At 66.4% G+C, this 57,671-nt stretch carries 41 protein-coding genes (1 of these 41 running past the window's edge); 36 read left to right on the top strand and 5 right to left on the bottom strand.

Annotated elements, in window-relative coordinates; genetic code table 11:
• The 5 genes from ACXAFN_RS07380 to ACXAFN_RS07360 all read left to right on the top strand — a co-directional run.
• On the top strand, positions 1-196 hold the 3' end of the coding sequence (locus ACXAFN_RS07380) for an ABC transporter ATP-binding protein (RefSeq protein WP_474987581.1). It extends 575 nt beyond the left edge of the window; the window shows 196 of its 771 coding nt (coding positions 576-771); its start codon lies off the left edge, out of view; it ends in the stop codon at positions 194-196.
• Complete coding sequence (locus ACXAFN_RS07375) at positions 193-939, top strand: ABC transporter ATP-binding protein (RefSeq protein ID WP_474987579.1); 747 nt, start codon at positions 193-195, stop codon at positions 937-939. The genes ACXAFN_RS07380 and ACXAFN_RS07375 overlap by 4 nt, the downstream gene beginning before the upstream one ends.
• 75 nt (positions 940-1,014) lie before the next feature.
• On the top strand, positions 1,015-2,229 hold the full coding sequence (locus ACXAFN_RS07370) for an ABC transporter substrate-binding protein (protein WP_474987577.1): 1,215 nt from the start codon (positions 1,015-1,017) through the stop codon (positions 2,227-2,229).
• Between the two features lie 206 nt (positions 2,230-2,435).
• Positions 2,436-3,323, top strand: a complete 888-nt coding sequence (locus ACXAFN_RS07365; protein ID WP_275287840.1) for a branched-chain amino acid ABC transporter permease — start codon at positions 2,436-2,438, stop codon at positions 3,321-3,323.
• 1 nt (position 3,324) lies between these two features.
• Positions 3,325-4,311, top strand: a complete 987-nt coding sequence (locus tag ACXAFN_RS07360) for a branched-chain amino acid ABC transporter permease (RefSeq protein ID WP_474987575.1) — start codon at positions 3,325-3,327, stop codon at positions 4,309-4,311.
• 38 nt (positions 4,312-4,349) lie between these two features.
• Here the strand turns inward: ACXAFN_RS07360 and ACXAFN_RS07355 are convergent, their stop codons facing one another.
• Positions 4,350-5,252: a LysR family transcriptional regulator gene (locus tag ACXAFN_RS07355; protein ID WP_474987573.1), complete on the bottom strand. Its 903-nt coding sequence runs from the start codon at positions 5,250-5,252 to the stop codon at positions 4,350-4,352.
• A gap of 303 nt (positions 5,253-5,555) precedes the next feature.
• Between ACXAFN_RS07355 and ACXAFN_RS07350 the strand changes: the two genes are divergently transcribed.
• The 26 genes from ACXAFN_RS07350 to ACXAFN_RS07225 all read left to right on the top strand — a co-directional run bounded on the left by ACXAFN_RS07350 (position 5,556) and on the right by ACXAFN_RS07225 (position 43,222).
• Positions 5,556-6,665, top strand: a complete 1,110-nt coding sequence (locus tag ACXAFN_RS07350; protein ID WP_474987572.1) for an S-(hydroxymethyl)glutathione dehydrogenase/class III alcohol dehydrogenase — start codon at positions 5,556-5,558, stop codon at positions 6,663-6,665.
• A 147-nt stretch (positions 6,666-6,812) separates the two neighbouring features.
• Positions 6,813-7,670 carry an S-formylglutathione hydrolase gene (gene fghA / locus ACXAFN_RS07345; protein ID WP_474987570.1) on the top strand — a complete coding sequence of 286 codons (858 nt, stop codon included), beginning with the start codon at positions 6,813-6,815 and terminating at the stop codon, positions 7,668-7,670.
• A gap of 267 nt (positions 7,671-7,937) precedes the next feature.
• Positions 7,938-9,077, top strand: coding sequence for a choline metabolism transcriptional regulator GbdR (gene gbdR, locus ACXAFN_RS07340; RefSeq protein ID WP_474987567.1), 1,140 nt, complete (start codon positions 7,938-7,940; stop codon positions 9,075-9,077).
• An 86-nt stretch (positions 9,078-9,163) separates the two neighbouring features.
• Positions 9,164-9,862, top strand: a complete 699-nt coding sequence (gene mtgA / locus ACXAFN_RS07335; RefSeq protein WP_474987565.1) for a monofunctional biosynthetic peptidoglycan transglycosylase — start codon at positions 9,164-9,166, stop codon at positions 9,860-9,862.
• A 171-nt stretch (positions 9,863-10,033) separates the two neighbouring features.
• Positions 10,034-11,011, top strand: a complete 978-nt coding sequence (locus ACXAFN_RS07330; RefSeq protein WP_474987563.1) for a dipeptidase — start codon at positions 10,034-10,036, stop codon at positions 11,009-11,011.
• Between the two features lie 186 nt (positions 11,012-11,197).
• Positions 11,198-11,755 carry a DUF5943 domain-containing protein gene (locus ACXAFN_RS07325; protein WP_474987561.1) on the top strand — a complete coding sequence of 186 codons (558 nt, stop codon included), beginning with the start codon at positions 11,198-11,200 and terminating at the stop codon, positions 11,753-11,755.
• A 12-nt stretch (positions 11,756-11,767) separates the two neighbouring features.
• Entirely contained in the window at positions 11,768-13,840 is a 2,073-nt protein-coding gene (gene dgcA / locus ACXAFN_RS07320; protein WP_474987559.1) for a dimethylglycine demethylation protein DgcA, read from the top strand.
• A 255-nt stretch (positions 13,841-14,095) separates the two neighbouring features.
• Positions 14,096-16,117, top strand: coding sequence for a (Fe-S)-binding protein (locus ACXAFN_RS07315; RefSeq protein WP_474987557.1), 2,022 nt, complete (start codon positions 14,096-14,098; stop codon positions 16,115-16,117).
• Complete coding sequence (etfA, locus tag ACXAFN_RS07310; protein ID WP_474987555.1) at positions 16,117-17,433, top strand: electron transfer flavoprotein subunit alpha; 1,317 nt, start codon at positions 16,117-16,119, stop codon at positions 17,431-17,433. The genes ACXAFN_RS07315 and etfA overlap by 1 nt, the downstream gene beginning before the upstream one ends.
• A complete protein-coding gene (gene etfB / locus ACXAFN_RS07305) occupies positions 17,423-18,226 on the top strand; it encodes an electron transfer flavoprotein subunit beta (RefSeq protein WP_474987553.1) in 804 nt (267 codons plus the stop codon). Before etfA ends, etfB begins: the two co-directional genes overlap by 11 nt.
• A gap of 424 nt (positions 18,227-18,650) precedes the next feature.
• Positions 18,651-20,438, top strand: coding sequence for a type I secretion system permease/ATPase (locus ACXAFN_RS07300; RefSeq protein ID WP_474987551.1), 1,788 nt, complete (start codon positions 18,651-18,653; stop codon positions 20,436-20,438).
• Complete coding sequence (locus ACXAFN_RS07295) at positions 20,435-21,817, top strand: HlyD family type I secretion periplasmic adaptor subunit (RefSeq protein WP_474987549.1); 1,383 nt, start codon at positions 20,435-20,437, stop codon at positions 21,815-21,817. Before ACXAFN_RS07300 ends, ACXAFN_RS07295 begins: the two co-directional genes overlap by 4 nt.
• 4 nt (positions 21,818-21,821) lie before the next feature.
• Complete coding sequence (locus ACXAFN_RS07290; protein WP_474987547.1) at positions 21,822-23,306, top strand: TolC family outer membrane protein; 1,485 nt, start codon at positions 21,822-21,824, stop codon at positions 23,304-23,306.
• A gap of 13 nt (positions 23,307-23,319) precedes the next feature.
• The gene (locus ACXAFN_RS07285) at positions 23,320-24,684 is read left to right on the top strand and encodes an undecaprenyl-phosphate glucose phosphotransferase (protein ID WP_474987545.1); all 1,365 of its coding nucleotides are present in this window, start codon (positions 23,320-23,322) and stop codon (positions 24,682-24,684) included.
• A 122-nt stretch (positions 24,685-24,806) separates the two neighbouring features.
• Entirely contained in the window at positions 24,807-26,270 is a 1,464-nt protein-coding gene (locus tag ACXAFN_RS07280; protein WP_474987544.1) for a mannose-1-phosphate guanylyltransferase/mannose-6-phosphate isomerase, read from the top strand.
• Complete coding sequence (locus ACXAFN_RS07275; protein ID WP_474987542.1) at positions 26,260-27,444, top strand: glycosyltransferase; 1,185 nt, start codon at positions 26,260-26,262, stop codon at positions 27,442-27,444. The genes ACXAFN_RS07280 and ACXAFN_RS07275 overlap by 11 nt, the downstream gene beginning before the upstream one ends.
• The gene (locus tag ACXAFN_RS07270; RefSeq protein ID WP_474987540.1) at positions 27,441-28,631 is read left to right on the top strand and encodes a glycosyltransferase family 4 protein; all 1,191 of its coding nucleotides are present in this window, start codon (positions 27,441-27,443) and stop codon (positions 28,629-28,631) included. The genes ACXAFN_RS07275 and ACXAFN_RS07270 overlap by 4 nt, the downstream gene beginning before the upstream one ends.
• Positions 28,631-29,434: an ABC transporter permease gene (locus ACXAFN_RS07265; protein WP_474987539.1), complete on the top strand. Its 804-nt coding sequence runs from the start codon at positions 28,631-28,633 to the stop codon at positions 29,432-29,434. The genes ACXAFN_RS07270 and ACXAFN_RS07265 overlap by 1 nt, the downstream gene beginning before the upstream one ends.
• Before the next feature lie 12 nt (positions 29,435-29,446).
• Positions 29,447-30,688 carry an ABC transporter ATP-binding protein gene (locus ACXAFN_RS07260; protein WP_474987537.1) on the top strand — a complete coding sequence of 414 codons (1,242 nt, stop codon included), beginning with the start codon at positions 29,447-29,449 and terminating at the stop codon, positions 30,686-30,688.
• Positions 30,672-32,171: a methyltransferase domain-containing protein gene (locus ACXAFN_RS07255; RefSeq protein ID WP_474987535.1), complete on the top strand. Its 1,500-nt coding sequence runs from the start codon at positions 30,672-30,674 to the stop codon at positions 32,169-32,171. The genes ACXAFN_RS07260 and ACXAFN_RS07255 overlap by 17 nt, the downstream gene beginning before the upstream one ends.
• Positions 32,168-33,205 (top strand): glycosyltransferase family 4 protein, encoded by a 1,038-nt coding sequence (locus ACXAFN_RS07250; RefSeq protein WP_474987533.1) that lies wholly within the window; start codon positions 32,168-32,170, stop codon positions 33,203-33,205. Before ACXAFN_RS07255 ends, ACXAFN_RS07250 begins: the two co-directional genes overlap by 4 nt.
• Positions 33,202-35,727, top strand: a complete 2,526-nt coding sequence (locus ACXAFN_RS07245) for a glycosyltransferase family 4 protein (RefSeq protein WP_474987532.1) — start codon at positions 33,202-33,204, stop codon at positions 35,725-35,727. Before ACXAFN_RS07250 ends, ACXAFN_RS07245 begins: the two co-directional genes overlap by 4 nt.
• Before the next feature lie 1,404 nt (positions 35,728-37,131).
• Entirely contained in the window at positions 37,132-40,050 is a 2,919-nt protein-coding gene (locus tag ACXAFN_RS07240; RefSeq protein WP_474987531.1) for a DUF4214 domain-containing protein, read from the top strand.
• Between the two features lie 152 nt (positions 40,051-40,202).
• The gene (locus ACXAFN_RS07235) at positions 40,203-40,994 is read left to right on the top strand and encodes a SapC family protein (protein ID WP_474987529.1); all 792 of its coding nucleotides are present in this window, start codon (positions 40,203-40,205) and stop codon (positions 40,992-40,994) included.
• Between the two features lie 183 nt (positions 40,995-41,177).
• On the top strand, positions 41,178-42,815 hold the full coding sequence (locus ACXAFN_RS07230; RefSeq protein WP_474987527.1) for a DUF4214 domain-containing protein: 1,638 nt from the start codon (positions 41,178-41,180) through the stop codon (positions 42,813-42,815).
• Positions 42,816-43,012: 197 nt separating this feature from the next.
• Complete coding sequence (locus tag ACXAFN_RS07225) at positions 43,013-43,222, top strand: DUF6447 family protein (RefSeq protein ID WP_474987525.1); 210 nt, start codon at positions 43,013-43,015, stop codon at positions 43,220-43,222.
• 326 nt (positions 43,223-43,548) lie between these two features.
• Here ACXAFN_RS07225 and ACXAFN_RS07220 read toward each other — a convergent pair whose 3' ends face one another.
• The 3 genes from ACXAFN_RS07220 to ACXAFN_RS07210 form a co-directional block, all read right to left on the bottom strand.
• Positions 43,549-45,273 (bottom strand): DUF4214 domain-containing protein, encoded by a 1,725-nt coding sequence (locus tag ACXAFN_RS07220; protein WP_474987523.1) that lies wholly within the window; start codon positions 45,271-45,273, stop codon positions 43,549-43,551.
• A 624-nt stretch (positions 45,274-45,897) separates the two neighbouring features.
• Entirely contained in the window at positions 45,898-46,425 is a 528-nt protein-coding gene (locus ACXAFN_RS07215) for an invasion associated locus B family protein (RefSeq protein ID WP_474987522.1), read from the bottom strand.
• A gap of 192 nt (positions 46,426-46,617) precedes the next feature.
• Entirely contained in the window at positions 46,618-48,192 is a 1,575-nt protein-coding gene (locus tag ACXAFN_RS07210; protein WP_474987520.1) for a BCCT family transporter, read from the bottom strand.
• 241 nt (positions 48,193-48,433) lie between these two features.
• Between ACXAFN_RS07210 and fdhA the strand changes: the two genes are divergently transcribed.
• From fdhA to ACXAFN_RS07190, 4 genes are all read left to right on the top strand, one after another.
• Positions 48,434-49,627: a formaldehyde dehydrogenase, glutathione-independent gene (fdhA, locus tag ACXAFN_RS07205; RefSeq protein ID WP_474987519.1), complete on the top strand. Its 1,194-nt coding sequence runs from the start codon at positions 48,434-48,436 to the stop codon at positions 49,625-49,627.
• A gap of 278 nt (positions 49,628-49,905) precedes the next feature.
• Positions 49,906-51,624 carry an NADH-ubiquinone oxidoreductase-F iron-sulfur binding region domain-containing protein gene (locus ACXAFN_RS07200; RefSeq protein ID WP_474987517.1) on the top strand — a complete coding sequence of 573 codons (1,719 nt, stop codon included), beginning with the start codon at positions 49,906-49,908 and terminating at the stop codon, positions 51,622-51,624.
• Between the two features lie 10 nt (positions 51,625-51,634).
• Positions 51,635-54,481, top strand: a complete 2,847-nt coding sequence (fdhF, locus tag ACXAFN_RS07195; protein ID WP_474987515.1) for a formate dehydrogenase subunit alpha — start codon at positions 51,635-51,637, stop codon at positions 54,479-54,481.
• Positions 54,482-54,532: 51 nt separating this feature from the next.
• On the top strand, positions 54,533-54,820 hold the full coding sequence (locus ACXAFN_RS07190) for a hypothetical protein (protein WP_474987513.1): 288 nt from the start codon (positions 54,533-54,535) through the stop codon (positions 54,818-54,820).
• Between the two features lie 146 nt (positions 54,821-54,966).
• Here ACXAFN_RS07190 and ACXAFN_RS07185 read toward each other — a convergent pair whose 3' ends face one another.
• A complete protein-coding gene (locus ACXAFN_RS07185) occupies positions 54,967-56,253 on the bottom strand; it encodes an aromatic ring-hydroxylating oxygenase subunit alpha (protein WP_474987511.1) in 1,287 nt (428 codons plus the stop codon).
• A 330-nt stretch (positions 56,254-56,583) separates the two neighbouring features.
• On the opposite strand from ACXAFN_RS07185, the gene ACXAFN_RS07180 reads away from it, so the two are divergent.
• Positions 56,584-57,671: FAD-binding oxidoreductase (locus ACXAFN_RS07180; RefSeq protein WP_474987510.1), on the top strand; the 1,088-nt coding region annotated here is incomplete at its 3' end.

The following is a 57,671-nucleotide window of genomic DNA, read 5'->3' as shown; positions in this document are numbered from 1 at the left end:
CCGCCGGGTCTCGGCCGGGCGCACCGTGCTGATGGTGGAACACAACCTCAGCGTGGTCAGTCGGCTGTGCGACCGCATCACCGTGCTGGCGCGCGGCGCGGTGCTCGCCGAGGGCGACTACGCCACGGTCTCCGCCGACCCGCGGGTCAAGGAGGCCTACATGGGCCGTGAGGCGGAAGAGGAGGTCGGCGCATGACTCAAGCCGCGATGGCCGCGTCGGCCTACCACGATCTCGACGGCGCGGAGATGCTGCGCGTCCGCGACCTGCACGCCTTCTACGGCGAGTCGCACATCCTTCACGGCGTCGACTTCGACGTGCGTCGCGGCGAGCTGGTGACCCTGCTGGGGCGCAACGGCGCCGGGCGCAGCACCACCCTCAAGGCGATCATGAACATGGTCGGCCACCGCACCGGCTCGATCGTCATCAACGGCAACGAGACGCTGGCCATGCGCCCGCACCGCATCCCGCGGCTGGGCGTGGGCTACTGCCCGGAGGAGCGCGGCATCTTCTCGAGCCTCGACGTCGAGGAGAATCTGCTGCTGCCGCCCACGGTGCGCTCCGGCGGGATGGATCTCGACGAGATCTACGCCATGTTCCCCAACCTCCAGGAGCGGCGCCGCAGCCAGGGCACCCGGCTCTCCGGCGGCGAGCAACAGATGCTGGCCATGGCGCGGATCCTGCGCACCGGGGCCCGCCTGCTGCTGCTCGACGAGATCACCGAGGGCCTGGCGCCGGTCATCAACCAGGCGCTCGCCGAGGTGCTGGTCAAGCTCAAGGCGCGCGGCATGACCATCGTGCTGGTGGAGCAGAACTTCCGCTTCGCCGCACCGCTGGCCGACCGCCACTTCGTGATGGAGCACGGCCGCATCGTCGAGGAGATCTCGGCCGCCGCGCTGCCGTCCCGGCGCGATCACCTGAATTCCCTGCTGGGGGTCTGACGGCACCGCCGTCGCCCCGGCCACTCACCCCCTCTCGACAACAACAAACCGCCCCTCGGGGGCATGGAGAGCACGATGACCTTCCACAAGCGCAGTCTCGCCGGTGCCATCGCCGCCACCCTGTTCGTCGCCGGCAGTGCCCAGGCCCAGATGAGCGACGAGGCCGTACGCATCGGCTACCTGGCCGACATGTCCGGCACCTATCGCGACCTGGCCGGCCCCGGTGGCCTCGAGGCCCTGAACATGGCCATCGAGGATTTCGGCGGCGAGGTGGGCGGAGTGCCCATCGAAGTGTTCAGCGCCGACGACCGCAACAGCGCCGACGTGGGCGCCAACACCGTGCGCGGCTGGATCGACCAGCAGAACGTCGACCTGGTGGCCGGCATGGTGGCCTCCTCGGTGTCCATCGCCGTGACCAAGGTCCTCGAGGAGGCCAACGGCCTGGCCATCATCTCCGGGTCCGCGGCCTCCAGCATCACCAACGAGCACTGCACCCCGAACCATATCCACTGGGTCTACGATACCTACCCGCTGGCCAACGGCACCGCCAAGGCGGTGGTCGAGCAGGGCGGCGACCGCTGGTTCATGCTCACCGCCGACTACGCCTTCGGCCATGCCCTGGAGGGCGACGTGACCCAGGTGGTGGAGGAGAACGGCGGCGAGGTGGTCGGCGGGGTGCGCCATCCCTTCCCGACCAGCGACTTCTCGTCCTACATCCTCCAGGCCCAGGGCTCCGGGGCGGACATCGTCGGCCTGGCCAACGCCGGTTCTGACACCGTCAACGCCATCAAGACCGCCAGCCAGTTCGGCCTGACCCAGGCCGGCCAGCAGCTCGCCGGTCTGCTGATCTTCCTCAACGACGTCCATGCCATGGGGCTGGAATCCACCCAGGGTCTGCTGTTGACCACCGGCTGGTACTGGGACATGGACGAGCAGTCCCGGGAGTGGGCCGAGCGCTACTTCGAACGCGTCGGGCGCATGCCGACCATGGTCCAGGCCGGGGTCTACTCCAGCACCCTGCACTACCTGAACGCCGTGGAGGCGGCCGGGACCGACGAGGCCGAGGCGGTGCGCACCCGGATGGCCGAGACCCCGGTGGAGGACTTCTTCGCCCGCAACGGCCGCATCCGCGAGGACGGTCGCATGGTCCACGACATGTACCTGGCCGAGGTGAAGTCGCCGGCCGAGTCCAGCGGCGAGTGGGACCTCTACGAGATCAAGAGCACCATTCCCGCGGACCAGGCCTACCGCCCGCTCGACGAGAGCCAGTGTGACCTGGTCAACCAGTGAGCGGAGCCTGACCCGGCGGCGCACGCCGCCGCCCTTTTGGGGAAGCGCTGAGTAAATCGCCGAGCATAGTGAAGCGCAAGGCGCACGGAACGCAGAAAGCGAGACATAACGAGGGGTTAGGCGAGCTTTCGAGTACCGCGCAACGAAGCGATTTGCATGCGCAGGCATTTACGCAGTGTTTCCCTGATGGCGAGGAGACCCTTCTTATGACCATGATATTCGGGGTGCCGCTGGCGGTATTCATGGGCCAGCTGATGCTGGGCCTGATCAACGGCGCCTTCTATGCCCTGCTGAGCCTGGGGCTGGCGGTGATCTTCGGCCTGCTGAAGATCATCAACTTCGCCCACGGGGCCCAGTACATGCTGGGCGCCTTCGCGGCCCTGCTGGGGCTGCAGTACCTGGGCCTCGACTACTGGCTGGCGCTGCTGCTGGTGCCCCTGGTAGTGGGCGGGCTCGGCATGGTGATCGAGCGCACCATCCTGCGTCGCATCGCCCATCTCGACCACCTCTATGGCCTGCTGCTGACCTATGGTCTGGCGCTGATCTTCGAGGGCACCCTGATCAACCTGTTCGGGGTGTCCGGTGCCAGCTATCCGGTGCCCGAGGCGCTGCAGGGCGGCCTGAACCTGGGCTTCATGTTCCTGCCCACCTACCGCGGCTGGGTGCTGGTGGCGGCGCTGGCGGTGTGCCTCGCGACCTGGTTCATCATCGAGCGCACCCGGCTCGGGGCCTACCTGAGGGCCGGCACCGAGAATCCGGCGCTGATGCAGGCGTTCGGCGTCAACGTGCCGCAGCTGGTCACCCTGACCTACGGCTTCGGGGTGGCGCTGGCGGCCTTCGCCGGGGTGCTGGCCGCGCCCCTCTACCCGGTCTCGCCGACCATGGGCTCGAGCCTGTTGATCGTGGTCTTCGCCGTGGTGGTGATCGGCGGCATGGGCTCGATCCTCGGCGCCATCCTCACCGGCCTGGGCATGGGCCTGGTCGAGGGGCTGACCAAGGTGTACTACCCCGAGGCCGCCAACACCGTGATCTTCCTGGTGATGATCCTGGTGCTGATGCTGCGTCCCGCGGGACTCTTCGGTAAGGAGGCATGACATGACGGCCACCACCCAGACCCTCACCCCCTCGATGAAGCGGCGTCGGCGCGCCCGGCAGCGTCGCGGGGCCCTCTACCTGGCCCTGCTGGCCGTCGGCCTGGCGGCCCCCTTCGTGGCCTATCCGGTGTTTCTGATGAAGGTGCTGTGCTTCGCGCTGTTCGCCTGCGCCTTCAACCTGCTGCTGGGCTACGCGGGGCTGTTGTCCTTCGGCCACGCGGCCTTCCTGGCCACCGGCGGCTATGTCACCGGCTACCTGCTGTCGAGCCACCCGGGCCTGACGCCGGAGACCGGGATCCTCGCCGGCACCCTGGCCAGCCTGCTGCTCGGCCTGGCCTTCGGCGCCCTGGCGATTCGCCGCCAGGGCATCTACTTCGCCATGGTGACCCTGGCGCTGGCGCAGATGGTGTTCTTCTTCTACATCCAGGCGCCCTTCACCGGCGGCGAGGACGGCCTGCACGGCGTGCCCCGCGGGAGGCTGTTCGGGTTGGTCGACCTGTCCAGCAACCTGGCCATGTACTACTTCGTGTTCGGGGTCTTCGTGATCGGTTTCGCCATCATCCAGCGCACCGTGCACTCGCCGTTCGGTCAGGTGCTCAAGGCGATTCGCGAGAACGAGCCGCGGGCCGTGTCGCTGGGCTATAACGTGGATGCCTACAAGCTGCTCGCCTTCGTGATCTCGGCGGGCCTGGCCGGCCTGGCGGGCGCCACCAAGACGGTGGTCTTCCAGCTGGCCTCGCTCACCGATGCCCACTGGCACATGTCCGGCGAGGTCATCCTGATGACCCTGCTCGGCGGGGTGGGCACCTTGTTCGGTCCGCTGGTGGGGGCGGGGCTGGTGGTCAGCCTGCAGACCCAGCTCGCCCAGTCGCCGCTGGGCAACTGGGTCAGCGTGATCCTGGGGGCGATCTTCGTGATCTGCGTGCTGAGCTTTCGCAGCGGCATCGTCGGCGAGATCGACAAGATCGTGCGCAAGAACTTCAAGTAGGAGCTTCGGCATGGCGCCCTCGACGGGCGCCGTGGCCGTCAGCGTTCGAGGCCGCGCCGCGCCGGCAGGGTCTCGCCGATGTGCGTGACCAGGTAGTCGAGGAAGCGCTGTACCTTGGCCGAGCGGTGGCGGTGGCGAGGGTAGACGGCCCACACCGCGGTGTCGCCATGGCGGTAGGCGTCGAGCACGCTGATCAGCTTGCCGCTGGCCAGGTATTCCTCGACGTAGTAGTCGGGTAGCTGGGCCAGCCCGAGGCCCTTGAGGGCGGCATCGAGCAGCGCGGGGCCGGAGTTGCCGCGCCAGGGGCCCTCGACGCGGACCTCGCGGCGCACGCCGTCGACGTCGAAGCGCCAGTGGTCCTTCGAGCCGATCAGGCAGCGATGGCGTGACAGTTCCGACAGGCTGTGGGGCTGGGCGATGCGGGTAAAGTAGCTCGGCGAGCCGACCACGTACTCGCGGCGTTCGCACAGCCGACGGGCGATCAGCGTGGAGTCCTTCAGCGCGCCCATTCGAATGGCGACGTCGAAGCCCTCGTCGATGATGTCCACCTGGCGATTGGTGAAGTGCATGTGCACCTCGAGGCGTGGATGGTCGCGCATGAAGTCATGCACCAGCGGGGCGATGAAGCGTTCGCCGAAGGTGGTGGCGCAGGTCAGCCCCAGCCGGCCGGTGGGCGTATCCTGCAGCTCCTTGACCGCGGTCTCGGCCTCGCGGAAGCCCTCGAACAGGTGCTGGCAGTGCTGATAGTAGAGGCGCCCGGCCTCGGTGAGTCGTATCCGACGGGTGGTGCGATAGAGCAGGGTGGTGTCCAGCTGGCTTTCCAGCTGGCTGACCAGCCGGCTGACGTGGGAGCTCGAGACCCGCAATCGCTCGGCGGCGGCATTGAAGGCGCCCAGGCGCACGACCTCGATGAAGGCCTCGACACGGTCCCAGCGTTGCATCCCGATCCCTCCCGGTCCGATTGTTGCTCATCAACAACAATGTGATGTGTTTGATGCAGTTTATCCGAGTGTGTGACCTTGCCTAGACTGGAGGCAGCGATACAGTCACTCACCTAGGGCTATCGCAGATAACCCCATCGTTTGGGGCTGATCCGTCGACAGGTCGTCGTGGGGCGCTATGAACCCCTCCGTGGGCGCTACTTTGGCCATCCATGGCCAAAAACCCCCTCGACGACCTGTCCCCGGCGCCCCTTGCCAGGTCCCACTGCAATAGCCCTGGTCACTCACCGAGAGGATCGGATCATGAAATCACGCGCCGCCGTCGCCCTGGAAGCGGGCAAGCCCCTGGAACTGGCCGAGATCGACGTCGAGGGGCCCAAGGCCGGCGAGGTGCTGGTGCGCATGGCCGCCACTAGCGTCTGCCATACCGACGCCTACACGCTGTCCGGCGCCGACCCGGAAGGCAACTTCCCCGCGGTGCTGGGTCACGAGGGGGCCGGGGTGGTCGAGGAAGTGGGCGAGGGCGTCACCAGCCTGCGCCCCGGCGACCACGTCATCCCGCTCTACACCGCCGAATGCGGCCAGTGCAAGTTCTGCCTCTCCGGCAAGACCAACCTCTGCGGTTCGGTGCGCGCCACCCAGGGCAAGGGGGTGATGCCCGACGGCACCAGCCGCTTCTCGCTGGACGGCCAGAAACTGCACCATTACATGGGAACGTCCACCTTCAGCGAATACACGGTGCTGCCCGAGGTGTCCCTGGCGGCGGTCTCCAAGGAGGCGCCCATGGACAAGATCTGCCTGCTGGGCTGCGGCGTGACCACCGGCATCGGCGCGGTGCTCAATACCGCCAAGGTCGAGCCCGGCGCCACCGTGGCGGTGTTCGGTCTCGGCGCCATCGGCCTGGCGGTGATCCAGGGCGCGGTGATGGCCAAGGCCAGCCGGATCATCGCCATCGACGTGAATCCCGACAAGTTCGAGCTGGCCAAGCAGTTCGGTGCCACCGACTTCGTCAATCCGAAGGACCATTCGGCGTCCATCCAGGAAGTGATCGTCGACATGACCGACGGCGGGGTCGACTATTCCTTCGAGTGCATCGGCAACGTCAACGTCATGCGCTCGGCCCTGGAATGCTGCCACAAGGGCTGGGGCGAGTCGGTGATCATCGGCGTGGCCGGGGCCGGCGAGGAGATCTCCACCCGTCCCTTCCAGCTGGTCACCGGGCGGGTCTGGAAGGGGTCGGCCTTCGGCGGCGTGAAGGGCCGCACCGAGTTGCCGGGCTATGTGGATCGCTACATGAAGGGCGAGATCAACATCGACGACTTCATCACCCACGACATGCCGTTCGAGAAGATCAACGAGGCCTTCGAGCTGTTGCACAAGGGCGAGAGCATCCGCACCGTGCTGCACTATTAACACGCGCCCGATGCCGCGCGCAGGGCTCGATGTGCAACACGCGCCCGATGCCGCGCGTCTTCTCCTGACCGCCCCGTGCCCGGTGTCGCGGGTGCCGCATCGATCGATGCGGCCGCGACACCGGGCGAACCCAACGAGGAATCGCCCATGACCATGACCGAACACCTCGAGCTGGTCTCGGCCAACCGCAGCTTCGGCGGCTGGCACAAGCGCTATCGGCACCGCTCCCGGGCGCTCGACTGCGAGATGACCTTCGCCATCTACCTGCCGCCCCAGGCGGAGACCGAGCGGGTGCCGCTGCTGTGGTGGCTGTCGGGTCTGACCTGCACCGACGAGAACTTCATGCAGAAGGCCGGCGCCCATCGGCTGGCCGCGGAGCTGGGCATCGCCATCGTCTGCCCGGACACCAGTCCGCGTGGCCTGAACCTGCCGGGCGAGGACGACAGCTACGACTTCGGTACCGGGGCGGGGTTTTACGTCAATGCCACCCAGGCGCCCTGGAAGCACCATTACCGCATGTACGACTACGTGGCCGAGGAGCTGCCGTCGGTGGTGCGCCAGCATTTCCCGGTCAACGGCCGGGAGGCGATCAGCGGCCATTCCATGGGTGGCCACGGGGCGTTGATCCTGGCCCTGCGCCGGCCCGGTCACTATCGCTCGGTGTCGGCCTTCGCCCCGGTGGTCAATCCGACCCAGTGCCCCTGGGGACGCAAGGCGTTCGGCAACTACCTGGGCGAGGACGTCAGTCACTGGACCCAGTACGACGCCTGCGAGCTGGTCGCCCGGGGGGCGTCCCGCCAGCCGCTGTTCGTCGACCAGGGCGAGGCCGACGACTTCCTCGAGGAGCAACTCTGCCCCGAGCGCCTGGAGGCGGTGTGCGCCGAGCACGATCATCCGCTGACCCTGCGTCGCCAGCCCGGCTATGACCACAGTTACTACTTCATCGCCAGCTTCATCGACGATCACCTGCGCTACCACGCCGAGCACCTGCACGCCCGGCGCTGAGCCTGCGCCTGTCCCTTCGCGCCGCCCGCCGGGCGGCGCCTTTCGTTGGTCGTGTCGTATCCCGTGGCGCCATCGCCATGCCTGTCGGCGACTCATTATCCCTATGCACCGGGAGTCTGGGCCCCGATAGGCAAATTTGACATGCCGAGAAACGACACGACGGGTAGATTTCGCAGTAAGCATGCTTGATTGCGACGGGCTGTCTCTCGGGGACAGCCCTGTTCGACAACAACAATACAACACGACCCACCGTGCCGGAGACCCAAGATGACAAGCGCTCCCCAGGCCTCGCGCCATGCCGCCGTTCCCCAGACCCTCGGCTTCCTGCTGCTGGACAACTTCACCCTGATCTCGCTGGCCTCGGCCATCGAGCCGTTGCGCATGGCCAACCAGCTGGCCGGCCGCGAGCTCTACCGCTGGTACACCCTGAGCCTGGACGGGGCGTCGGTGAAGGCCAGCGATGGCCTGCAGGTCACCCCGGATGCCTCGACCGCCGTGCCGCTGGCCCTGGACACGGTGATCGTGTGCGGCGGCGTGGGCCCGCAGCGTAGCGTGCAGCGCGAGCATGTCACCTGGCTGCAGTCCCAGGCGCGGCAGTCGCGGCGCCTGGGGGCGGTGTGTACCGGCACCTGGGCGCTGGCCCGGGCGGGGCTGCTCGACGGCTATGAGGCCAGCGTTCACTGGGAGTGCCTGGCCGCCATGCAGGAGGCCTTCCCCAAGGTCTCGCTCACCACCCGGCTGTTCTCCATCGACCGCGACCGGGCGACCTCCTCCGGCGGCACCGCGCCGCTGGACATGATGTTGACCCTGATCGGCCGCGACCACGGCCGCGAGCTGGCCGCCGGCATCTCCGAGATGTTCATCTACGATCGGGTGCGCAACGAGCAGGACCAGCAGCGGGTGCCCCTCAAGCACGTGCTGGGCACCACCCAGCCGCGCCTGTTGGAGATCGTGGCGCTGATGGAGGCCAATCTCGAGGAGCCGATCAGCCTCGACGAGCTGGCCGACTACGTGAACGTCTCGCGCCGCCAGCTGGAGCGATTGTTCCAGAAGAACCTGCACTGCTCGCCGTCGCGCTATTACCTCAAGCTGCGCCTGACCCGGGCGCGGCAGCTGCTCAAGCAGACCCCGATGTCGATCATCGAGGTGGCCTCGGCCTGCGGCTTCGTCTCCACGCCGCACTTCTCCAAGTGTTACCGGGAATACTTCGGCATCCCGCCCCGCGACGAGCGGCTGGGCTCCAGCGCCGTCGACCTGGTGCCGGTGCAGCTGGGCCGGGACGCCGCCACCATGCTACAGTCCGCCTCGTTTGCGTCGGTTCCCAAGGCGCCGGTGTCCGCGGCCATGAACGCCCTGGACCAGGCCCGGGGGGAGCCGACCTATGCCAGCGTCAGGTTGCGGAACTAGGAGCTCCTTCCCGACCCCGGGCGATGGTGGGCGCCGCGGGGCCCTCCTTGCCCGCCTGGCCACCGTGGAGCTCCAGGCGGGAGGCGATGCACAAAGGAATTGGATGGCTGGCGCGGGCCCTGGGACTCGCGCTGCTCGGTTGGGTGGGGCTCACGGTGCTCGCGGTGTTGATGTTCCGTGTCGTGCCGGTGGGCGGCTCCATGGTGATGCTGGAGCGCAAGGTGGAGGCCTGGATCGCCGGCGAGTCCCTGGACATCCGCCAGGACTGGCGGCCCTGGCCCGAGCTCGCCGATACCGCCAAGCTGGCGGTGATCGCCGCCGAGGACCAGCGCTTCCCTGAGCATCACGGCTTCGACCTGGTCGAGCTGCGCCGCGCCGTGGAGGCCAGCCTCGACGGCGGTGACCTGCGCGGCGCCAGCACCCTCAGCCAGCAGACCGCCAAGAATCTCTTCCTGTGGACCGACCGCAGCTGGGTGCGCAAGGGCCTCGAGGCCTGGTTCACCCTGCTGATCGAGACGCTCTGGCCCAAGGAGCGCATCCTCGAGGTCTACCTCAACATCGCCGAATGGGACGCCGGCGTGTTCGGCCTGGAGGCCGCGGCCCAGCATTACTTCGGCGTCTCCGCCTCCCGGCTCAGTGCGCTCCAGGCCAGCCGCCTGGCCGCCATCCTGCCCAATCCCCGCGGCTGGAGCGCCTCCCGCCCCAGCGCCCACGTGCAGCGCCGCAGCGCCTGGATCCGTGGCCAGATGCGCAACCTCGGCAACGCCTACCTCGAACGACTCTGACGCGCCCGATGGCCCCCGACGGGGCCTCGGCGCGACGCCGTTTTCCCGCCGTGTCGCGATCGCGACGCTGGTGACGTTTTTGGAATTTCCCCGGTCGCTTCCAGGCGCCGGGCCCCGCGGGGTGGGGGATATGCTGCCGGCGTGATCATGCACCACCACGGAGCCCCCGCCATGACCCCTGCCGAGCTGCACCAGGACGCCATCGTCATCGATGGCCTGATCATCGCCAAGTGGAATCGCGAGCTGTTCGAGGACATGCGCAGAGGCGGCCTGACCGCCGCCAACTGCACCGTGTCCGTCTGGGAAGGCTTCCAGGCCACCGTCGATAACATCGTCAAGACCAATGCCCTGATGGCCGAATCCGGCGACCTGGTGCGGCCGGTGCGCACCACGGCGGACATCACCCGGGCCAAGGAAGAGGGCAAGACCGGGATCATCTACGGCTTCCAGAACGCCCACGCCTTCGAGGACCAGATCGGCTACGTCGAGATCTTCAAGCGGCTCGGCGTCGGCATCGTGCAGATGTGCTACAACACCCAGAACCTGGTCGGCACCGGCTGCTACGAGCGTGACGGCGGCCTGTCCGGCTTCGGCCGCGAGATCGTCGCCGAGATGAATCGCGTGGGCATCATGTGCGATCTCTCCCACGTCGGCGAGACCACCTCCCGGGAGGTCATCGAGGCCTCCGAGAAGCCGGTCTGCTATTCCCACTGCCTGCCGGCCGGCCTCAAGGAGCATCCCCGCAACAAGTCCGACGAGGAACTCAAGTTCATCGCCGATCGCGGTGGCTTCGTCGGCGTGACCATGTTCACCCCCTTCCTGCGGGCCGGCGTCGACGCCACCGTCGACGACTACGTCGAGGCCATCGAGTACGTGATGAACATTGTCGGCGAGGACGCCATCGGCATCGGCACCGACTTCACCCAGGGCCACGACCAGCAGTTCTTCGAGTGGCTGACCCACGACAAGGGCTATGCCCGCCGCCTGACCAACTTCGGCAAGATCATCAACCCCGAAGGCATCCGCACCATCGGCGAGTTCGGCAACCTCACCGAGGCGCTCTTGCGTCGCGGCTTCAGCGAGCCCCAGGTACGCAAGATCATGGGCGAGAACTGGGTGCGTGTTTTAAAAGAGGTGTGGGGCTCTTAACCGACCATCGGGCCTATTGCGCTTGCGGTTACTGCGTTGCGAAGTCGTTCGAAATGCTCATGGACAACAGTCCTCTCCGCTTTCTCTCGACTTCGCGCCTTGTTCCCGCTGCGCTCATGACGGCCCGGACTCATTCGCGAATCAAATCATAAGCACCCAGAACAACGATTTCAGAGGAATACGATCGTGACCAAGATGGCCCCCGAACTGCCCATCGACGTGGACGCCGAGACCGGCATCTGGACCACCGATGCGCTGCCCATGCTTTATGTGCCGCGGCACTTCTTCATCAATAACCACGTGGCCGTGGAGGAGGCCCTGGGTGCCGAGCAGTACGCCGAGATCCTCTATCACGCCGGCTACAAGAGCGCCTGGCACTGGTGCGAGAAGGAGGCCGAATGCCACGGCCTCGAGGGCGTCGAGGTCTTCGAGCACTACATGAAGCGCCTGTCGCAGCGCGGCTGGGGCCACTTCATTACCGAAGCGATCGACCTCGACGCCGGCACCTGCCGGGTGCGCCTCGAACACAGTGCCTTCGTCTATCAGCTGGGCAAGGTGGGCCGCAAGATCGAATACATGTTCACCGGCTGGTTCGCCGGCGCCATGGATCAGATCCTCGCCGCCCGCGGAAGCGATCTGCGCACCGTCGCCGAGCAGACCCAGAGCGGCGCCGAAGAGGGCTGCGACGTCGGCCTCTTCGTGACCCGTCCGCTCGCCGCACTCTCGAACACCGCGCAGGGCTGAGGAGGCACTACCATGGCATTCGACGCGATCTTCCAGCCGATCCAGATCGGCAACCTGACCATCCGCAATCGCGTGGTCAGCACCGCCCATGCCGAGGTGCATGCCACCGACGGCGGCATGACCACCGACCGCTACGTCAAGTACTACGAGGAGAAGGCCAAGGGCGGTTGCGGCCTGTGTATCTGCGGCGGCTCCTCCATCGTCTCCATCGACAGCCCCCAGGCCTGGTGGAGCTCGGTGAACCTGTCCACCGATCGCATCATCCCGCACTTCCAGAACCTGGCGGATGCCGTGCACAAGCATGGCGGCAAGATCATGATCCAGATCACCCACATGGGCCGACGTTCACGCTGGGACGGCTTCGACTGGCCGACCCTGGTGTCGCCCTCCGGGATCCGCGAGCCGGTCCACCGCTCCACCTGCAAGACCATCGAGGAGGAGGAAATCTGGCGGATCATCGGCGACTTCGCCCAGGCCGCGCGCCGGGCCAAGGAGGGCGGTCTCGACGGCGTCGAGCTGTCCGCCGTGCACCAGCACCTGATCGACCAGTTCTGGAGCCCGCGGGTCAACAAGCGTGAAGACCAGTGGGGCGGCAGCTTCGAGAACCGCATGCGCTTCGGCATGGAGGTGCTCAAGGCGGTGCGCGCCGAGGTCGGCGACGATTTCGCGGTGGGCATGCGCATCTGCGGCGACGAGTTCCATCCGGACGGCCTGTCCCACGACGACATGAAGCAGATCGCCGCCTACTACGACGCCACCGGCCAGGTGGACTTCTTCGGCGTGGTCGGCTCGGGCTGCGACACCCACGATACCCTGGCCAACGTCATCCCCAACATGTCTTTCCCGCCGGAGCCCTTCCTGCACCTGGCGGCCGGCATCAAGGAGGTGGTCTCCGCGCCGGTGATCCACGCCCAGAACATCAAGGATCCCAACCAGGCCAGCCGCATCCTCGAGGGCGGCTACGTGGACCTGGTGGGCATGACCCGGGCGCACATCGCCGACCCGCATCTGATCGCCAAGATCAAGATGGGCCAGGTCGACCAGATCAAGCAGTGCGTGGGCGCCAACTACTGCATCGACCGCCAGTACCAGGGCCTGGACGTGCTGTGCATCCAGAACGCCGCGACCTCGCGTGAGTATCTGGGGCTGCCGCATATCATCGAGCCCACCGAGGGCAAGAAGCGCAAGGTCGTGGTGGTCGGCGGCGGCCCGGGCGGCATGGAGGCGGCCCGTGTGGCCGCCGAGCGCGGCCACGACGTCACCCTGTTCGAGGCCGCCGAGGCGCTTGGCGGGCAGATCACCACCGCCGCCAGGGCGCCCCAGCGCGACCAGATCGCCGGCATCACCCGCTGGTATCAGCTGGAGCTGGCCCGCCTCAACGTTGACCTGCGCCTCGGCACCTACGCCGACGAAGCCACCATCAAGGACCTCAGGGCCGATATCGTGGTGCTGGCCACCGGTGGCCGGCCGTACCTGGACCAGTACCCCGAGTGGGGCTACTCCGAGAATCCCGAGGAGAGCCTGATCGTCAGCACCTGGGACATCCTCGACGGCCGCGTCGAGCCGGGCAAGAACGTGCTGATCTACGACGCCCTCTGCGAGTTCGCCGGCATGTCGGCGGCCGACTACCTGGCCGACAAGGGGGCCAAGGTCGAGATCGTCACCGACGACATCAAGCCCGGGGCGGCGGTCGGCGGTACCACCTTCCCGACCTACTACCGCAGCCTCTACCAGAAGGAGGTGATCATGACCTCCGACCTGATGCTGCACAGGGTCTACCGCGAAGGCGACGCCCTGGTCGCGGTGCTCGAGAACGAGTACACCGGCACTCAGGAGGAGCGCGTGGTCGACCAGGTGGTGGTCGAGAATGGCGTGCGCCCGGACGAGGGCCTCTATTACGCGCTCAAGCAGGCGTCCCGCAACAAGGGGCAGATGGATCTCGAGGCGCTGTACGCCATTCAGCCGCAACCTGGCCTGGGCGAGGACGGCGACGGCTTCCTGCTGTTCCGCCTGGGGGATTGCACGGCACCGCGCAACACCCACGCCGCCATCTACGACGCCCTGCGTCTGTGCAAGGACTTCTGACGGGAGGCGTCGGAGGGAAGGCGTGCCGGCTGACGCCCCGCATTCGCCTTGCCGAGCCTCGGCTTGCGATCCGCGGTCACGGTGCGGAAGGGCCATCCCTGGCCCCCGCACCTCTGTCGAATCCCTTCGACAGGGCCGCGCCGCGGTGCCTCGGCTCGGGCGAATGCGCAGGGCGCGACGCCGGCTCCCCCTTCCCACGACGCGACCGTCGTCTTCCTGCCGATAGTCTGTGGCCTTAGACAAGAGGTGAGCGAGATGCTCGATACCTTACTTCCGATCCTGATCTTCGCCGCGCTGGGGCTGGCGGCGATCGGTGCCGTGCGGCGCGTGCGCCTGTGGCGCCAGGGGCGGCCATCGCCGGTGCCGCTGCTCAAGGGGTTGGCCGCCATGCCGCGACGCTACCTGGTCGATTTGCACCACGTGGTCGCCCGCGACAAGGTGATGTCCAACACCCACGTGGCCACCGCCGGCGGCTTCGTCGCCGCGGCCGTGCTGATGGTCCTGGTGCACGGCCTGGGCTTGGGTTCCGAGATCGCCGAGGGCGTGCTCGGCTGGGTGCTGCTGGCCGCCAGCGCCACCATGTTCGTCGGCAGCCGCTTCGTGGCTCGCCGCCGTCGCAATCCCCCGTCGCGGCTCTCCAAGGGCCCGTGGATGCGCCTGCCCAAGAGCCTCGCGGCCTTCTCGCTGAGCGTGTTCGCCATCACCCTGCCGACGGTCGGCATTCTGCCGGAAGACTTTCTCGAAGTGAGTGGCAGCTGGATCCTGGCGCTGGCGCTGTCCGCCGTGCTGGTCTGGGGGCTTGGCGAGATGGTCTTCGGCATGGCCTGGGGCGGGCCCATGAAGCACGCCTTCGCCGGGGCCCTGCACCTGGCCTTCCACCGGCGCGCCGAGCGCTTCTCCACGAGAAGGGGCGAGGGCAAACGCTCCACCGGCCTCAAGGCCCTGAACCTGGACGACGAAAACGCCCCCCTGGGTGTCGAAAAGCCCAGCGACTTCACCTGGAACCAGCTGCTCGGCTTCGACGCCTGCGTGCAGTGCGGGCGCTGCGAGGCGATGTGCCCGGCCTTCGCCGCCGGCCAGCCGCTCAATCCCAAGAAGCTGATCCAGGACATGGTCGTCGGCATGGCCGGCGGCAGCGACGCCAACTACGCCGGCAGCCCCTATCCCGGCCAGCCGGTGGGCGAACACCAGGGCTCGCCCCATGGCCCGATCGTGGCCCGCGAAGGCAAGGCCCTGGTGGACGCCGAGACCCTGTGGTCCTGCACCACCTGCCGCGCCTGCGTCGAGGAGTGCCCGATGATGATCGAGCACGTCGATGCCATCGTCGACATGCGTCGCTTCCTGACCCTCGAGCACGGCAACACCCCCAACAAGAGCGCCGAGGTGCTCGACAACCTGATCGCCACCGACAACCCCGGCGGCTTCGCGCCCGACGCGCGGATGCACTGGGCCGCCGACCTGGAGCTGCCGCTGATGGCGGATCGCGGCGAGGCCGAGGTGCTGCTGTGGCTGGGCGACGGCGCCTATGACATGCGCAACCAGCGTACCCTGCGCTCGCTGGTCAAGGTGCTGCGCGCCGCCGGCGTCGACTTCGCGGTGCTCGGTAACGAGGAGCGCGACAGCGGCGACGTGGCCCGGCGCCTGGGCGACGAGGCGACCTTCCAGAGCCTGGCCAAGCGCAACATTGCCACCCTGGCGAAGTACCGCTTCCAGCGCATCGTCACCTGCGACCCGCACAGCTTCCACGTGCTCGGCAACGAGTATGGCGAGCTGGGGGCCCCGGGGATGCCGGCCCAGTACGAGGTGCGCCACCACAGCACCTACATCGCCGAACTGTTCGAGGCCGGTCGCCTGCATGTCAAGCCCTGGAAGGGCGGCGGCGTGACCTACCACGATCCCTGTTATCTCGGCCGCTACAACGGCGAGTACGAGGCGCCGCGCAACGTGCTCAAGGCGCTCGGCATCGAGGTTGCCGAGATGGAGCGCTCCGGCTTTCGGTCCCGCTGCTGCGGCGGCGGCGGCGGCGCGCCGATCACCGATATCCCCGGTGAGCGCCGGATTCCCGACATGCGCATGAACGATGTGGGCGAGACCGGCGCCGAGCTGGTGGCGGTGGGCTGCCCGCAGTGCACCGCGATGCTCGAGGGCGTGGTCGATGCCACCGCCGAGGTGCGCGACATCGCCGAACTGGTCGCCAATGCCCTGACCGAGGCGCCCGCCGGCAGCGATGCGGCCCAGCAATCATCCAACCGGCCCCAGGCCGTGGAGGTGGCGTGATGAGCGATACCGTGCGTCGCGATCCGCGTAAGGAATGGATCGCCCGTAACCGGCTTCACCCGCAGCACCTGGATGTGCTGGCCGAACGGGGAAGCAGTGCCGGCCAGGGCGCGGCCAGCGAGTGGATGGGGCCGAATGGGCTGATCCGGCGTGATCCGCACCGAATGGGCTTTATGGGGCCCAACGGTCTCAAGCGCATCGACCGCAGCGGCGTTCAGCAGGGCGCCGGTGGCGGCGCGGTCGCCAAGTCGGCCGCCCAGCGCAAGCCGCTGGTCGAGATCGAAGCGCCGGCCTTCCTGGTGGCGGTGGTGCCGGACATGGCCGGCGGTCGCCTCTCCGGGCATGACCGTGACTTGCTGGGCCTGGCCCGGCAGCTGGCCGACGCCGATCCGAACGCCCGGGGCGCGGTGCTGGCGGTCGTCTACGGCGGGTATAACCGCGAGGGAGACGGCGAGCTGAAAGAGCACGCTTTCGGTGAGGCCGGCGTCGACCGCCTGCTCACCCTCGACGATCCCCGCTTCGACGGCTTCGCCCCGGAGGCTCGCCTCGGCGCCCTGGTCGCGGTGGAGGAGGCCTGGGCGCCGCGCCACTGGCTGGTGCCCGACTCCAAGCTGGGCGGCGCCGACCTGGGCCGGCGCCTGGCGGCACGGCTCGGCGAGCGCCCGGCCACCGGCGTGTGGCAGCTCGAGCCGGCTGCCGACACCCGGAGTGAGGAGGGGGGTGGCTGGCGCTGCACCGCCCGCGGCGCGGCAGGCACCCTGGATATCCAGCGGCCCCTGCCGAGGATCGCCCTGGCACTCGCCGAGTGTGCCGAACCGGTCAGCGAGACCCGCCATGCGGTGGTGCCACTGACCCTTCCGCAGGCGTTGCCGGCGCAGCTGTCGCGTATCGAGGACCTGGGACAGGTCGCCGTGGATCCGGCGGGCGTGGCCCTGTCGGAAGCGGAGTTCATCCTCTCTGCCGGCAACGGCGTGCGCGACTGGGACGGTTTCCATGCCGCCGCGGAGGTCCTCGGGGCCACGGAAGGAGCGTCTCGTGTCGCCGTGGATGACGGTTTCATGCCCCGCGACCGCCAGGTGGGCGCCACCGGGACCTGGGTTACCGCCCGGGTCTACGTGGCCGTGGGCATCAGCGGCGCCATTCAGCATCTTCAGGGCATCCAGCCCTGCGACAAGGTGGTGGCGATCAACATGGATGCCGGCTGCGACATGATCAAGCGCGCCGACCTGGCGGTCATCGCCGACTCCGCGCAGGTGCTCGAGGCGCTGGTCGAACTGGTGAAACGGCAACGAGAGGAGCAGCGCGATGCGGCCTGAACCGAACAAGACCGCGCCCCTGGAGATCACCGTGCTGGTCTCCGTGGGGCGCCATCCCGTCACCGGCCGCGGCCGTCGCGCTGACCAGGACGCTCGGGCCGTGGAGCTGGCCCGGGGCCTGCCGGGCGGCGAGGTCCGGCTGCTGCATGCCGGCACTCATGAGGCGGGCAGCGAGTCGGCCCTGCGGGGCTACCTGGGCATGGGCTTCGACGACCTGACCCTGATCGAACAGGCCGAGGGGGGGGACGTGTTGCCGGCCCTGGCCGATGCCCTCTTCGATGCCCCGCCGCAGCTGGTGATCACCGGGGAGCGGGCCGAACAGGGCGAGGGTTCCGGGCTTGTGCCCTACCTGCTGGCCGAGCGCCTGGGCTGGCCGGTGGTCAGCGGCCTGGCGGCGGTGGAGGCCGTCGAGGACGGCGTCGCCACCCTACTGCAGGCCTTGCCGCGGGGGCAGCGTCGCCGGCTCAAGGTGCGACTGCCGGCCATCGTCACCGTCGATGGCGCGGCCCCGGCGCCGCGCCAGAGCGCCTATGGCCCCGCCAGGCGCGGCCGCCTCATTGCCGTGCCCGGGCCGGTGTGCCGCGACGACGACCGGGCGAGCTGGGAGGTGCTGCCGGCGCGCAAGCGGCCCAAGCGTCTGAAGATCGTCAAGGCCGCTTCGGCCCGGGATCGCTTCAAGGCCGCGGCGGCCAAGGCCGAGGGCGGCGGGGGGCAGGTGCTCACCGATGTGACGCCGGAGCAGGGCGCCGAGGCGATCCTCAAGCTGCTGAAGGAGGAAGGCGTGCTGCGATGAGAGTAGCGAATTTGCACACTCTGTCGTCTTTTTCCTACAAATAAAGTGAATTTGTCTTACAGAAAGTCCGTCATATTCCTGATTGATAATAAGCTTCTTCCTGTTGCTGAAATAGGGTGAAAGATATGAGGTTGGGCCTCGGCCGAGTGGTCGGGGCCTGCCTGCGTTCTGGGGGTCGCATGTGGAATGAAGTTGTCGCATGACTTCGGGCCATGTGCTCCGTCATCGTCATGGTTAATTATATTTAGTCAATTGATTTTCATGTGGTATTTCGGTCTTTAAGATCCGGGAAAAGAGGCAGTGAATGCGCCGTTTTCGGCGCTTTCGTCTATGTAAATTTCGGGGATTCTGTTACTCTCCGGCGCTCGGCTCGATGCGCTAGCGGTTAGCCTACGACGTACCCTCCCAATCGGTGAATCGCCCCATGGCAAAGCAACAGGACGCAACGGACTTGCAGCTCTCGCTCCGTGCCTGCAAGGGATCTTTTCTTTCGGTGGGCTTCTTCAGCATGTTCGTGAACCTGCTGATGCTGGTGCCGCCTCTCTACATGCTGCAGGTCTATGACCGGGTCATCACCACCAAGAGCGAGGAAACGCTCTTGATGCTGACCCTGGTGGTGATCTTCCTGTTCGCGGTGATGGGAGGGCTCGAACTGGTGCGTTCGCGCATCCTGGTGCGGGTGGGCAACAAGCTGGATACCAGCATCAACGCGCGGCTCTACAGCGCCATGTTCCGCCGCAGTGTCGCGGCCCAGGGCCGCCAATCGGCGCAGCCCCTCAACGATCTGACCAGCCTGCGTCAATTCCTGACCGGCAACGGCCTGTTCGCCTTCTTCGACGTGCCGTGGATTCCCGTCTATCTGGGGGTGCTGTTCCTCTTCCATCCCTGGCTTGGCCTGTTCGCCACCGGTGCCGGCGTCGTGTTGCTGATCCTGGCGATCAGCAACGAGAAGGCCACCAAGGGGCTGCTGGCCGAGGCCAGCAACGAGCAGATCAAGTCCCAGGAGCTGGCCAACTCGAACCTGCGCAACGCCGAGGTGCTGCATGCCATGGGCATGTTGCCCGGAATCATGGGGCGCTGGGCGGAAAAGCATCATGCGTTCTTGGCCAAGCAATCCCGGGCCAGCGACCGTGCCGGGGCCCTGAGCAATGCTTCCAAGGTGCTGCGACTGCTGTTCCAGTCGCTGATTCTCGGCCTCGGCGCCTTCCTGGTGCTTCAAGGCGAGATGACCGCCGGCATGATGATCGCCGGCTCGATCATCATGGGACGTGCCCTGGCGCCCATCGATCAGATGATCGGCAGTTGGAAGGGCTTCGTCGGCGCCCGCGGCGCCTACGACCGCCTCAACGAGCTGCTCACCCAGATCCCTGACGAGCAGCGCCGCATGTCGCTGCCGGCGCCGGAGGGCCATCTGGCGGTGGAAACCGTCGCCGCGGCGCCGCCCGGCGTTCGGATGGCCACGATACGGGGCATCGACTTCGAGGTGCCGCGTGGCGAACATGTCGGCATCATCGGCCCCAGTGCCGCCGGCAAGTCGACTCTGGCGCGGGTATTGCTCGGCATCTGGCCGGCCCAGGTTGGCAACGTGCGCCTGGATGGCGCCGAGATCAATCACTTCAATCGTGACGAGCTGGGGCCCCATATCGGTTATCTGCCCCAGGACATCGAACTGTTCGATGGTTCGGTCAGCGAGAACATCGCCCGCTTCGGCGAGGTCGATGCGCACAAGGTCGTGGCGGCCGCCAAGAAGGCCGGCGTGCACGAGATGATTCTCGAGCTCCCCAATGGCTATGACACCTATATTTCTGCCGCCAGCGGTGCGCTTTCCGGCGGGCAGCGCCAGCGGGTAGGGCTGGCGCGTGCCCTCTACGGCGATCCCGTGATGGTGGTGCTCGACGAGCCGAACTCCAACCTCGATGACGCCGGCGAGAGGGCGCTGTCCCAGGCGATCGCCCAGCTCAAGAGCGAGGGGGCTACCCTGTTCGTGATCAGCCACCGGACCAGCGTGCTCAAGAACATGGACAAGTTGATGGTCATGAAGGACGGGCAGGTCAACATGTTCGGTCCCCGTGACCAGGTGATGGCGCAGTTCGCCAAGAGGGCGCCCCAGCGGCGGGTTGGCCAGGGCGGCGGTCAGCGTCTGGCTGCCGTGGGGCATCGCTCCGGGGGACAGTCGGACGCCGGCACCAGCAGCGAGGAGCAGGACCAATGACCGACACGCGCGACAAGCATCGAGGCAACCAGCCGCCGAGCATCGACATCACGCCGGGGCCGCAGACGCTGGAGGGTGAATACAGCGAGCGCCTGCCGACCAGCGACAAGGGCTTCCGGCGGCTGGGCATGATCATCCTGCTGTTGGCCTTCGGCGGTTTCGGCACCTGGGCGTTGACCGCCAAGCTGGCGGTGGCGGTAGTGGCGCCGGGCAGCGTCTCCATTGAATCCTTCAAGCGCACCGTCCAGCATCTCGAAGGCGGCATCGTGCGCGAGATCCTGGTGCGCGATGGCGACCATGTCGAGGTCGGCGATCCCCTGATCGTCCTCAGCGACACCCAGGCTCGCTCCCAGTTGGACATCGCGCGCTCCCAGTACCTGATCAACCGGGCCATGGAAATCCGGTTGCTGGCCGAGCAGCGAGGCGCCGACACCCTGAGCTTTCCGGCGGAACTGACCGAGAGCGAGCGCGATCGCGTCCAGGAAGTGCTGGCCGTCCAGCGCAGCCTGTTTGCCGCTCGCCGCCAGTCCCTCGAGAGCACCTTGGCCTCCCTGGACGAGCAGACCAACCAGATGCGGGAGCAGATCGAGGGCCTCGAGGCGCGCATCGGCGTGAATGTCCGGCGCATCGCCTCGCTGCGCGACGAGGCCGAGGACTTCCGCTCCCTGTTCCGGGAAGGGCTCGGCGACAATCAGCGCCTGCGCGAGCTCGAGCGTCAGATCCTGGAGTACGAGGGCGAAGTGGCGAGTGCTCGTTCCGAGATCGCGCGCCTGAAGTCCCAGATCAGCGAGAATCGGGTCAAGCAGGAGGTGCGTCGCCAGGAGTTCCAGTCGGATGTCGGGGAGCAGCTGCGCAGCGCCCAGAGCCAGATCGCCGAGGCCGAGGAGCGCATCACCTCGCTCGACGACCAGGTCGAGCGCACCACTATCACGGCCCCGGCCTCGGGCACCGTGGTGGGGCTCAAGGTGCACACCGACGGAGCCGTCATCCGCCCGGGCGATCCGGTCATGGATATCGTGCCCACCGGCGATGGCTTCGTCGTCGAGGCGCGCGTGCCCAATCGCGACATCGACAACCTCTATATCGGCCAGTCGGCCAACATTCGCTTCTCGGCGTTCAACCAGCGCCTGACCAACGAGATCGACGGCGAGATCATCCACCTCAGTGCCGACAGCTTCGAGGATGAGGCCACCGGCCAGATGTACTACAAGGCAAGGGTCAAGGTGACCGAGGCGGGCGAGCAGGACATGACCGAGCAGATGAGGCTGCTGTCCGGCATGCCGGCGGAAGTCATGATTCGCACCGGTGAGCGTACCTTTGCCAGCTACGTCGCCAAGCCCATCACCGACATGCTCGCGCGGGCGATGCGAGAGGAGTAAGGACATGCGCAGGATCGCGCACCGGAAACCTGGCAGGCGGCCATCCCCATGGTGGGCGGCCCTGTACCTGGGCCTGCTGGGCGCGGCCCTCCCCGCGCCGTTGATGGCGGCCGACACGACGCCCCTCGAGCGCCTCGCCCAGGGGCAGGGCGCGGCGGGGGCCTCGACGCTGCCAAGGCTGCCCGAGCTGTTCGGCCTGGCACTGGAGAACGACAGCGACCTGGCCAGCCAGCGCTACCAGCTGCAGGCGACCGAGCAGGAGGTCGGCAAGGCCTGGTCGCAGCTCAAGCCCCAGGTCAGCGCCAGCGGGGGCTACACCTACCAGGAAAGCGACAATTACTACACGGATAACCCCGACTACGATCCCGGCAACGATTTTACCTCGAGCGACAACGAGGCGCGTTTCGAGGGCCGGACAACGGACACGAGCTGGCGGCTCAGCCTGAGCCAGCCGCTGTTCAGCGTCGAGCGCTGGCGCGGCGTGGACAAGGCCGAGGCCCAGGTCGAGGCGGCTCGCTTGAAGCTGGCGGTGGGCGAGAGCGAATTGGCCATGGCCGTCGTGGAGGCCTACCTGGGGGCCTTCCTGGCGTCGCGCAAGGCGGGACTGCTGGATTCCAAGCGCGAGTCCCTGGAGCTTCAGCTCCGTCAGGCGTCGCGCTCCTACGAGCTGGGGGTGGGGAATCGGCTCAATGTCCTGGAGGCCCAGTCGCGCCTCGACCAGTCCGTCGCCGATCGCATCGAGGCCGAGAATCAGCTGGACGCCGCGGTGGGGGAGATCGAACGCCTGACCGGGCAGCGTCCGGTCTTCGGCCAGGCGCTGGGGGATCTCTCGTCGTTCAGCCCGCCCCGCGCCGAGGGCGGAATGGACGCCTGGCTGCCGCGTACCACCGACAACCTCGAGGTCATGCTGGCCGATCGCCAGCTGGGGGTGGCCGCGGCCGATACCCGAGCGCGCCGAGGCGGTTACTATCCCGAGGTGTCGCTGAATCTCAGCTATTCGGATCGGGCGTCCAACGACCCCTTCCGCGAGAGCCGCGACGGCCGGGCCAGCGTTCAGCTCGACATGCCGCTGTATCGCGGTGGCTTCACCAGCGCCAACGTGCGGCAGGGCGAGCTGTCCACCCTGGCCCGGGAGGCCTCGCTGACCAATGCGCAGCGCCTGGCGCGCCAGGAAGTGCGCGAGCGACTGCGCAACCTCGAGGGCAATCGCCGGCAGCTCAGTGCGCTCCAGCAGTCCATCGAATCCAGCCGCCTGTTCCTGGAGGCTGCGGAAAAGGGCGAGCAGCTCGGCCTGCGCGCCCTGGTGGACGTGCTGGATGCCAGGGCCGAGCTGTATGACCTGAGGATCCAGTACGTCGACACGGTGCGGCAGTTGCTGCTGGATCGCCTCAAGCTGGAGGTGGCGGTCGGCGATCTCGGCTCCGACGACCTGTTGAGCACCATGGAGGCACTCAGAGACCTGACGCAGCCCTCCGCCGCGGCCGGCTGACATGGGAGATCTGATGTCCGGCGCCGACTGGCTGCGTCGCTTGATGCGTCTCTTCGATGCCGTGATCGCGTTGGCCGCATCCTCGGTCGTGCTGCTGGTCATGTCGGGGCTGGATCATACCGAAGGCCTCGGCTACCCGCTGTTGATCCTCTCCGGCAGCCTGCTGTTGCCGGCCTGCGGCGAACTGCTGGGTCTCTACCAGCCATGGCGGGGTCGCAGCCTCTTCACCATGCTGGGGGTCTATGGCCTGACCTGGCTGCTGACGATAGTGCTGCTCAGCGTCTTCCTGGTCCTGACCCAGAGCGCCATCCTCTACTCTCGCGCCTGGATGTCGATCTCCGCACTGGGGGTGCTCGGCGTGGGGCTGCTGCTCAGGGGCGGACTTTATTCCATCCTGCGACGGCTCAGGGCCCGGGGGCGCAACCTCAAGCGCGTCGTGGTGATCGGCAAGCCCGAGAATGTCGCCCGGGTGCGTGAACGCCTCCAGGGGCTGCCTTATATCGGCTACCGGCTGGTCGATACGCTGATCGATGACCCGGAGACCGACATCCTGGAGCGTGTCGAGTCGCTGGCGGCGAGCAGCATGTATCGCCGCCAGTACGAAGAGATCTGGCTGAGCTACCCGCTGACGGACGGCGACATCGTCAAGCGCATCTCCGACAGCCTGCTGTCGGTGCCCGTGAACCTGCGTTACTTCCCCGACCTGTCCGACGTTCGGCTGCTCAACCATCGCGTGGCCAAGGTGGCCGACATGTATTCCCTGGACCTCAACGTCAGCCCGCTCAACGGGCCGATGCGGCTCGTCAAGGCCATGGAGGACCGGCTGCTCGGGCTGGTGCTGTTCCTGGGTTTTCTGCCCCTGATGCTGGTGATTGCGCTGCTCGTTCGCTGGCGCATGCAGGCGCCCGTGCTGTTCAAGCAGGAGCGCCATGGCCTGGATGGCAAGCGCTTCCGGATCTACAAGTTTCGTACCATGCGGCCGCATGCCACCGGTGGCATCACCCGTCAGGCGACCGATGGCGATCCCCGCATCACGCGCCTGGGCGCCTTGCTGCGTCGGACCAGCCTGGATGAATTGCCCCAGCTCTACAACGTGCTCCAGGGCAGGATGTCACTGGTGGGGCCGAGGCCACACGCCATGGACCACAACGACCATTACAAGGACGTCATCGAGGCCTACATGCAGCGCCACAGGGTCAAGCCCGGCATGACCGGCTGGGCACAGGTCAACGGCCTGCGCGGCATCACCGACGACGTGGAACTGATGCGCCGGCGCGTCGAGTACGACCTCTATTACATCGACAACTGGTCGCCGGCACTGGACCTCAAGGTGCTGCTCATGACGCTGACCAAGGGCTTCGTCAATCAGCACCCCTAGGGCGTCGGAGTCCCGCAGGAGCCGCGCTCCCATCCGTCCGGGCGAGGTGGTATCATCCAGCGCCGATTCCCTTGGAATTCGGCGCAGGAAGCGCTCGAACAACATCCATCCATGGAGGATTCATGCTCAGGCCCGTCATCCTGTCCGGGGGCTCGGGATCGCGCCTCTGGCCCGTGTCTCGCGAGCACTATCCCAAGCAATTCCTGAGGCTGAACTCGGAGCAACACAGCCTCCTGCAGGAGACCGCACTGCGTCTGGCCGGCATGGAGCACTGTCGTTCGCCCCTGGTGGTCTGCAACGACGAACATCGGTTTCTGGTGGCGGAACAGCTGCAGGTGATCGGCAGGCCGGCGGAGCGTATCCTGCTCGAGCCGGTCGGACGCAACACGGCTCCGGCACTGGCCCTTTCGGCGCTGGTGGCCCTGGAGCAGGACGACGATGCCAGCCTGCTGGTCATGCCGGCCGACCATGTCATCGAGGACGCCCAGGCGTTCGTGCGTGCCGTCGAGCAGGGCCGGCGGCTGGTCGAGGCAGGCCGCCTCGTGACCTTCGGCATCGAGCCCTCGTCACCGCATACCGGCTATGGCTATATTCGCCGCGGTGAACCCCTGGGCGCCGGGTTCCGGGTCGACTCCTTCATCGAGAAGCCGGATGTCGAGCGCGCCCGGGCCTACCTCGAGAGCGGCGAATATCTCTGGAACAGCGGGATCTTCCTGGTCGGCGCGCGCCAGTATCTGGACGAGCTGGCCACCCACGCCCCCGACATCCTGGAACAGTGCCGGCATGCCTTCGCGGGTCGGCGAGAGGACATGGACTTCCTGCGCCTCGACGAGGCGTCGTTCATCGACTGTCGCAGCGAATCCATCGACTATGCCGTCATGGAGCATACCCGAGCCGCGGCGGTGGTGCCGATGGATCCCGGCTGGAGCGATATCGGCTCCTGGGACGCCATTCACGATCTCCAGCGTCGTGCCGCCGACCCGGACGGCAATGCCACCCAGGGCGATGTCATGCTGTTCGAGTCGTTCGGCAATCTGGTGCGCAGCGAGTCGCGCCTGGTGGCCGGGGTCGGCGTCAAGGACCTGGTGATCGTCGAAACCGAGGATGCCGTGCTGGTCGCCAACCGCGACCACGCCCAGCATACCAAGCAGATCGTCAATGCCCTGAAGGCCAGCGACCGCGCCGAGTTCCAGTCTCACCAGAGCGTCTATCGCCCCTGGGGGCACTATCGAAGCCTGGTCAGTGTCAGCGGCTTCCAGGTCAAGGAGATCGTCGTCAAGCCGGGCGGACGCCTGTCGCTGCAGATGCATTACCACCGGGCCGAGCATTGGGTCGTCGTCGCCGGCACGGCCCGCGTTACCCTGGGCGGCGGCCATGGTGACAGCGACAGCATGAAAAGCTTCCTGCTCAGCGAGGACGAATCGACCTATATACCGCTCGGCACGGTGCACCGCCTGGAGAATCCCGGCCGGATTCCCCTGCGTCTCATCGAGGTGCAGACCGGCGACTATCTGGGCGAGGACGACATCGTGCGCTTCGACGATATCTACGGACGCACCCCGGTCGGCGCCGATCATGATGGCTGATGGCGAGGCCCTGGAAGGCCTTCGCCGCTGGGGGCAGGGGAGGCGCGTCGCCATCGTGCACGACTGGCTGGTCGTGCACGGTGGTGCCGAGAAGGTGCTGGACGCCTTGCTCGCGGCCTTCCCCCAGGCCGAGCTCTTCACCCTGGTGGACTTCCTGCCCGAGGCGCAGCGAGGGCGTATCGCCCGGCACCGGGTCCACACCAGCCTGATACAGCGTCTGCCGCTGGCCAGGCGCCACTACCGTCACTACCTGCCCTGGATGCCGTACGCCATCGAGCAGTTCGATCTCTCGGCCTTCGATCTGGTCATTTCGTCGAGCCACTGCGTGGCCAAGGGCGTGGTGACGCACCCCGGCCAGCGCCATGTCTGCTATTGCCACACGCCGGTGCGATACGCCTGGGACATGAAGGAAGCCTACCTGCGCGACGCCGGCCTGCGCCTGCCCGGGCTCGAGAGCCTGGTGCGGATGACGCTCAAGCGGCTTCGCGAGTGGGATCACTTCACCGCCAGCCAGGTCGATCATTTCCTGGCCAACTCCGACAACGTCGCCCGGCGCATACGCAAGTACTACCGGCGCGAGGCCAGCGTGCTCTATCCGCCGGTCGACCTGTCCGGGTTCGCCTTCCATGGCGGGGAGCGCGACGATTACTACCTGGCCGCGTCGCGGCTGGTGCCCTACAAGCGCCTCGACCTCATCGTCGAAGCCTTCCGCGAGATGCCCGGGCGGCGTCTCAGGGTCGTGGGGGAGGGGCCCGAGCGCCGTCGTCTCGAGCGCCTGGCCGAGGGGGCCGACAACATCGAGCTGCTCGGCTATCGGCCGGACGCCGAGCTCGCATGGCTGATGGCCAGGGCGCGTGCCTTCGTCTTCGCCGCCGACGAGGACTTCGGCATCCTGCCGCTCGAGGCCCAGGCCTGCGGTACCCCCGTCATCGCCTACGGGCGTGGCGGTGCGTGCGAGACGGTGCTCGGCCCGGCGCATGGCGCGGCGGCTACCGGCGTGTTCTTCGACCGCCAGCACCCCGCCGCCCTGAGCGAGGCGGTCGCCGCCTTCGAGGCCTGTGACATCTCGCCCGAGGCCTGCCGCCGCCAGGCGCAGCGCTTCGGCGCCGGGGACTTCTGGCGGCGGTTGCTCGATCACTTGACCCACCTGGAAACCGACGAGCTCTCACCATGAACGTGATCGTCAATCTTCAACCGCTGCTGACGCCCCTGACGGGCATCGGACACTATACGCGTGAGTTGACGCTGTGCTTGCTGGAACAACAGCGGGCCGTGACGGGGGTCTGTGGCACACGTTTCGAGACCCTGAGTGCGCAGCATTCATTGCTGGCCCAGCCGTCTTCCTCGGCCGATACGGCTGTCTCGGCGTTCGATGAGCGGGGCCCCCTGTGGGGCATGGCCCGTCGCTATCTGCGTAACCCCCTGACGCGTGCCGGCTACCGTTGGTTATGCAGTCAGCGCCTGCGTCATCAGGGCCGGCGCCTGCAACGGCGTAGCGACAGCATCTATTGGGAACCCAATTATATCCTCCTGCCATGGCAGGGGCCGAGCATCGTGACTGTCCACGACCTGTCGCACCAGCGCTATCCGGCTTTCCATCCCCGGGATCGCCTCGCCTTCTTCGATCGTCACCTCCCCGAGAGCCTGCGTCGTGCGACCCGCATCAACGTGGTCTCGCACTTTACGGCGGGAGAGCTCCAGGCCTTGCATGGCATCGATGATGATCGCATTGATATCGTCCCGCCGGGGGTGTCTTCGAGGTTTTTCGACGCACCGGGAGCGGATGCGGTCGAGGCGCTGACTCGGCGTTATGACTTACCCGAACGCTTCCTGCTCAGCGTGGGGACCCTAGAACCACGCAAGAATCTGGCGAATGTCATGCAGGCCTTCGCCGAGCTACCCGATGGCGATCAGCGCGCCGCTCCGCTGCTGCTGGCCGGCATGCAGGGCTGGGGGGAGCAGCGGCTCGGACCCGAGGTGCGGCGAGCCCTGGAGGCGGGGACCATCCGCCGGCTGGGGTATGTGCCGGGGAGCGACCTGCCGGGGCTCTATGCACTAGCCTCCGGATTCGTGTACGTGTCCTGTTATGAGGGCTTCGGCATGCCGGTCATCGAGGCGATGGCGGCCGGCACTCCGGTGCTCACGGCCAATGTCACCGCCACCGCCGAGGTCGGAGGAGACGCGGCGCTGGTCGTGCCTCCCGATGACGTCGGGGCGATTCGCCAGGGGCTGCAGCGGCTGCTCGACGAGGACCATGGCGAGCGGATTCGGCGCGGCCGCCGGCGCGCCGAAGGCTATAGCTGGCGGTATTCCGCCCGTGCGTTGACCGACTCCCTGCAGATGGCCCTGGAGGCTCGATGATGTGGCGCGTACCTCGGCTGTTTCTCGATAGCCTGCCCCTGGTGGCCCAGTTGGCCAAGCAGGAGCTGGTGGACCGCCACAAGGGCTCGGTGCTGGGCAGGACCTGGACCTTCATCGGCCCGCTAATCACCATCCTGGTGTTCGTGCTGGTGTTCTCCCGCATCATGGGGGCTCGCCTGGAAGGCTTCGGGGCCGAGCTCGATCAGTATGGTTACAGCATCTACCTGATCGCCGGCATCCTGCCTTGGATGGCATTCGCCAAGTGCCTGGAGCGCATCACCAACCTGTTCGTCGAACAGGGGCATCTGATCACCAAGGTGCGGGTGTCTCTCAAGGCATTGCCGCTGTCGGTCCTGCTTGCCGAGAGCGTACCGCACCTGGTGGCCATGGGGTTCTTCGCGGCCTTCCTGTGGCTGGTGGAGTTTCCCATCTCCGTTTGGTGGCTGGGCCTGGTACCGGTGTTCGCCCTGCAGTGCGCCTTCCTTTATGGCCTGGGCCTGACCCTCGCCGTGCTGGCGGTCTATCTCAAGGATATCCGCGAGATGGTGGCCGTGGGGCTGCAGCTATGGTTCTGGGTGACGCCGATCGTCTATGTCACCGATATCCTGCCGGCTTGGGTCCTCGACTGGCTGGCATTGAACCCTGTCTTCCATATCGTCGGCGCCTATCGCGATCTGATCATGCGTCAGCAGCTCCCCGAGTGGTCGGGACTGGCGGCGCTGGCCGTCGTGACCCTGGCTTTGGTGGCCCTGGCCTTCTGGTTGCTTGCGCGTACTGAGCGCGACCTGCGCGACAGCTTCTAGCGGGAGATTCCGATGATCGCGGTCACAGACCTGCATAAATCCTTCAAGCGCTACGGTAAGCCCAGCGATCGCTTGCGCGAGGCCCTGGGCGGGCGCCCTCGGCATACCGCTCACCGGGCGCTCAAGGGCATCGACTTCTCGGTGGCGGAAGGCGAGGTGCTGGGGGTGCTGGGGCGCAACGGCGCCGGCAAGTCGACCCTGCTCAAGCTGCTCACCGGCGTTCTGCTGCCGGATAGCGGCACCATGCACATCGAGGGACGCGTCACCGGCCTGCTCGAGCTGGGCACCGGCTTCAACCCAGAGCTCAGCGGCCTCGAGAACATCACCGTCAACGCCCTGATGATCGGCATGAATCGCCGCGAGATCGAGGCGCGTCGCGAGGAGATCGTCGCCTTTTCGGAACTCGGCGACTACATTCACGAGCCGCTTCGCACCTATTCCTCGGGCATGGTCATGCGGCTGGGGTTCGCCGTGGCCATTCATGCCGATCCCGCCTGCTTCCTGGTCGACGAGGCGCTATCGGTCGGCGACGGCTACTTCCAACAGAAATGCATGAAGAAGATCCGCGAGTTCAAGGAGGCCGGCGGGTCCATCCTGTTCGTCTCCCACGATCTCAATGCCGTGAAGATGCTCTGCGACCGCGCCATCGTTCTCGAGGATGGCGCGATCACCTTCAATGGCGATGCCGATGACGCGGTGAACCACTACAACCGCGTCATGGCGCGCCAGGCCGAGGAGGAAGAGGGGCGCTTCCAGGCGCGCCACCAGGGCGCCTACGGTAGCGGCGAGGTGCAGGTTCTCGATGGCCATTTGGTGGGACGCTGCAGCGGCAGCGCCACCCTGACCAGCGGCGAGGAGCTGTGCCTGTCGCTGAACCTGATGGCCCACCAGGCCGTGGACGACCTGACCCTGGGGCTGATGATCCGCGATCGTTTCGGTCAGGATATCTTCGGCGTCAACACCCACCAACTGGGGCGATCCCTGGCGCTGGCCGCCGGGGAACAACGCGAGGTGCGGTTGACCGTCAAGGCCGACATCGCCCCCGGCAAGTACACCGTGACCCTGGCCCTGCACTCCAGTGACCATCACCTGGACGACTGTTACTGGTGGTGCGATGGCTATCGTCAGTTCGAGGTGGCGGGCTTCGGCGAGGCACCGCCCTTCGGCGGACTCTGCCGGTTGCCCATGAGCCTCGAGCTGGAACCGGCGGCCACCAACTCTTCATCGAGGAGCCCCCATGCCACAGACCTTTGATGACCTGGAGCGCCTGATGGCGCGGCTCAAGCGGGTCGCCCGCGAGCTGCCCGAGCCACAGGGGGAGGGGCGCGAGGCGCCCGAACCGCCGATGTTCGCGCATCAACGACTGATCGACGAGCTCAAGGCGGCCCGGGAAGACGATGGAAGCCCGCTGCTCGAGCCGCGCCGCCCCCGGCTGGCCGAGCTGCTGGTCATGGATCAGGGCGACGAGGCGTTCGTCAGGGGGCTCTATCGTCACCTGCTCGGCCGCGAGCCCGACCCCGAGGGGCTGGCTAACTACCTGGGGCGGGTGCCGCGTGTAGGAAGGCTCTATACGCTGGCGGCCCTGATGGCATCCGACGAGTCGCGTCGGTTCCGCGACAATGTCGGTCTCGAGGTGGAGCACGAGGGGAAACTGCTGCCCCCCCTGGGCTATCTGAAACGATGCGGGCGTCTTGAGCGTGTGGTGCGGCCGGTGTTGGTCGGTGCTTACCGAGCGGTAGAGGGTATGTCTCGCCGGCATTGGCGGCTCGAGGTCGGCGGTTGTCGCACCGAGGCTCGCCTTCAACAGCTCTACGGGCAGATGATCAGCGTCCTGGCCGATGTGGACGGCCAGCTCGGCCGGCTCGACCATTTCCTGGCACACCAGCAAGCCAACGATGCCGAGGTACGCGCTCTTCGCGAGCAGCAGGCGGCCCTGTGGAGCACTCAACAGCACCAGCGGCGAGCCTTCGAACGGGCCCTGGAAGCCGAACCGGCGCCACGAGGCGACATTGAGCCGGCACGGGTCCGCGAGGAGATGCTGGATGCCTATTATGTTGCCTTCGAGGCCGCCTGCCGCGGCAGTGAAGAGGAGATCCTCGGTCACTTGCGTCATTATCTCGTGCAGCTCGACCAGGCGCGCCAGGCCGGTGACCAGGCCATCGACCTGGGCTGCGGCCGGGGCGAGTGGCTATCGTTGCTCGGGGAAGAAGGCTTCCGGGCCGTGGGCGTGGACCTCAATATTGCCATGGTCGAGCATTGCCGAGAGCATGGTTTCGAGGCCCGTCATCAGGATGCTCTAGGGGCACTGCGCGCGCTTTCCGACGGTAGCCAGGCCCTGGTCAGCGGCTTTCATATCGCCGAACATCTGCCCTTCGAAGTCCTCTACGCTCTGGTGGACGAGGCTCAGCGAGTGTTGGCGCCGGGTGGCGTGCTGATCCTCGAAACGCCCAACCCGGAAAACCTCCTGGTGGGTAGCCACACCTTCTATCACGACCCGACCCATCGTAACCCGCTGACGCCGACCGCCATGCAGTTCCTGCTGACGTATCACGGCTTCGGCGATGTTGAGGTGCGCCGTTTCAATGCCTACCCGGAAGACGCTCTGGTGCCGGGCGACGATCCGCTGACCCAGCGTGTCAACGGCCACCTGTGCGGCCCTCAGGACTTCGCCGTGGTGGGGCTGAAGGCCTCGCCGGGCGTTTCCCCTGTCGAGGATGAGGAGTCGGCCGTCGCATGAGAGTCATCGTCACCGCCAACCAGGTGCCCTTCATGCGGGGAGGAGCGGACTTCCACGTTCAAGGCGTGACCGAGGCCCTGACCCGCCATGGCCACGACGTGGAGCTGCTGCGGCTGCCGTTTCGGTTCCAGCCCGAGGCCGATGTCGAGCGCTCCATGGAGCATGCCGCGGGGCTGGACCTTACCGCGCCCAACGGTGTGGAGGTCGACCGGGTGATCAGCCTGCAGTTTCCCGGCTACGGCGTCACCCATCCCGAGCACGTGGTCTGGGTGATGCATCAGCATCGTGCCGTCTACGAGCTGTTCGACGAAGCTGAGGCCAGTGACGCCTTGCGCCGCCTGCGTGACCGGGTCAAGGCCTTCGACGATCACCACCTGGCCCGCGCACACCGTCTGTTCGCCAACTCCGGTCGTGTCGCCGAGCGCCTCGAGAATCACAATGGACTGAACGCCGAGCCGCTCTATCACCCGCCCCACGGCGCCGAGCGGTTCTTTCGTGCCGAGGACTGGGGCTATGTCTTTTATCCTAGCCGTCTGGAGAGCCTCAAACGCCAGGACCTGTTGATCGAGGCTGCCCGGCACCTGGAGAGTCCGGCCAGGATCCTGATCGCCGGTGACGGCGGTCAGCGCAGCCGTTTCGCGTCTCTGGTGGCGCATCATGGCCTGGGCGAGCGCATCCGTCTCACTGGGCGCTTCAGCGAGGCCGAGAAATACGCCTTTTACGCCCACGCCATGGCGGTGTTCTTCGGTCCCTTCGATGAGGACTACGGTTACATCACTCTAGAGGCCATGCTGGCGGGCAAGCCGGTGATTACCTGCACCGATAGCGGAGGCCCGCTGGAATTCGTTCGCCACGGTGAGACTGGGTGGACGGTGGAGCCTGACCCGCGCGCGATCGCTGCCGCCATCGACGAGGCTTGGGCCAACCGTGCCCGGACCGCCGAGATGGGAAGGGCCGGTCGTGAGCACTACGAGCAGCAGTCGATCTCCTGGGATCACGTGGTTGATCGGCTGCTGGACAGGAGCCAGGCATGAAGATCGGCATCGTGGCGCCAAGCCCCGTGCCCTTCACCATCGGTGGGGCGGAGAAACTCTGGTGGGGGCTCTGGCAACACCTGAATGCCGAGAACCATGCGGTTGAGTTGCTGAAGCTGCCCAGCCCCGAGCGCGACCTGCGAGAGGTGATGGCCAGCTATCGGCGGTTCAGTGAGCTGGATGTCGGCCATTTCGATACCATCATCACCACGAAGTATCCGGCCTGGATGGTCGAGCATGACGATCACCGGCTCTATCTCCAGCATCCGCTGCGCGGGCTCTACGATACCTGGCCGTGGCCGGAACGGGCCGAGTGCGATGCCTTCACGCCGGAAGCCTGGCCCCATGGCGGGGAGGCGGCTGCCGCCCTGGTCGTGCCCAGCCCGGCGCGGGACGATCTGCGCCGGCTGCTCTCCGCCGAGCCCGAGCGCGGCCGGCTGGGTGAGCTGTTCGAGGCCTTCGAGGCCTTGGCCGATGATCCCGCCATGGCTCCCCTGCTAGCCTTCCCAGGACCGCTGGCGCGCGCCCTGGTGCACCATCTGGATCGCATCGCCATGGCGCCGGAGCGTATCTCCCGCTACAGCGCCATCTCGCGGACCATCACGCGGCGTCCCGATTATTTTCCTCGCGGTGTGCCGATCCAGGTCATTCACCATCCCTCGGATCTGCCCTGCTTCGCCCCGCAGGAGGAGGCTGCCGCCGAGGTGGCCGACAAAAGGGAAGGGAGGGGCTTTTTCACCGCCAGTCGCCTCGAGAGTCCAAAGCGGATCGAGTTGTTGCTGGAAGCCTACCTGTCGAGTCGCTGTCTTGAGCCCTTACGGATCGCCGGCACCGGGCCTCTGGAGGAGGCCCTGAAAACGCGCGCCATGGGTGATGAGCGAGTGGAGTTCCTGGGGTTCGTGCCCGATGCAGAGCTGATCGATCACTACCGGGATGCTCTGGCCGTGCCCTTCGTGCCCTGCCAGGAGGATTACGGGTTGATCACCGTGGAGGCGATGGCGCTGGGTAAACCGGTGATCACCTGCACCGATAGTGGCGGGCCCACCGAGTTTGTGCGACATGGCATCACCGGCTGGTGCGTCGCGCCGGAGGTCGACGCCCTCCGGCAGGCCCTGGAAAGCGCCGAGGCTGACCCGGAGGCGACTCGTGCCCTCGGGGCTCGCGCCCGTCAGGCGGTATCGCATGTCGATTGGGCGGATACTGCCCGTCGCCTGCTGGCCCCGACCGGTGCTGCAGCGCCCGATGACACTATGCCCCATGATGCCCTCGATATCCCGGCGGTAGGAGTCGGAGATGGCGAACGCTGGCTGGTCCTCAACACCTTCCCGGTCTATCCCCCTCAAGGGGGGGGGCAGAACCGGATTTTCCATCTCTATCGCCACTTGGCCCGGGAGGCCGGAGTGACCATCACCCTGCTGGCGCTCGATACCCAGGCCGATTCGCCCCGGCGCCAGTGGATCGCCCCTGGGTTGGAGGAACATAGAATTCCTCTCACCCCTGAGCAATTCGACGAGCTACACCGTCTCTCGCAGCGCCTGGATGCCCCCCTGGACGATCTCTATGCCATTCGTGGCTGGGCGGCCAATCCCGCCTTCGTGGTGGCGCTTGAGGCGCATGCGGCCGTGGCCAGCCTGACGGTCTGTGCCCACCCCTATCTGGTAGGCGCCGCACGGGCTCATGTCGATGGACCCTGGTGGTACGAGTCTCACAATGTCGAAGTCGACCTTAAGCGCGGGATTCTCGCCACGGCTTTGGCGGGTGAAGATGAGGATGACCGACGCCTGGCCGAGGGGCTGCTCGCCGACATCGAATGGGCTGAGGCCCTGGCCTGCCGAGAAAGCCAGCGCCTGCTGGCCTGCGCGGAGGGCGATCTTGCCGCCTTTCGCCGCCGCTATCATCTGCCGCCCGACAAGGGACGGGTGGTTCCCAATGGGGCCGATATCGAGGCGCTGCCCTATGTCGACGACGTTGCCCGTCGCTCCTGGCAGCGTCGTCTGGGCCAGAGTCGTCCACTGGCGCTGTTCGTCGGCAGCTGGCATGGCCCCAACCTGGAGGCGGCTCATTTCATCGCCCGGCGCCTGGCTCCAGCGCATCCGGGAGTGGACTTCCTGCTGGTCGGCAGCCTCTGTCAACATCCCGAGTTGGGAAACCTTCCCGACAACATGCGTTGCGCCGGCCTGGTCGGCGACGCCGAGTTGAAGCTGCTGCTGGCCTCGGCCGATGCGGCGCTCAATCCGATGCTCGGCGGCTCGGGAAGCAATCTCAAGATGCTCGACTACGCTGCCTCCGGCGTTCCCATCCTCACCACTCCCTTCGGCAACCGCGGGCTCAATTTCGCCGCCGATGCCGTCTGGCAAGCGCCGCCAGGGGAGCTTGCCTCTTCGCTGGCCGACCTCCTGGCCACCGCCTCCGCCGAGCGCACGGCGCGGACTCGGGCGGCCCGACGTCATACCGAGCAGTACTTCGACTGGCGACGCATCGCCCGGGCCTGCCTGACGGTTGACTCCCACCAACCCTCCTGATGCCGACTGGCCGGTAAGCCCTACGGGCTGACCGGCGGTTCTGTCCCCCTCACCGTCATGCGGTCGTAATCTACGGCTCCATTGAAGCGAGACGGCTACATGCCGATGCGTTGTCCTGGTGTGATTCATAGCCAGGCCTGTCTCGATTCGAGGGCGTACCACGGCAAGCCGATGCCTCGGTGATGCGGCCGGCAGGCTCAAATTCGCCCGTGGGTTGTCTGCGTCAGGTATGTCGACAGGGTGGAACGGACCGCACCACGGTCGACACCGTAGTCCTTCGTCGAGTTGGACCCGGAGCAGCCCCGGCTACCTCGAACGCCCTGGTATCTCCTCATGAAAGCGGCCTGGCGACGTCCGTCGCCCCGCTAGTGCCGTCATGGCGCCGGCCGGCGAGGCGATCCTCATACCACACCCGAAAATGACGATTACTCGCCTCGGCCATCTGAAAGGTCGTCGAGGGAAGACTCTCTGACGTGTCCGAGGGACTGTCGTCACCTGTTTTGTTGTAGGCGATTCGCTTTTTATGCCCGTTTTTTGTGCAGTAAAAAGCATTTTGATCTTTGTGCACATTTTTTTTGTGAGAGGCCTGAGGTTTGTCTCTAAGTCTATTGTGTGCAGGATCGATCTTCTTGGGATTGCGCGTGGCTATATATGATGAGGAAAGGAGGTGTTGTCTTCCTGTTTTTGGTGAGACTTGCCTACATTATTTGTATAAAAAGCTTATTTTCTGTGCGAAAAACGTCACATTGTTCTGTATGCGAATCGCTGAGATGAGACAGCGAATCAACGCATTCGTCGATTCTGTGCCGAAAAGGCCATCATGATTTTTTTGATGAAGATGCCCCGATTTCTCCCGGGGGAAAAGGTGTGCTAAGTATAATTTTATTCTTTCAAATTATTGTTTTTATTGTTTTTTTGTGAAATAGGTCATTATTTATGGTGCAATTCTTCTGCCCATTCGCTGATCTTTCGAGTCGCGAAAATCGATGATGCTTTGAGATTTTTTCTGTGCAGATTCGGGCAAGCAGGAAGAAATGGAGGGGTTTTTTGCGCAATTCAAGAGATTGAGATTGCTCGGTTGTTCGCAGCCTGTTGCTGGAGTGGCAAATCTCTTACATGGCTTTGAGATTTTTCTTATGGTTTGTGCTGAGCGAGGAATATTCATCTTTTATTGGCCTTATTTTGGGGCGTTGACTTGTGTGGAAGTACGCCTATACATTGGGCCTGCTCGCCCTGCCATGCAGGGGGAAAGATCAGCTTGTGATAGAAAGTAACGACGCTTCTTCCCGCGCTAAATCATGGAAAACGGGCGAAGAAAAGCAGGACCTTGAGCGCTCAAGGCAAAGGAGGGCTGGCGACGACTCATAGCGTCAGCATCTTTTCAAGCAAGGAGACTATAGTCCCATGGCAACACAAGAGAACCTGGAACTGGCGCAGTCCCTGTACGTGGCCTACTACGGCCGTCCGGCCGACCAGGCCGGCCAGGAATACTGGGCCGAGGAAATCGAAGCCAACGGCGCTGCTGCTGTCATCAACGCCTTCGGTACCTCTGACGAGTACAATGCTCGCTTTGGGGACCTGAGCGACGAGCAGCTGGTAAACAACCTCTACCAGCAGATGTTCGGCCGCGATGCCGAGCAGGAAGGCCTGGACTTCTACGTCGACATGCTGGAAAGCGGTGAGAGCAGCCTGGCCGAGATCGCGCTGGACATCTTCAACGGCGCCCAGGGTGACGATCTCGCCACCATCGAGAACAAGGTCGAGGCCGCCCAGGCGTTCACCGACGAAGCCGGCAGCGCCTACACCGGTGACGCGGCCGCCGAGCACGGCGCCGAGTTCCTCGAAGGTGTCGATGCCGACACCGACGTGTCTTCCCTGGATGTGGAAGGCGCCGTCGAGGACATCCCGAGCGGCGATGGCGATGGGAACGGCAGCAACACCATCGATATCGACTTCCGCAACACCGATTCCGCGGAAGGCTATGTGGCCGAGACCGACGGCAACACCACTACTGTCAGCAACATCGGCAAGATCGAGTGGGACGAAGCCGGTCAGGTGGCCACCAGCTCCAAGGACTACACCTTCCACCTCGCCGACCAGCTCGGCGCCGAGGAAAGCTACGAGGGTCTGTTCCTGAGCCCGGTGCTGACCGCCGAGGACCGTACCGCCAACTCTCAGCTGTTCATCGACCTGCTGGACCTGCGGACCGCCAACACTGACCGTCCGCTGGGCGATCTGCCGGTCAACGGCTTCCGCTTCTCCGTCAACGGCGAGGAAGTGGTGCTGCAGTCCGAAGATATCTTCAACGCCGAGACCTACACCGAGCTGCTGACCGCGGTCAACGACGCTCTGGACGCCAGCAACAACCCGCTGCTGGATGGCTTCGCGGCCACCCTGGGCGGCGAGTTCGAGGCCACCGACGACAATGGCCAGACCGTCAGCGGCACCACTCTGGTGCTGACCGACAGCAACGGCGGCGTGATCGAGGAAGGCAACTTCACCTACAGCGACGACGCCTCCGCCGGTGGCTTCACCCTGTACGGTGAGCAGAGCACCGAGGCCCCAGAGAACATCCAGGAGCTGATCGAGACCAATGTCGACCTGGATAACATCGGCTACGGTTCACAGGGCGCCAGCCTGAACCTGGTCGGTCAGTCCAACTCCGACAAGGGCATCGAGCAGATCAACCTCAGCGCCCAGAACGGCGTGTGGCTGACTCGTCTCGAGTCCTCCAACGGCAGTGACTTCCTCAAGGAGCTCAACCTGTCGGGCGAGAGCTACTTCAAGGTCGGCACCCAGGACAACGAGAACGTCCACGGTCTGGAAGATGTCCTGAGCGGCAATGGTGAGTTCGGTCTGGTCGACGTCCAGGACGTCAACGGCGGCGACTTCGGCGGCGACATCAAGCTCAGCGCCAACATCACCGAGGAAGTGGTCGCGCGTGACCTGAACGCCCAGGACACCGACGTCGATCCGAAGGACGACAACGCCACCTTCAACTACACCACCTCCGCCGGCAACGACCAGATCTCCCTGGCCGTGTCCGACGACGTGATGGCCCGCGAAGACGTCAACCTGGTGATCGACAGCGGTGCCGGCGATGACGTGGTCGAGACGATCTTCGTCACCGACACCAACGACCTGACCGACCAGCAGCTCAACGCCAACCAGACCATCGCCACCGGTGCCGGTGACGACGTGGTGCGCACCTGGGGGCAGGGCGATGCGGTGATCGGTACCGGTACCGGCGATGACGTCGTCTATGCCGATAACTCCGGTGATGGCGACACTACTGATCCGGATAATGGCCTGCAGCGCGACGTCTGGGAGTTCAACTCCACCGCGGCTGCCGGTGCCGCACCGACCGGCGTCTCCAACAGCGACAACGAGCTTTCTGGTGGTGTCACTACGCTTGTGGATCAGACCTATAGCGTTCAGGAAGGCGCAGCCGTCCAGGTGCAGGTGACCTTCAAGGGCCACGAGTCCATGTGGATCGACGTGCCGAGCACCGACGGTGGCGATAACGGCGACACCATCAGCACCCTGCAGGTCAACCAGGCCATCAAGGACGCGGTCAACAACGACCATGTGCTGGGCAACCTGCTCGAGGCCTCCGACGGCGACGGCAATATCCTCGATATCGCCTCGTTGATCGACGGCGATAACCGGGATGCGCTGGAGATCGCCTTCCGCGATAACAATCCGGATACTGATGCCGATACTAATGGCGATCTGGATGGTATCGAAGCCATTTACGCTGAAGAAACAGGCAGCGACAATGCTGCTGCCCATAACGATGGTGGTGCCATTAGCGGTGCCGAGAGTGACAACACCATCAACGCCGGTGAAGGCGACGATGTGCTGGTGCTGGGTACCGGTGCCGAGAGCAACGATACCCTGGTGCTGTCCGGCGAGTTCGGCAACGATGATATCGTCAACTTCACCGCGGACACTGGCAACAACGCCGACATCCTGGACTTCACCAGCTATGGTGTGAATGGCGGTACCGTTGGTAGCGCCACTAACGTGGGCGGTGTCGTCAATGACTCCGTGAATATCATCGACTTCGGTGATATCACTGGTCTCGATGCCAACAGCAACTTTGGCAACCTGACTGCTGCAGAGGTGAAGACCTCTTTCAGCACAGGTGCTGCTAATGGCAAAGTTGATAGCATTCTCATGGTGCAGAATGCTAACAACGAAGGCGAGTACAAGGTCTTTGACCTGAACTCCGCCAACAACTCCACCGAGTACACTGTCGACCTGGTCGGCACCCTGGACTTCGGTGAGTCTCAGGCCCTGGTGGATGCCAACATCGCCTAAGATGTCGGCCGCGTTATTCCGCCCGTCGGGATAGCCGCCAGAACAGGATCGGGCTTCGGCCCGATCCGCCAAGCCCCCACCCGGTTCGCCGAGTGGGGGCTTCTCGTTCTTCCAGCCCTTTCCGACATCACTCACTCGCATCAGGGGAGTCCATGTCCCGCTATATGCCCATCGACGCCGACCGTCATCCCCATGGCGGCTGGCTGCCTTACCCCGACTACCGCTTCGCCGCCACCGATGCCCTGGTGCCGGTGTCCCTCGAGGAGGTGCCCCATGTGATCAAGGGGCTGCCCCTGGCCTTTCGACGTCTCGACGGTGGCCGCTACCAACTGGTGGCCGTCCAGGCTCTGACCGGCGGTCTGAACCTCTGCGTGGCCCCGGACGGCCGCTGGCTCACTGGCTATGTGCCGGCGCTTTATCGCGGCTATCCCTTCCGCTTGCTCCCGAGCGAAGACCGTCGCCACTGGCGGCTCGGCGTGGCGGTCGACAGCGGCCTGTGGCTCGATGACGCCCGTGGCCAAGGGGAGCGCTGCTTCACCGAGGCCGGTGAGGAGAGCCCGGCGCTGCACCGGGTCCGCACCTTCCTGGAGAAGTTGGCCCGGTCGCGGGGCCGGGCCGTTCGGGCCGCTGAGGCCCTGGCGGGCGAGTCGCTGATCCAGCCCTGGCCGCTGAAGGTCCAGGACGAGCACGACCAGACCCAGGCTGTCGAGGGCCTCTACCGTATCGACGAGGCGGCGCTCAATGCCCTGCCCGCCGAGCGCCTGGTGGCCCTGCGCGACAGCGGCGCCTTGAGCCTGGCCTACGCCCAGCTGTTTTCCCAGCATCGCTTGAGCCAGCTGGCCCAGCTCTACCGGCTGCGCCACGCGACAACGCCCGCGGACGAGACCCTCGATGGCTGGTTCGCCGAGGATGATGACGAGATCCAGCTGGATTTCGATGGCTGAGGTCAGTTGCCCATCCGGCCTGGCCTGGTGGCCGGGAGAGAGGCACCCCGAACGAGCCTTCCTTGGCAGGATGTCGTGAGTCGACCTCGGCGTCGGGCCCCGGCATGACCGGGTGCGGTCAGACTCCTGATGCCTGACGAGCTATCCGACCGTTGTGGTCCCTGAAGCGAGGAGAGCCCTGAGATGCGATACATCGGCGATGCCAGCCGCGAGTTTCCCCATGCGGCCATGGCCTATATCGAGACCACCTTTCCCGACGGGACCCGGGTAGCCGGCTCCGGTGCCCTGGTGGGGCGCAACGACGTGCTGACCGCCGCTCACCTGATCCATGCCCCCTCCCATGGCGGCGAGGCCGCGCGGGTGCGTATCGAGCTGGGCCGGGACGGTGCGACTCGTCCCGCCGGCAGCCTCGAGGGCGTGCAGTTCGACTACTTCGCGCTGACGCAGCAGACCGAGGGTTTCTTCACGCCTCGGGAGAGCGAGCGTGACCTGGCCCTGATCGGCCTGGCGCAGTCGCCGGGGGATCGTCTCGGCTGGTTCGAGCTGGGGAGCTTTGTCCCGGGGGAGAGTCATCGCGTCAGCGGTTACCCGAGTGCCTACCGGGATACCGAGGGGCCGCGGCTGGTGGAGGACAGCGGCGAGACGCATCAGTTGGCGCCTCATGACGTGCTCTCGCTGGAGGACTTCCAGGTCAGTGCCGGCAGCAGCGGTGGCCCCCTGTGGCACGACGTCGAGGGTACACCGACCCTGGTGGGCGCCGTCTCCACCAGGGGTTGGGCGGCATCGGTGGAGGCTCGCTATGCCACCCTGCAGGGCTGGATCGAGGGCAACGATGCCCTGTTGCCGGTCTCCCTGCCGCCCGCGCTCGAACGCTTCGTCGAGGATATCGAAGCGGAGGGCTGGCCATGGCCGGAGGCGCTCTCGCTCGAACTCCAGCAGCGGCCTCTGGTGGAGTATCCGTCACTGGATGGCGTGATCGATCCCGTGGTGCGGCTCTATACCGGGCTGCTGGATCGTCGGCCCGATTCGTCGGGGGCCGAGTACTGGATTCGCCAGGCGAATGAGGGGCGTCTGCTCGCCGACCTGGCGGAGGGCTTTCTCGGCTCGGACGAGTTCGCGGCGGGCGAGGGCGATGGCGCGGCGGAGGTCGTGGCCGCTCTTTACCATCGTGTACTCGGGCGCGCGCCCGATCCCGAGGGGCAGGCCTACTGGGAGGAGGCCTTGACCAGCGGACGGGTGGCGCTCGGCGAGCTGGCCGTCGCGCTGAGCGAGTCCGACGAGCACGTTGCGGCCAGTCACTCCCTGGTACAGGCCTCCAAGCTGCTGCTGTGGGGCGTGAATCTCGAGGACCTGGAGCCCGAGCGCCTGGGTTTCGATACCCAGGGCCACGCTGAGATGTGGGGAGAGGCCGAGTCGCTCGTGCGGCTCTACGGCGGAGCCCTGGGGCGCGAGCCGGACCCGGAGGGCCTCGTGTTCTGGTTGCGGCAGCTCGGCGATGGTGACTCCCTGGCCGATGTGGCCGATGATTTCGTGGCCAGTGACGAGTCCGAGGTCTTTCATGAAGGGCTGTCCGTCGCGGCCAGGATCGACAGCCTCTATCGCCAGGTGCTGGGTCGCGAACCCGATACCGAGGGGGCAGCCTACTGGCAGGCCCGGATGCGAGACGACGGGTTCGATGTCGGGGATCTGACACTGGCATTCACCGAGTCCCGGGAGTATCGGGAGGCCACCGAGACGAGGATCGACGAGTTCCTCGAGCCGCAGGGCGAGAGCGGCTTGGTGGGCATTCCAAGGGACCTTGGCGAGTACCTGCTGGGATAGTGCTGCATTCGTAGCATGGTGCCATCCCGGTTGTGTGTCCGCTGTGGAGCCTAGAATGGCATGGGCGAGAATGATACTAATGGGGGGCAACGATACGCGTTGCGCACTGTCCGGGCGATTAGGGTACAATTCTCGATGATTTTCGATGGGCATTGTTGTCCACCCAGAACATTCATGCGCACCACGGAGTCCCGACAATGACTGACAATCAGGAACAGACCATTCGCATCGATGGTAAAGAGTATCTGATCGCCGACCTTTCCGAAGATGCTCTCACACAAGTCAAGAACGTGCGCATAACTGACCAGGAAATCGCACGAATTGAACAACAACTTGCCATCTGTAAGACTGCTCGCAGTGCCTATTCTCGGGCCCTGGCCGACGCCTTGCCAAGTGCCGCACACTGAACGCTTGCTGGCGTCGGGGATGGTGCCGGTACCGTACCCGACCGCCATGTTTTGGCCTGGCACATGGTTTGTACACCATTTTTCTGGATGAATTCGCCCACCCTGTCGTGTCGTTGGCCGAGTCGGTGCCTGCTGAGGGTTTCTTGAAGAGCCCTGCGTCGCTCTCTGGGCTCCTTCACTCGAGATTCCGATTATCAGCCATGCATTTCTTGCTTACGGTGTCATCCCAAGGTGAGCAGATACCGACGCTTGGCCCTTCGGGCTATCCAAAATAAAGCGACCGGGCGCCGTTCGGCGCCCGGTCGCTGATGGAGCTTGCTTCGAGGTCAGGCGATATCGGAAATCCCCGGGTCGCCGTTTTGTCCGACCAGTTGGGCCTGCTCTTCGGAAAGCGGTGCGCTCAGGAGCTGTGAGCCGCCGTCGTCGTCGCCGATGTCGGCGCTCAACAGGCCACCCAGCAGCCCATCGTCGCCGCCGAGGCCCAGCAAGCCATCACCCAGCAGGCCGTCGAGCACGCCATCGACCAGGTCCAAGACGCCTGCCAGCAGGCCGCCTTCGCCCAGCAAGGGCTCGAGCAGGCCATCGAGCAGGCCGGTCGCCTCGTCGCCGGCCCCGCCAAGCAGGCCGCCCTCGCCGAGCAGGCCGTTGAGTAGCCCTTCGTCACCGCTGATCAGGCCGCCCAGCAGGCCATTGTCGCCCAGCAGGGTGTCCAGCAGGCCACTCACGGGGTCGTTGCCCTGATCGAGGAGACCGCCGACGATGCCCTGGTCGCCCAGCAGGCTGCCCAAGACGTCGCCGCTGAGCAGATCGTCGACCAGTCCGGTCAGTTCGCCCACGATGGCCTGGTCGCCGCCGATGACGTCATTGCCGATGATGTCGTTGTCGCCACTGAGCAGTCCGCCCAGCAGCTCGTTGCCGCCCAGCAGGCCGCCCAAGAGGCCGTTGTCTCCTAGCAGGCCATCCAGCAGGCTAGTATCGCCACCCAGCAGTCCGCCCAGGTCCAGCAGGCTGTCACTACTACCGCCGAGCAGGCCGCCGACCTGAGTCAGCAGGCTGTCGACGGTACTGCCGACACCACTGAGCAGCCCCTCGAGGAGTTCATCGGTACCGAGGCCTGTCCCGCCTAATACGCCGTCCAGGGCGCCGTCCAGCGTATTCCCCAGGGTGCTGGTGACGTTTGCCACCGTGGTGCCCGTACCATCCAGGAGCTGTGAAGTGGCGCTTGCCAGATCGTTGACCAGACCCTCATCGGTGTTGCCAAGGCTCAGCAGCGACTCAAGCAAAGCCGAGAGACCGACGACCACGGCCGGGTCTACGACGGTGTCGTCGTTATTGCCGCCATCTCCGCCGTCGCCATTGCCGCCGTCTCCATCGCCGCCATCGCCGCCGTCGCCGCCATCGCCGCCATCGCCGCCATCGCCGCCGCCGCCGCCGCCGCCGTCGCCGCCGTCACCATTGCCGCCGTCGCCATCGCCGCCGTCATGGTCGGGAACCTGCCCGTTTTCATCGAGGTAGTCGTCGGGGTTGAGGCCAAGCTCGATCAGTGCCTGCTTGACGCTCTCCAGGGTGTGATCGACTTGGGAGAGAAAGTCGCGAGCGTTGTTTGCCTCGCTATTATCATCATATTCGATCTCTCCCTTTTCCACTAAAGTAGAATAAACGTCCGAAATGAAATCCTTGTGGAATAGGGTGTCAACGTCCTGTCCGCTAGCGCCGTAGAGAATGTCGAGGGAGATTTCAGCCAGTGATGATTCGCCGCTTTTCAGGAGGTTGGTGTAGAAGTTAAGGCCCACTGAGTCTGCATCACGGTTGAATAGCTGCTGATAGATATTGTTGATGAGAACTTCATCGCTGAGGCCTCCGAAGCGAACCTGAAACTCCTCACTGTTGCCGAAGGCATTGATGATGGCGTCGAGATTCCCGCCCTTCTCGTTCAATCGGTTGGACCAGAAGGCCAAGCCTTCGGGATCGCCAGGTCGGCCATAATAAGCGATATAGACTTCTTGAACCTTCTGCATGGACTCAGAGAAATCGATCGTCTTGATGGACATGGTAAACCTCCTTGAGCGACGCCGCCTTGTTCAGGGCGTTGCCTCGCATACCTCGATAAAATGACCAAGCACATCAGTAGTGGGTCCCTGTTGGATAGGAAACGGAGCGGCTCATCTTTGTCATTGGTATGTGAGCGATCTTTGGTTCCCATCCTGTATGCGAATATAGGAGCTTTGCAGAAGTGATCCGAACCGGTCTTGGAGCATCTAGGGCAGGTAAGTATCGGATCGGCGGCACAATGGTCGGATTATTAACTCTATGATTTAAAATCTAAAAAAATGATGCGCTGGGCTTGTCTCAAGCTTTTTATAAGTTATGTCTTACAGGGCGGTGAGCGTTGCACGCCCTCTTCATGTCGAGGAAGTGGACCCTGTTCTTGCGTGGTCGGCGACGCCAAAGCACGAGGCAATGGCCATCATGGACTGGGCAAAAGGTCTTGAGGAGTCGCGCGCGTGGCAGTGGGGGAATCGCAATGACGGGGCGTGCCGTCTTGCCGGCGGGAAGAGTGCGACGAGGCGGAAGCGGCGGGCGAAGGGCGTCGGGACGGGAGAGCGGACTGCCCCGGCCGGGAGGGGCGGGGCGAGGGTCCGGGGAGGAGTGCCTGCTCTCGGCAGGCGCCTCATTCAGGGCGCGATGCGCTGGCTGGCGGAGGTGAAGCCCATCAGCGAGATATTGAGATCGCGGCGGTTACCGCGGGGCCCGATCAGGCTCAGGGTGGCGTTGCTGCCGCCGCGAAGTTGCTGCAGCAGCGACGGCTCGAGGGGCAGGTCGGCGCGGCAGCCCGGCTGGTCGCAGACCTGGTAGGGGAAGGGCACGCCCTCGCCGCTGTCCACGCTGAGCTGCAGGCCCGGGGCCAGACGCACGCCCAGCGGCAGCAGGAAGGTCATGATCGGGTTCTCGGCCTGGGGGGGCTGGGCGATGATGACCCGCATCACCGGCTGGCTGTCATCGGGATTGGAGACCAGCTGGGTCATGCTGCACGGGGCGTTCTGGCCGCCGGTGGGGCAGCGCACTTCCCAGCTCTGGTACTGCTCGCTCTCGAAGTTGTTGCCGGCGCCCTCGGGGGAGGCGCTGGTCTGGGCGAGGGCGGTGGAGGCCCAGGCCATCAGGCACAACAGGCCGGTCAGGCCCGACACGAGTCGTTTGGACATGGGGGAACTTGCTCCTTGCGGTTGAGGCTCGTGGGCCCCGCGGCGCCGGCAGGCGCCCGGGCATGGTGTCAACACCATGCCTGGATCCGGCGGCGAGGTCGAGCCCCGCGCGGCGGCGGGTGGGGAACGCGCACGATGCCCCCGGCGGGCGCTTCCCGCCGGGGGCATCGTCGTGGAGGCTACCTCGACGCCTCAGGCGGCCCGGGGCAGCTCCAGGGTGCGGTGTTCCTCATGCAGGCTCTTGACCAGTCCCACGGCCATCGCCAGCAGCACCAGGGTGAACGGCAGGCCGGTGGCCACGGCGCCGGCCTGGAGGGCGCCGAGCGCCTTGTCGCCGCCGCCGTAGAGCAGGATGCCGGCGATCACGCCTTCCAGGGTGGCCCAGAACACCCGCTGGGAGCGGGGGGCATCGAGCTTGCCGCCGGCGGTGATGTTGTCGATCACCAGCGAACCCGAGTCGGAGGAGGTGATGAAGAACACCAGCACCAGCACGATCGCCATGCTGGAGGTCAGGGTGGTCAGCGGCAGTTGCTCGAGCATCTGGAACATCGCCAGCGAGACCTCGCCGATGCCATCGGCCAGGGCGCCGACGCCCGCCTGGGACTGGGCCAGGGCGTTGCCGCCGAAGGCGCTCATCCACACGATGGTGACCAGGGTCGGCACCAGCAGCACGGCCATCAGGAACTCGCGCACGGTGCGCCCACGGGAGACCCGGGCGATGAACATGCCGACGAAGGGCGACCAGGAGATCCACCAGGCCCAGTAGAACACCGTCCAGCCGTGGAACCAGGTGGTGTCCTCGCGGCCGATCCAGTTGGACAGCGGCACGATATGGCCCAGGTAGGCCAGGCTGGTATCCCACAGGCCGTTGAGGAACATCAGGGTGGAGCCGGTGATCGCCACGAACACCAGCAGCAGCAGGGCGATCACCATGTTGATGTTGGAGAACAGCTTCACACCGCCATCGATGCCGCGCCACACCGAGTACAGCGCCACGGCGGTGACCCCGACGATGATAGCGATCTGGGTGCCCAGGGTGTTGGGCACGTCGAACAGGTAATTGAGGCCCCCGGCGGCCTGGCTGGCCCCGAAGCCCAGCGAGGTGGCCAGGCCGAAGATGGTGGAGAGCACCGCGACGATGTCGATCACGTGGCCGAACCAGCCGCGCACCCGCTCGCCGAGCAGCGGCGTGAAGGCCGAACGCAGGGTCAGCGGCAGCCCCCGGTTGTAGGCGAAGAAGGCCAACGACAGCCCGACCACGGCATAGATGGCCCAGGGATGCAGCCCCCAGTGGAACATGGTGGCGCCCATGGCGGCGCTGGCGCCCTCGGGCGTGCCGGCGGCGGCGTTAAGCGGCGTGCCGTACCAGTCGGTGTAGTAGGCCACCGGCTCGGCCACGCTCCAGAACATCAGGCCGATGCCCATGCCGGCGGCGAACAGCATGCTGAACCAGGACACCATCGAGTGCTCGGGTCTGGCAGCGGGGCCGCCCAGGCGGATGCGTCCCAGCGGCAGCACGATCAGCGCCAGGCACAGGATCACGAAGAGGTTGCCGGCGATCATGAACAGCCAGTCGAAGTGGTCGATGGCGAAGCCCCGCGCCGCGGTGAGCTGGGCGTTGGCGGCGTCGGGGTAGACCAGGGCGTAGAGAATGAAGGCGAGAATGGCCAGGGCGGAGAGCGGGAAGACGGGGTTGTGGAAGTCCAGGCCCAGTACCTGCTTGTTGTCCTGGCCAGGGGGCAGGATGGGGTCGTCATCGTGGGTCATCGAAGGTCCTCGGTTGTTGTTGTGTGTCGCCACGGGCGACGCCGCACATTCTTGGCGCGATGGTCGAGGAGGGAGTGTCGTGAGAACGACCTCGGGATAGGCGCCAGCACCCCGGCGGCGGCGATGTCTCGATCAGGCATGTCGGCGCCTTTCCGGGAACATTCCGGCGCACGGCGGGCGCCTAAGGTCGGGAAGCGGAATGTCGCCGCCCGTTCACAACAACACGAAGGAAGCCAGCCACATGAGTGCAGCCAACCGCGGAGTCGTCTACAAGGGCCCGGGCGAAGTCGCCGTCGAGTCCATCGCCTATCCGGAACTCGCCCTGGGCCATCGCAAGTGCGAACACGGCGTGATCCTCAAGGTCGTCACCACCAACATCTGCGGCAGCGACCAGCACATGGTGCGCGGCCGTACCACCGCGCCCGCCGGCCTGGTGCTGGGCCACGAGATCACCGGCGTGGTAGTCGAGTGCGGCCGCGACGTCGAATTCCTGAGCCCGGGCGATCTGGTCTCGGTGCCCTTCAACATCGCCTGCGGTCGCTGCCGCAACTGCAAGTCCGGCCAGACCGGCATCTGCCTCAACGTCAACCCGGCCCGGCCCGGCGCGGCCTACGGCTACGTCGACATGGGCGGCTGGGTCGGTGGCCAGACCGAGTACGTCATGGTCCCCTATGCCGACTTCAACCTGCTGAAGTTCCCGGATGCCGACCAGGCCATGGACAAGATCAAGGACCTGACCCTGCTGTCCGACATCTTCCCGACCGGCTTCCACGGCTGCGTCACCGCCGGCGTCGGCCCGGGCTCCACCGTCTATATCGCCGGGGCCGGTCCGGTGGGCCTGGCCGCCGCGGTGTCCGCCCAGCTGCTGGGGGCGGCCTGCGTGATCGTCGGTGACATGATCGAGGAGCGCCTGGCCCAGGCCCGCAGCTTCGGCTGCGAGACCATCGACCTGACCCAGGACGGCGACATGGCCGACAGGATCGAGGTGATCCTCGGTGAGCGCGAGGTGGATGCCTTCGTCGACTGCGTCGGCTTCGAGGCCCACGCCTGTGGCTGCCACCATGGCCAGGAGGCGCCGGCCACGGTGCTGAACTCGGCGATGTCGCTGACCCGCGCCGGCGGTCAGATCGGCATCCCGGGGCTGTACGTGACCGAGGACCCGGGCGCGGAGGACGAGGCGGCCCAGCAGGGCAGCCTGAGCATGCGCTTCGGCCTGGGCTGGGCGAAGTCGCACAGCTTGCATACCGGCCAGTGTCCGGTGATGAAGTATCACCGCCCGCTGATGCAGGCGATCCTGTTCGGCAAGGTGAACATCGCCGACGCGGTCAACGTGCAGATGATCACCCTGGACGAGGCGCCCAGGGGCTATGCCGACTTCGATGGCGGGGCGGCGAAGAAATTCGTTATCGACCCCCACGGTAGTGTGGCGGCCTAAAGGGGCACGCGCGGCAGCGTTGCCGCTTGACCGGCGGTGCGGCGAGCCGATTCGGTGGATCGACCCCCACGGCAGCGTCGCCGCCTAGCTGAGTAGCCGCGGCGGGAAGCACACTGCGCGATAGTGACGGCGCCCCTCGGGGCGCTGTCCTGCGTCGGGACCTTGCCGAGAGCGACATCGGCATGTCCGTCGCCCCGCCGTCGGCCCTCGCCGGCATTGCGGGCCCTGCCGGGGGGTGCCAATCTTGCGGTAGGCACGGCAATCGTGACGAGCCCACCATGAGCGTTCAGAGCGTGACCCCCAGGCGCCGCTTTCGCGGCAGGCCCCGCGGCCGGGAGCTCGATCCCGATGCCCTCGATCGACTGCGCGCCTGGCTCGGCGACGAGCGCGAGGCGCCCGAACGCCGCCGGCGCGACCTGCTGATCGAGCATCTCCACGCGATCCAGGACGCCCGGGAGTACCTCGCCCTCGCCGACCTGAGGGCGCTCGCCGCCTACATGAACCTGCCGATGGCGGCGGTCTACGAGACCGCCACCTTCTATGCCCACTTCGACGTGGTCCACGACGACCAGGCGCCGCCGCCGGCGATCACGGTGCGGGTCTGCGATTCGCTGTCCTGCCAGCTGGCCGGGGCCGCCGCCCTGCAATCCGCGCTCGCGGCCGGCAGCGACCCCGCCCGGGTGCGCGTGAGAAGGGCTCCCTGCATGGGGCGCTGCGACATGGCGCCGGTGGTGGAAGTGGGCCATCGCCACGTCCTTCACGCCACCCAGGAGGCGGTGGAGGCGGTGATCGATACCGGACACTTCCATCCCGAGGCGATCCTCTGGCAGCGCCTCGACGCCTATCGCGCCGCCGGGGGCTACCGGTTGCTCGATGACTGCCGGGCCGGTCGGGTCTCGGTGGAGGCGCTGCTGGAGACCCTGGAACGGGCCAACCTGCGGGGCCTGGGCGGTGCCGGTTTTCCCACCTTCAAGAAGTGGCGCTCGGTGCGCGGCGAGCCCGGCCCCCGCTACTGTGCGGTCAATGCCGACGAGGGCGAGCCCGGCACCTTCAAGGACCGTTACTACCTGGAGCGCGAGCCCCATCGCGTGCTCGAGGGCGCCCTGGTCGGCGCCTGGGCGGTGGAGGCCGAGGCGCTGTATCTCTACCTGCGCGACGAATACCCCGGCCTGCACCGGGTGCTCCGCGAGGCGATCGCCGAGCTGGAGGCCGCGGGGCTCGCCGAGCCGGGATACCTCGTGCTGCGCCGCGGCGCCGGCGCCTACATCTGCGGCGAGGAGTCGGCGATGATCGAGTCGCTGGAAGGCAAGCCCGGCAAGCCTCGTCATCGTCCGCCGCTGGTGGCGCAGAAGGGGCTGTTCGGTCGGCCGACCCTGGTCAACAACGTCGAGACTCTCTACTGGATCCCGCGCCTCTGGCAGGAGGGCGCCGAGGCCTTCGCCGGCGAGGGGCGTCACGGTCGCCAGGGCCTGCGCAGCTTCTCGCTGTCCGGCCGGGTCAGGCGCCCCGGCGTCCACCTGGCGCCGGCGGGCATCACCCTCAACGAGCTGTTGGCGGAGTATGGCGGCGGCATGGCCGAGGGGCACCGACTCGCCGGCTACCTGCCGGGTGGGGCCTCCGGCGGCATCCTGCCGGCCTCCAAGGCGGACATCCCGCTGGATTTCGATACGCTGCAGGCCGAGGGCTGCTTCATCGGCTCGGCGGCGATCATCGTGCTGTCCGATCGTGACGACCTGCGCAGCGTGGCCGCCAATCTGATGGCGTTCTTCGCCGACGAGTCCTGCGGCCAGTGCACGCCCTGCCGAGTGGGCACCGAGAAGCTGCTGACCCTGATCGAGCGCGACACCTGGCAGGCCGCCGACCTGGAGCGGCTGGCCCGGGTGATGATCGACGCCTCCATCTGCGGCCTCGGCCAGGCGGCGCCCAATCCGGTGCGGAGCCTGCTGCGCGACTTCCGCGACGTGCTTGCGGCCCAGCGCGTGATCGTGAAGGGGTAGGGAGCCGAGCATGCCGAACGACGCAAACGAGACCTTCTCGCTGACCCTGGATGGCGCCGAAGTGAGCGCCCACCCCGGCGAGACCCTTTGGCAGGTGGCGCGCCGCGCCGGCGAGACCATCCCCCACCTGTGTTTCAAGGACGCCCCCGGCTACCGGGCCGACGGCAACTGCCGGGCCTGCATGGTAGAGATCGAGGGCGAGCGGGTGCTGGCGGCCAGCTGCCTGCGCGAGGCGGCGCCGGGCATGGTGGTGCGCAGTGCCACCTCCGAGCGCGCGCGCGACGCCCGGGAGGGCGTCATGGCGCTGCTGATGGTCGACCAGCCCGCGCGTGAGCAGGGCCCCGACCGCTCCAGCCACTTCTGGGACACCGCCGAGGCGCTGGGCCTCGACGCCGGCGCCGTGCGTCGCTGGCTGCCGCCGCGCTCGGCCCGGCCCGGTCCCACCGTGCATCATGTGCGCCCCGGTGAGGGCTCACTCACCCGTGACGCCACGCATTCCGCGATGCGCGTCGACCTTGGCGCCTGCATCGAGTGCAACCTCTGCGTGCGCGCCTGCCGCGAGGTGCAGGTCAACGACGTCATCGGCCTGGCCCATCGCGGGGCGGCGTCCAAGGTGGTGTTCGACCTCGACGATCCCATGGGCGAGAGCACCTGCGTGGCCTGCGGCGAGTGCGTCCAGGCCTGCCCCACCGGCGCCCTGATGCCGGCGACCCTGGTCGACGAGAAGGGGCGTGGCGACTCCCGGGCCGCCGAGCGCAGCGTGGATTCGGTGTGCCCCTACTGCGGCGTGGGCTGCCAGCTCCGCTACCACGTCAAGGACGACGCCATCCTCGCCGTGGAGGGCCGCGACGGTCCCTCCAACCGTAATCGCCTGTGCGTCAAGGGGCGCTTCGGCTTCGACTACCCGCGCCATCCCGCCCGGCTGACCACGCCGCTGATCCGCAGGCCCGGGGTGCCCAAGGGCCTCGATCCCGACTTCGACCCCGCCAACCCGGGCAGCCATTTCCGCGAGGCGAGCTGGGACGAGGCGCTGGAGCTCGCCGCCCGAGGGCTCGTTGACCTCAAGGCGGCCCACGGCCCGGCGGCGCTGGCCGGCTTCGGCAGCGCCAAGTGCTCCAACGAGGAGGCCTGGCTGTTCCAGAAGCTGGTGCGCACCGGCTTCGGCTCCAACCACGTCGACCACTGCACCCGGCTGTGCCATGCCAGTTCGGTGGCGGCGCTGATGGAATGCATCGGCTCCGGGGCGGTGACCGCCTCCTTCCTGCAGGCGCTGGAGGCCGAAGTGGTGGTGCTGATCGGCTGCAATCCGGCGGTCAATCATCCGGTGGCGGCGACCTTCTTCAAGCAGGCCGCCAAGCGGGGCACCAGGCTGGTGATCATCGACCCGCGGGGCCAGGCGCTGGACGCCTATGCCCACCGTTCGCTGCGCTTCACCCCGGGGGGCGACGTGGCGCTACTCAATGCCATGCTCAACGTCATCGTCGCCGAGGACCTGGTCGATCACGACTACATCGACGCCCACACCGAGGGCTTCGCCGCCCTGGCCGAGCACGTCCGCGAGCTGACTCCCGAGGCCATGGCGCCGAGCTGCGGGGTCGAGCCTCAGGCGATTCGCGAGGTGGCGCGCCTCTACGCCACCGCCGAGCGGGCGATGATCTTCTGGGGCATGGGCATCTCCCAGCATGTCCACGGCACCGACAACGCCCGCTGCCTGATCTCGCTGGCGCTGGCCTGCGGCCACACCGGGCGTCCCGGCACCGGCCTGCACCCGCTGCGCGGCCAGAACAACGTCCAGGGGGCCTCCGACGCCGGGCTGATCCCCATGGTGCTGCCCGACTACCAGCCGGTGGGGGACGCCCAGCTACGCGCCGCCTTCGAGGAGCTGTGGAATACGCCGCTGGACGCCACACCCGGCCTCACCGTGGTCGAGATCATGGACGCCATCCGCGATGGGGTGATTCGCGGCATGTACATCCTCGGCGAGAACCCGGCGATGTCGGACCCGGACCTCGAACACGCCCGGGCGGCCCTGGCCCAGCTCGAGCACCTGGTGGTCCAGGATTTGTTCGTCACCGAGACCGCCCAGTTCGCCGACGTGGTGCTGCCGGCCTCGGCCTGGCCGGAGAAGGACGGCACGGTGACCAACACCAACCGCCAGGTACAGCTGGGTCGCCAGGCCGTGCCCCTGCCCGGGCAGGCCAGGCCCGACTGGTGGATCATCCAGGAGATCGCGAGGCGCTTCGGCCTGGGCTGGGACTACACCCACCCCCGGGAGGTGTTCGCCGAGATGAAGCGCGGCATGGCGTCGCTCGACCACATCAGCTGGGAGCGCCTCGAACGCGAGGGCTCGGTGACCTATCCCTGCCCGGCGGACGACGCCCCGGGGGCCGACGTGGTGTTTTCCGAGGCCTTTCCCACCGCCTCGGGCAGGGCGAGGTTCGCGCCGACCGTGCCGCTGCCGCCGGACGAGCCCATCGACGGCGACTACCCCACGGTGCTGACCACCGGGCGCCAGCTGGAGCACTGGCACACCGGGGCCATGACCCGCCGGGCCCGGGTGCTCGACGATCTCGAGCCGGAGGCCGTGGCCAGCCTGGCGCCGGGGGAGCTGCGCCGCCTCAAGCTGGCCCCGGGCGAGCCGGTGACCATCGAGACCCGGCGCGGACGGATCACCCTCAGGACCCGGGTCGATCCCGGCATGGTCGAGGGCATGGTGTTCGTGCCGTTCTGCTATGCCGAGGCGGCCGCCAATATCCTGACCAATCCGGCCCTGGACCCCTTCGGCAAGATCCCCGAATTCAAGTACGCCGCCTGCCGGCTGGCCCCGGCAGTCGGGCCCGCCGAGGCGACACCCTGAACGCGGCCGCGCCGCCATGGACACATCGAATCCGCAGAGGAGGAACACCACATGATGATCGTCGACCTGATCGATGGGGACGATTTTCGCCATCGCCTGGTGGCGTTGGGCATCCGCATCCCCGAGGGCGCCTGTCCCGATACCTGCGCGCGCATGGCGCGGCTCAAGCACAGCGAGGTCGGGGTCCCCGGGCTCGCGGAGCTGGTGAGCGAGCTGATGGCGCATACCGACGTCATGCTGCCCTCGGTGCGCAACGCCATCGAGAGTTTCCTGCTCCCGGCGCTGGCGCAAGGGGAGCATGAGAGCGGAGGGCCGGCGTCCGGCGCCGAGGAGGCCTGATCGCCACCCGAGCCGCCCGAGCCGCCCGGCCACGCCGCGTCAGGCCATGACGGGCGTGGGAGACGGCAACGAAGAGGGCCCGCCGGTGGCGGGCCCTGTCGCTGGGATGGCGTCTCGCGAGCCGCGGATGGTGCGGCAGCGCTCGCTCAGCCCTGGGCGAGGTGGAGATGGGGCGCGCTGTGGCCCAGGTTTTCCAGCATGCGCTCGCTGTACCAGTCGACGAAGTCGATGACGCCGTACTCGTAGGTCTCGGAGTAGGGGCCCGGCTCGTAGCTCCGGGAATTGATGCCGCGCTGGTTCTCCTCCGCCAGGCGACGGTCCTGGTCGTTGGTGGCGTCCCATACCTTGCGCATCTCGGCGGGGTCGTAGTCGACGCCCTCGACCGCCTCCTTGTGTACCAGCCACTTGGTGGTCACCACGGTCCGCTGCGGGCCGAGCGGCATGACCCGGAACACGATGGCATGGTCGCCCATGAAATGGTTCCAGGAGTTGGGCAGGTGCAGGATGCGCAGCGATCCCAGGTCGGCGCTCTGCAGGTTGCCCATCAGCTTCTGGCAGGCGGGCTTGCCGTCCATGGTCATCGACACCGCGCCGTCGAGCAGCGGCGTGCGGGTCAGGCGATTGCGGCGGTCGAGCCGGGTCAGCTTGTAGGGCACGCACTGGGCTTCCCAGTCGGCCTGCTTGCGTGCCACCAGTGCCTTGTAGGCCGGGGTGGCGCGAGGGTCGTCGGTGTCGTCGAACTCCTGCAGCGAGTTGAGCAGCTCCGGGTGGGCGCCGTTGCAGTGGTAGCACTCGCGGTTGTTCTCGAGCACCAGCTTCCAGTTGCACTGCTCGACGATGCTGGACTCGGTGGCGACCTTGAGGTTCGCCATGTCGTAGGGCGCCAGGTAGTGCGCGAGGGTCGCGAGGAAGTCATCGATGGCCGGGGGCTCGTCGGCCAGGCTGACGAAGATGAAGCCACCGCCGGTGCGCACCTGAACCGGCTTGAGGCCATGGGCGGAGAGATCGAAGTCCTGGCCCATGTCGGTGCCGGCGAACAGCAGCCGTCCGTCCAGCTCGTAGGTCCACTGGTGGTAGGGGCAGACCAGCTTGGCCACCTTGCCCTTGTCGGCGACGCACAGCCGCGAGCCGCGGTGACGGCAGACGTTGTGGAAGGCGTGCACCTCGCCATCGTTGCCGCGCACGATCACCACCGGGTTGTCGCCGATCTCCAGGGTGATGAAGTTGCCCTTGGCGGGGATCTCGCAGGTCATGCCGGCGAACAGCCACTCCTTCTCGAAGATCTCCTGCATGTCGAGGGCGAACAGGCGCTCGTCGTTGTAGAACGGCTGGGGCAGCGAGTAGTTCTGCCGGCGGTTGGCCAGCATCTCGGCGGTGGCCGTTCGGGCCGGGGCCAGGGGGTCGTCCAGGCGAGCGGATGACATGGGATCCATGGGGGACGTTTCCTCATTGCTTGGCCGCTTCGGCGGCCTGGGGATTGTGGGAATACAGCCAAGGTCAAAAAGGGCCGCGCCCCGGTGAGCCCCGCGGCGGGTTGAGGCGAGTGTGGAACAGCGTTCGCGGGGGGAGTTGTCTACCGGCGACGCGTGGCGATGCAACCGCGACGCGCCGCCGCAGGAAAAGTCCTGGCGTTGGACCTGGCGGGCATGCCCGTGTCGCTGACAGGCAAGTGGCGTGGCCTATGGCTGCGCAGAATTCGCCCAACGGCAGGCGGTGGCACCGCGGTCGGAGACCCTCACGCTGCAGCCCCAGGCGACACGAACATGACAATGAACTTTCTCAATCCCGTCACCACCCAGACCTGGACCAACGGCCGCCATCTGGTGCGTTGCGTCAAGGTGATCCAGGAGACCTGGGATACGCGTACCTTCTGCTTCATGGCCGAGCAGCCGGTGATGTTCTTCTTCAAGCCGGGCCAGTTCGTGACCCTGGAGCTGGAGGTCGACGCTGAACAGGTGATGCGTTCCTACACCATCTCCAGCTCGCCGTCGGTGCCCTACAGCTTCTCGATCACCGTCAAGCGCATGCCGGGCGGCGTGGTCTCCAACTGGCTGCACGACAACCTCAAGGTCAACGACGAGCTGGCCGTCCACGGCCCGGTGGGCAACTTCAACATCATCGATCACGCCGCCGACAAGGTGCTGATGCTCTCCGGCGGGGTGGGCATCACCCCGCTGATGTCGATGGTGCGCTGGCTGTTCGATACCAACGCCGCGGTGGACCTGCAGTTCGTCCACAGCTCGCGCACGCCAAGGGACATCATCTTCCACCGCGAGCTGGAGCACATCTTCTCGCGGATTCCCGAGTTCAAGCTGCATATCGTCTGCGAGCGCAGCGACGAGCTGGGCGAGGCCTGGGCCGGCTTCCGTGGCTACCTGAGCCAGGCGATGCTCGAGCTGATGGCGCCCGACTTCATGGATCGCGAGATCTTCTGCTGCGGCCCCACGCCCTACATGAATGCCGTCAAGCGGCTGCTCGAGGCGAACGGCTTCGACATGAGCCGCTATCACGAGGAGTCGTTCGGCGCCACGCCCCTGGAGGTCCAGGAAGAGGTCATCGAGCATGTCGAGCAGGCCGAGGCGGAGGCCGAGGAGCTCGATGCCTCCGATATGCTCGGCGTCGAGTTCAGCAACACCGGCAAGAGCGTGCGTATCCAACCCGGCGAGACGGTGCACTCCGCCGCCGCCAAGCTGGGACTGCATATTCCCAAGGCCTGTGGGATGGGGATCTGCGGCACCTGCCGGGTGCCGCTGGTCTCCGGTGAGGTCGACATGGAGCACAACGGCGGTATCACCGACGAGGACGTGGCCGAGGGCTATATCCTGGCGTGCTGCAGCAAGCCGAAGGGCGA

Source organism: Halomonas sp. ABH4_019, assembly GCF_056159885.1.
This window is presented reverse-complemented; position numbering and strand designations above follow the sequence as displayed.

Excerpts from the sequence above, each read along its gene's own strand:
- ACXAFN_RS07295 (WP_474987549.1), top strand. The coding sequence starts at position 20,435 with ATGACCGACACGCGCGACAAGCATCGAGGCAACCAGCCGCCGAGCATC.
- ACXAFN_RS07370 (WP_474987577.1), top strand. The coding sequence starts at position 1,015 with ATGACCTTCCACAAGCGCAGTCTCGCCGGTGCCATCGCCGCCACCCTG.
- ACXAFN_RS07315 (WP_474987557.1), top strand. The coding sequence starts at position 14,096 with ATGCTCGATACCTTACTTCCGATCCTGATCTTCGCCGCGCTGGGGCTG.
- etfA (WP_474987555.1), top strand. The coding sequence starts at position 16,117 with ATGAGCGATACCGTGCGTCGCGATCCGCGTAAGGAATGGATCGCCCGT.
- ACXAFN_RS07240 (WP_474987531.1), top strand. The coding sequence starts at position 37,132 with ATGGCAACACAAGAGAACCTGGAACTGGCGCAGTCCCTGTACGTGGCC.
- ACXAFN_RS07260 (WP_474987537.1), top strand. The coding sequence starts at position 29,447 with ATGATCGCGGTCACAGACCTGCATAAATCCTTCAAGCGCTACGGTAAG.
- ACXAFN_RS07365 (WP_275287840.1), top strand. The coding sequence starts at position 2,436 with ATGACCATGATATTCGGGGTGCCGCTGGCGGTATTCATGGGCCAGCTG.
- mtgA (WP_474987565.1), top strand. The coding sequence starts at position 9,164 with ATGCACAAAGGAATTGGATGGCTGGCGCGGGCCCTGGGACTCGCGCTG.
- ACXAFN_RS07350 (WP_474987572.1), top strand. The coding sequence starts at position 5,556 with ATGAAATCACGCGCCGCCGTCGCCCTGGAAGCGGGCAAGCCCCTGGAA.
- ACXAFN_RS07300 (WP_474987551.1), top strand. The coding sequence starts at position 18,651 with ATGGCAAAGCAACAGGACGCAACGGACTTGCAGCTCTCGCTCCGTGCC.
- ACXAFN_RS07290 (WP_474987547.1), top strand. The coding sequence starts at position 21,822 with ATGCGCAGGATCGCGCACCGGAAACCTGGCAGGCGGCCATCCCCATGG.
- ACXAFN_RS07250 (WP_474987533.1), top strand. The coding sequence starts at position 32,168 with ATGAGAGTCATCGTCACCGCCAACCAGGTGCCCTTCATGCGGGGAGGA.
- ACXAFN_RS07230 (WP_474987527.1), top strand. The coding sequence starts at position 41,178 with ATGCGATACATCGGCGATGCCAGCCGCGAGTTTCCCCATGCGGCCATG.
- ACXAFN_RS07185 (WP_474987511.1), bottom strand. The coding sequence starts at position 56,253 with ATGGATCCCATGTCATCCGCTCGCCTGGACGACCCCCTGGCCCCGGCC.
- ACXAFN_RS07270 (WP_474987540.1), top strand. The coding sequence starts at position 27,441 with ATGAACGTGATCGTCAATCTTCAACCGCTGCTGACGCCCCTGACGGGC.
- ACXAFN_RS07215 (WP_474987522.1), bottom strand. The coding sequence starts at position 46,425 with ATGTCCAAACGACTCGTGTCGGGCCTGACCGGCCTGTTGTGCCTGATG.
- ACXAFN_RS07355 (WP_474987573.1), bottom strand. The coding sequence starts at position 5,252 with ATGCAACGCTGGGACCGTGTCGAGGCCTTCATCGAGGTCGTGCGCCTG.
- ACXAFN_RS07255 (WP_474987535.1), top strand. The coding sequence starts at position 30,672 with ATGCCACAGACCTTTGATGACCTGGAGCGCCTGATGGCGCGGCTCAAG.
- dgcA (WP_474987559.1), top strand. The coding sequence starts at position 11,768 with ATGGCATTCGACGCGATCTTCCAGCCGATCCAGATCGGCAACCTGACC.
- etfB (WP_474987553.1), top strand. The coding sequence starts at position 17,423 with ATGCGGCCTGAACCGAACAAGACCGCGCCCCTGGAGATCACCGTGCTG.
- ACXAFN_RS07210 (WP_474987520.1), bottom strand. The coding sequence starts at position 48,192 with ATGACCCACGATGACGACCCCATCCTGCCCCCTGGCCAGGACAACAAG.
- gbdR (WP_474987567.1), top strand. The coding sequence starts at position 7,938 with ATGACAAGCGCTCCCCAGGCCTCGCGCCATGCCGCCGTTCCCCAGACC.
- fdhA (WP_474987519.1), top strand. The coding sequence starts at position 48,434 with ATGAGTGCAGCCAACCGCGGAGTCGTCTACAAGGGCCCGGGCGAAGTC.
- ACXAFN_RS07330 (WP_474987563.1), top strand. The coding sequence starts at position 10,034 with ATGACCCCTGCCGAGCTGCACCAGGACGCCATCGTCATCGATGGCCTG.
- ACXAFN_RS07375 (WP_474987579.1), top strand. The coding sequence starts at position 193 with ATGACTCAAGCCGCGATGGCCGCGTCGGCCTACCACGATCTCGACGGC.
- ACXAFN_RS07285 (WP_474987545.1), top strand. The coding sequence starts at position 23,320 with ATGTCCGGCGCCGACTGGCTGCGTCGCTTGATGCGTCTCTTCGATGCC.
- ACXAFN_RS07245 (WP_474987532.1), top strand. The coding sequence starts at position 33,202 with ATGAAGATCGGCATCGTGGCGCCAAGCCCCGTGCCCTTCACCATCGGT.
- ACXAFN_RS07190 (WP_474987513.1), top strand. The coding sequence starts at position 54,533 with ATGATGATCGTCGACCTGATCGATGGGGACGATTTTCGCCATCGCCTG.
- fdhF (WP_474987515.1), top strand. The coding sequence starts at position 51,635 with ATGCCGAACGACGCAAACGAGACCTTCTCGCTGACCCTGGATGGCGCC.
- ACXAFN_RS07220 (WP_474987523.1), bottom strand. The coding sequence starts at position 45,273 with ATGTCCATCAAGACGATCGATTTCTCTGAGTCCATGCAGAAGGTTCAA.
- ACXAFN_RS07225 (WP_474987525.1), top strand. The coding sequence starts at position 43,013 with ATGACTGACAATCAGGAACAGACCATTCGCATCGATGGTAAAGAGTAT.
- ACXAFN_RS07235 (WP_474987529.1), top strand. The coding sequence starts at position 40,203 with ATGTCCCGCTATATGCCCATCGACGCCGACCGTCATCCCCATGGCGGC.
- ACXAFN_RS07360 (WP_474987575.1), top strand. The coding sequence starts at position 3,325 with ATGACGGCCACCACCCAGACCCTCACCCCCTCGATGAAGCGGCGTCGG.
- ACXAFN_RS07275 (WP_474987542.1), top strand. The coding sequence starts at position 26,260 with ATGATGGCTGATGGCGAGGCCCTGGAAGGCCTTCGCCGCTGGGGGCAG.
- fghA (WP_474987570.1), top strand. The coding sequence starts at position 6,813 with ATGACCATGACCGAACACCTCGAGCTGGTCTCGGCCAACCGCAGCTTC.
- ACXAFN_RS07280 (WP_474987544.1), top strand. The coding sequence starts at position 24,807 with ATGCTCAGGCCCGTCATCCTGTCCGGGGGCTCGGGATCGCGCCTCTGG.
- ACXAFN_RS07200 (WP_474987517.1), top strand. The coding sequence starts at position 49,906 with ATGAGCGTTCAGAGCGTGACCCCCAGGCGCCGCTTTCGCGGCAGGCCC.
- ACXAFN_RS07265 (WP_474987539.1), top strand. The coding sequence starts at position 28,631 with ATGTGGCGCGTACCTCGGCTGTTTCTCGATAGCCTGCCCCTGGTGGCC.